The organism is Psychrobacter sp. TWP2-1-2, from assembly GCF_049896785.1.
GTDB lineage: Bacteria > Pseudomonadota > Gammaproteobacteria > Pseudomonadales > Moraxellaceae > Psychrobacter.
Window position 1 is genome coordinate 1 of sequence record NZ_JAFCVA010000013.1, and the last position, 57,671, is coordinate 57,671.

The 57,671-nt window shown below is 42.7% G+C and carries 47 protein-coding genes and 2 riboswitches; of the genes, 29 read left to right on the forward strand and 18 right to left on the reverse strand.

Annotation, left to right across the window (positions count from 1 at the left end; genetic code table 11):
- Positions 1-255: 255 nt before the first annotated feature.
- The 4 genes from ACP7AE_RS11420 to ACP7AE_RS11435 all read left to right on the forward strand — a co-directional run bounded on the left by ACP7AE_RS11420 (position 256) and on the right by ACP7AE_RS11435 (position 5,195).
- Positions 256-1,131, forward strand: coding sequence for an LA2681 family HEPN domain-containing protein (locus ACP7AE_RS11420; protein WP_426243174.1), 876 nt, complete (start codon positions 256-258; stop codon positions 1,129-1,131).
- Positions 1,132-1,208: 77 nt separating this feature from the next.
- On the forward strand, positions 1,209-2,297 hold the full coding sequence (rtcA, locus tag ACP7AE_RS11425) for an RNA 3'-terminal phosphate cyclase (protein ID WP_426243176.1): 1,089 nt from the start codon (positions 1,209-1,211) through the stop codon (positions 2,295-2,297).
- A 207-nt stretch (positions 2,298-2,504) separates the two neighbouring features.
- Positions 2,505-4,307 (forward strand): FMN-binding glutamate synthase family protein, encoded by a 1,803-nt coding sequence (locus tag ACP7AE_RS11430; protein ID WP_201539901.1) that lies wholly within the window; start codon positions 2,505-2,507, stop codon positions 4,305-4,307.
- Positions 4,308-4,379: 72 nt separating this feature from the next.
- The gene (locus tag ACP7AE_RS11435; RefSeq protein ID WP_426243178.1) at positions 4,380-5,195 is read left to right on the forward strand and encodes a phosphodiester glycosidase family protein; all 816 of its coding nucleotides are present in this window, start codon (positions 4,380-4,382) and stop codon (positions 5,193-5,195) included.
- 132 nt (positions 5,196-5,327) lie between these two features.
- Here ACP7AE_RS11435 and ACP7AE_RS11440 read toward each other — a convergent pair whose 3' ends face one another.
- From ACP7AE_RS11440 to ACP7AE_RS11460, 5 genes are all read right to left on the reverse strand, one after another.
- On the reverse strand, positions 5,328-6,524 hold the full coding sequence (locus ACP7AE_RS11440; protein ID WP_426243180.1) for a globin domain-containing protein: 1,197 nt from the start codon (positions 6,522-6,524) through the stop codon (positions 5,328-5,330).
- A gap of 437 nt (positions 6,525-6,961) precedes the next feature.
- Positions 6,962-8,185: a vWA domain-containing protein gene (locus ACP7AE_RS11445; protein ID WP_426243182.1), complete on the reverse strand. Its 1,224-nt coding sequence runs from the start codon at positions 8,183-8,185 to the stop codon at positions 6,962-6,964.
- 86 nt (positions 8,186-8,271) lie between these two features.
- Complete coding sequence (locus ACP7AE_RS11450) at positions 8,272-9,135, reverse strand: AAA family ATPase (RefSeq protein WP_426243184.1); 864 nt, start codon at positions 9,133-9,135, stop codon at positions 8,272-8,274.
- Positions 9,136-9,515: 380 nt separating this feature from the next.
- Positions 9,516-10,157, reverse strand: a complete 642-nt coding sequence (locus ACP7AE_RS11455; RefSeq protein ID WP_045451384.1) for a hypothetical protein — start codon at positions 10,155-10,157, stop codon at positions 9,516-9,518.
- 307 nt (positions 10,158-10,464) lie between these two features.
- On the reverse strand, positions 10,465-10,785 hold the full coding sequence (locus ACP7AE_RS11460) for a YcgL domain-containing protein (protein WP_426243186.1): 321 nt from the start codon (positions 10,783-10,785) through the stop codon (positions 10,465-10,467).
- 235 nt (positions 10,786-11,020) lie between these two features.
- A riboswitch (glycine riboswitch) is annotated at positions 11,021-11,158 on the forward strand.
- A gap of 54 nt (positions 11,159-11,212) precedes the next feature.
- A riboswitch (glycine riboswitch) is annotated at positions 11,213-11,372 on the forward strand.
- A 188-nt stretch (positions 11,373-11,560) separates the two neighbouring features.
- Here ACP7AE_RS11460 and gcvT point away from each other — a divergent pair.
- The 5 genes from gcvT to ACP7AE_RS11485 all read left to right on the forward strand — a co-directional run bounded on the left by gcvT (position 11,561) and on the right by ACP7AE_RS11485 (position 18,064).
- Positions 11,561-12,748 carry a glycine cleavage system aminomethyltransferase GcvT gene (gene gcvT, locus ACP7AE_RS11465; protein WP_426243188.1) on the forward strand — a complete coding sequence of 396 codons (1,188 nt, stop codon included), beginning with the start codon at positions 11,561-11,563 and terminating at the stop codon, positions 12,746-12,748.
- 69 nt (positions 12,749-12,817) lie between these two features.
- Positions 12,818-13,198: a glycine cleavage system protein GcvH gene (gene gcvH, locus ACP7AE_RS11470; protein ID WP_011280078.1), complete on the forward strand. Its 381-nt coding sequence runs from the start codon at positions 12,818-12,820 to the stop codon at positions 13,196-13,198.
- Positions 13,199-13,456: 258 nt separating this feature from the next.
- The gene (locus tag ACP7AE_RS11475) at positions 13,457-14,239 is read left to right on the forward strand and encodes a nitroreductase family protein (RefSeq protein WP_426243190.1); all 783 of its coding nucleotides are present in this window, start codon (positions 13,457-13,459) and stop codon (positions 14,237-14,239) included.
- Positions 14,240-14,315: 76 nt separating this feature from the next.
- The gene (gene gcvP / locus ACP7AE_RS11480; RefSeq protein ID WP_426243192.1) at positions 14,316-17,213 is read left to right on the forward strand and encodes an aminomethyl-transferring glycine dehydrogenase; all 2,898 of its coding nucleotides are present in this window, start codon (positions 14,316-14,318) and stop codon (positions 17,211-17,213) included.
- Positions 17,214-17,374: 161 nt separating this feature from the next.
- Positions 17,375-18,064: an esterase/lipase family protein gene (locus ACP7AE_RS11485; protein WP_426243194.1), complete on the forward strand. Its 690-nt coding sequence runs from the start codon at positions 17,375-17,377 to the stop codon at positions 18,062-18,064.
- Between the two features lie 39 nt (positions 18,065-18,103).
- Here the strand turns inward: ACP7AE_RS11485 and ACP7AE_RS11490 are convergent, their stop codons facing one another.
- From ACP7AE_RS11490 to ACP7AE_RS11505, 4 genes are all read right to left on the reverse strand, one after another.
- Positions 18,104-19,435 (reverse strand): ribonuclease D, encoded by a 1,332-nt coding sequence (locus ACP7AE_RS11490; protein WP_426243196.1) that lies wholly within the window; start codon positions 19,433-19,435, stop codon positions 18,104-18,106.
- Positions 19,436-19,593: 158 nt separating this feature from the next.
- Positions 19,594-20,187, reverse strand: a complete 594-nt coding sequence (gene recR / locus ACP7AE_RS11495) for a recombination mediator RecR (RefSeq protein ID WP_045451374.1) — start codon at positions 20,185-20,187, stop codon at positions 19,594-19,596.
- A gap of 119 nt (positions 20,188-20,306) precedes the next feature.
- The gene (locus ACP7AE_RS11500) at positions 20,307-20,636 is read right to left on the reverse strand and encodes a YbaB/EbfC family nucleoid-associated protein (protein ID WP_045445429.1); all 330 of its coding nucleotides are present in this window, start codon (positions 20,634-20,636) and stop codon (positions 20,307-20,309) included.
- 251 nt (positions 20,637-20,887) lie between these two features.
- Complete coding sequence (locus ACP7AE_RS11505) at positions 20,888-22,162, reverse strand: O-succinylhomoserine sulfhydrylase (RefSeq protein WP_426243240.1); 1,275 nt, start codon at positions 22,160-22,162, stop codon at positions 20,888-20,890.
- 479 nt (positions 22,163-22,641) lie between these two features.
- Here ACP7AE_RS11505 and ACP7AE_RS11510 point away from each other — a divergent pair, with 479 nt between their 5' ends.
- The 3 genes from ACP7AE_RS11510 (at position 22,642) to dusA (ending at position 26,986) form a co-directional block, all read left to right on the forward strand.
- Entirely contained in the window at positions 22,642-24,282 is a 1,641-nt protein-coding gene (locus ACP7AE_RS11510) for a phospholipase D family protein (protein ID WP_426243198.1), read from the forward strand.
- 304 nt (positions 24,283-24,586) lie between these two features.
- Positions 24,587-25,888 (forward strand): MFS transporter, encoded by a 1,302-nt coding sequence (locus ACP7AE_RS11515; RefSeq protein ID WP_201554236.1) that lies wholly within the window; start codon positions 24,587-24,589, stop codon positions 25,886-25,888.
- Between the two features lie 126 nt (positions 25,889-26,014).
- Positions 26,015-26,986, forward strand: a complete 972-nt coding sequence (dusA, locus tag ACP7AE_RS11520; RefSeq protein WP_314884746.1) for a tRNA dihydrouridine(20/20a) synthase DusA — start codon at positions 26,015-26,017, stop codon at positions 26,984-26,986.
- Positions 26,987-27,052: 66 nt separating this feature from the next.
- Here the strand turns inward: dusA and ACP7AE_RS11525 are convergent, their stop codons facing one another.
- The 4 genes from ACP7AE_RS11525 to ACP7AE_RS11540 all read right to left on the reverse strand — a co-directional run bounded on the left by ACP7AE_RS11525 (position 27,053) and on the right by ACP7AE_RS11540 (position 33,384).
- The gene (locus ACP7AE_RS11525) at positions 27,053-27,841 is read right to left on the reverse strand and encodes a CPBP family intramembrane glutamic endopeptidase (protein ID WP_426243200.1); all 789 of its coding nucleotides are present in this window, start codon (positions 27,839-27,841) and stop codon (positions 27,053-27,055) included.
- Positions 27,842-28,090: 249 nt separating this feature from the next.
- Positions 28,091-28,981: an alpha/beta fold hydrolase gene (locus ACP7AE_RS11530; protein WP_426243202.1), complete on the reverse strand. Its 891-nt coding sequence runs from the start codon at positions 28,979-28,981 to the stop codon at positions 28,091-28,093.
- 135 nt (positions 28,982-29,116) lie between these two features.
- Positions 29,117-30,172 (reverse strand): signal peptide peptidase SppA, encoded by a 1,056-nt coding sequence (sppA, locus tag ACP7AE_RS11535; protein WP_045451362.1) that lies wholly within the window; start codon positions 30,170-30,172, stop codon positions 29,117-29,119.
- Between the two features lie 206 nt (positions 30,173-30,378).
- The gene (locus ACP7AE_RS11540) at positions 30,379-33,384 is read right to left on the reverse strand and encodes a ComEC/Rec2 family competence protein (protein ID WP_426243204.1); all 3,006 of its coding nucleotides are present in this window, start codon (positions 33,382-33,384) and stop codon (positions 30,379-30,381) included.
- A gap of 323 nt (positions 33,385-33,707) precedes the next feature.
- On the opposite strand from ACP7AE_RS11540, the gene ACP7AE_RS11545 reads away from it, so the two are divergent.
- Complete coding sequence (locus ACP7AE_RS11545; RefSeq protein WP_426243206.1) at positions 33,708-34,283, forward strand: DUF2062 domain-containing protein; 576 nt, start codon at positions 33,708-33,710, stop codon at positions 34,281-34,283.
- Between the two features lie 183 nt (positions 34,284-34,466).
- Here the strand turns inward: ACP7AE_RS11545 and ACP7AE_RS11550 are convergent, their stop codons facing one another.
- The 3 genes from ACP7AE_RS11550 to ACP7AE_RS11560 form a co-directional block, all read right to left on the reverse strand.
- The gene (locus tag ACP7AE_RS11550) at positions 34,467-34,778 is read right to left on the reverse strand and encodes a hypothetical protein (RefSeq protein WP_227678083.1); all 312 of its coding nucleotides are present in this window, start codon (positions 34,776-34,778) and stop codon (positions 34,467-34,469) included.
- Positions 34,779-35,115: 337 nt separating this feature from the next.
- Entirely contained in the window at positions 35,116-35,796 is a 681-nt protein-coding gene (lolD, locus tag ACP7AE_RS11555) for a lipoprotein-releasing ABC transporter ATP-binding protein LolD (RefSeq protein WP_426243209.1), read from the reverse strand.
- A 93-nt stretch (positions 35,797-35,889) separates the two neighbouring features.
- Positions 35,890-37,125 carry a lipoprotein-releasing ABC transporter permease subunit gene (locus ACP7AE_RS11560; protein WP_055123885.1) on the reverse strand — a complete coding sequence of 412 codons (1,236 nt, stop codon included), beginning with the start codon at positions 37,123-37,125 and terminating at the stop codon, positions 35,890-35,892.
- Between the two features lie 458 nt (positions 37,126-37,583).
- Between ACP7AE_RS11560 and ACP7AE_RS11565 the strand changes: the two genes are divergently transcribed.
- The gene (locus tag ACP7AE_RS11565) at positions 37,584-38,558 is read left to right on the forward strand and encodes a hypothetical protein (protein ID WP_055123883.1); all 975 of its coding nucleotides are present in this window, start codon (positions 37,584-37,586) and stop codon (positions 38,556-38,558) included.
- Positions 38,559-38,688: 130 nt separating this feature from the next.
- Here ACP7AE_RS11565 and ACP7AE_RS11570 read toward each other — a convergent pair whose 3' ends face one another.
- Positions 38,689-39,078, reverse strand: a complete 390-nt coding sequence (locus ACP7AE_RS11570) for an SCP-2 sterol transfer family protein (protein ID WP_426243211.1) — start codon at positions 39,076-39,078, stop codon at positions 38,689-38,691.
- Positions 39,079-39,939: 861 nt separating this feature from the next.
- On the opposite strand from ACP7AE_RS11570, the gene ccoN reads away from it, so the two are divergent.
- The 6 genes from ccoN to ACP7AE_RS11600 all read left to right on the forward strand — a co-directional run bounded on the left by ccoN (position 39,940) and on the right by ACP7AE_RS11600 (position 46,190).
- A complete protein-coding gene (gene ccoN, locus ACP7AE_RS11575) occupies positions 39,940-41,421 on the forward strand; it encodes a cytochrome-c oxidase, cbb3-type subunit I (protein WP_201560066.1) in 1,482 nt (493 codons plus the stop codon).
- Positions 41,422-41,430: 9 nt separating this feature from the next.
- Positions 41,431-42,069: a cytochrome-c oxidase, cbb3-type subunit II gene (gene ccoO / locus ACP7AE_RS11580; protein WP_045445396.1), complete on the forward strand. Its 639-nt coding sequence runs from the start codon at positions 41,431-41,433 to the stop codon at positions 42,067-42,069.
- Positions 42,069-42,251: a CcoQ/FixQ family Cbb3-type cytochrome c oxidase assembly chaperone gene (locus ACP7AE_RS11585; protein ID WP_010199605.1), complete on the forward strand. Its 183-nt coding sequence runs from the start codon at positions 42,069-42,071 to the stop codon at positions 42,249-42,251. Before ccoO ends, ACP7AE_RS11585 begins: the two co-directional genes overlap by 1 nt.
- The gene (gene ccoP, locus ACP7AE_RS11590; protein ID WP_055123880.1) at positions 42,248-43,384 is read left to right on the forward strand and encodes a cytochrome-c oxidase, cbb3-type subunit III; all 1,137 of its coding nucleotides are present in this window, start codon (positions 42,248-42,250) and stop codon (positions 43,382-43,384) included. The genes ACP7AE_RS11585 and ccoP overlap by 4 nt, the downstream gene beginning before the upstream one ends.
- A 479-nt stretch (positions 43,385-43,863) precedes the next feature.
- Positions 43,864-45,273, forward strand: coding sequence for a cytochrome c oxidase accessory protein CcoG (ccoG, locus tag ACP7AE_RS11595; protein ID WP_201539920.1), 1,410 nt, complete (start codon positions 43,864-43,866; stop codon positions 45,271-45,273).
- Between the two features lie 335 nt (positions 45,274-45,608).
- On the forward strand, positions 45,609-46,190 hold the full coding sequence (locus tag ACP7AE_RS11600) for a FixH family protein (RefSeq protein WP_426243214.1): 582 nt from the start codon (positions 45,609-45,611) through the stop codon (positions 46,188-46,190).
- 140 nt (positions 46,191-46,330) lie between these two features.
- On the opposite strand, the gene ttcA is transcribed toward ACP7AE_RS11600, so the two are convergent.
- Entirely contained in the window at positions 46,331-47,491 is a 1,161-nt protein-coding gene (gene ttcA, locus ACP7AE_RS11605; RefSeq protein WP_426243216.1) for a tRNA 2-thiocytidine(32) synthetase TtcA, read from the reverse strand.
- Between the two features lie 428 nt (positions 47,492-47,919).
- Here ttcA and queC point away from each other — a divergent pair, with 428 nt between their 5' ends.
- The 9 genes from queC to ACP7AE_RS11650 all read left to right on the forward strand — a co-directional run bounded on the left by queC (position 47,920) and on the right by ACP7AE_RS11650 (position 57,607).
- Complete coding sequence (gene queC, locus ACP7AE_RS11610; protein ID WP_167541684.1) at positions 47,920-48,636, forward strand: 7-cyano-7-deazaguanine synthase QueC; 717 nt, start codon at positions 47,920-47,922, stop codon at positions 48,634-48,636.
- A 236-nt stretch (positions 48,637-48,872) separates the two neighbouring features.
- Entirely contained in the window at positions 48,873-49,202 is a 330-nt protein-coding gene (locus tag ACP7AE_RS11615) for a hypothetical protein (protein ID WP_045445384.1), read from the forward strand.
- 190 nt (positions 49,203-49,392) lie between these two features.
- Positions 49,393-49,890, forward strand: a complete 498-nt coding sequence (locus ACP7AE_RS11620; RefSeq protein WP_201539922.1) for a peroxiredoxin — start codon at positions 49,393-49,395, stop codon at positions 49,888-49,890.
- A gap of 196 nt (positions 49,891-50,086) precedes the next feature.
- Entirely contained in the window at positions 50,087-50,290 is a 204-nt protein-coding gene (locus ACP7AE_RS11625) for a hypothetical protein (RefSeq protein WP_426243219.1), read from the forward strand.
- The gene (locus ACP7AE_RS11630) at positions 50,272-51,582 is read left to right on the forward strand and encodes a dihydrolipoyl dehydrogenase (RefSeq protein ID WP_426243221.1); all 1,311 of its coding nucleotides are present in this window, start codon (positions 50,272-50,274) and stop codon (positions 51,580-51,582) included. Before ACP7AE_RS11625 ends, ACP7AE_RS11630 begins: the two co-directional genes overlap by 19 nt.
- Before the next feature lie 115 nt (positions 51,583-51,697).
- Positions 51,698-52,885: a mechanosensitive ion channel family protein gene (locus tag ACP7AE_RS11635; RefSeq protein ID WP_226950312.1), complete on the forward strand. Its 1,188-nt coding sequence runs from the start codon at positions 51,698-51,700 to the stop codon at positions 52,883-52,885.
- A 228-nt stretch (positions 52,886-53,113) separates the two neighbouring features.
- A complete protein-coding gene (gene rlmKL, locus ACP7AE_RS11640) occupies positions 53,114-55,417 on the forward strand; it encodes a bifunctional 23S rRNA (guanine(2069)-N(7))-methyltransferase RlmK/23S rRNA (guanine(2445)-N(2))-methyltransferase RlmL (RefSeq protein ID WP_426243223.1) in 2,304 nt (767 codons plus the stop codon).
- 275 nt (positions 55,418-55,692) lie between these two features.
- A complete protein-coding gene (locus ACP7AE_RS11645; RefSeq protein ID WP_055123872.1) occupies positions 55,693-56,268 on the forward strand; it encodes a TerD family protein in 576 nt (191 codons plus the stop codon).
- A 274-nt stretch (positions 56,269-56,542) separates the two neighbouring features.
- Complete coding sequence (locus tag ACP7AE_RS11650) at positions 56,543-57,607, forward strand: DUF475 domain-containing protein (RefSeq protein ID WP_238048662.1); 1,065 nt, start codon at positions 56,543-56,545, stop codon at positions 57,605-57,607.
- The last annotated feature ends 64 nt before the right edge of the window (positions 57,608-57,671 follow it).

A 57,671-nucleotide genomic window follows, 5' to 3' on the forward strand; every position in this document is an offset into this window, starting at 1 on the left:
TTATATCACTACAACCACGAGCGCCCGAATATGGGCAATGGCGGTTTTACGCCAATGCAGAAACTAAACCACGCAGCTTAATTCTATTTGATAAGTGTCTTATGGTTGGGATGATTACCTGTTCAGCAGGGTAAAGAAATAGCTTTAGGTTACAGAAAAGCAAGCGAATCAAAATGTATACCTCCTGATTGGGCGAAATCCTATCTCGTAAGAGCTAAGAAAATAGATAGTGATATTGAAAAAGATTGTTTGGATATGGGAATAGCTATAGAAGATGATAGCCATTTAGATAAGCAGGAATACCAATCATTATCAGAATTTCGCAGATGGTGTTTAGATAATTTTCTCAGCCTTAGTGAACACGGTTTATATTGTAAATGCTATGGAAGTGCAAGTGATAACTTACATATTCCAATGCCTACTAGAGCAATTTCTGGGGATTTCATATTACCAATGGAAAAGGTACTAAATAGGCTTAAATCTGAATTTGGTCTTGCCAGATTAATGTTATATGAATATAAATTTGCTAAAAGAGACAACGATATCGAGGATGATGCTTGCTATGCAGAGCTATATGACAACGAGCTACTAGGAACAAACATCGAAAAGCTCCGTACTGCTTTTAGAGTTTGCTTTGGTATTTTAGACAAGATAGGTAATGCTGTAGCCTTATTGTTTGATTTACAGTCTAAAAACAATAAAGGTAAAGTCAGACATTCATCTTTTCATACTTTCTGGGAACTTGAAAACGAAGACAGACTTCAAAAGTTCGAAGCTTATGATAATGAAGGTTTGATTGGTTTATATAGTATAGCTTATGATTTAAACCATAAGTTGGAAGGCGAGCTTAGTTTCTACAAACAGTGGCGAAACGCTTTGGAACATAGCTTCGTATTTGTTTATGAGAATGAAAAACCTGAAAGCACTGAAGTCTCAACCTATTATGAAGAACCAGTTTTTATTTCTGAGTCCGAATTTATTGAAAGTGCAGAACATGTTTTGCAATTGACGCGTTCAGCTATTTTTTCCTTCGTCTTTGCAGTTAGAATCAAAGCCGAGAAGGAAGCTCTTAACAATATCCCTGATATTTTAATTCAAAATAAATTTCTCGAACAAAAAAAATATACTTAGAAAATGAAAAATAAGAGAGAACCAAAATGAAACTCGCAGAAGCCTTACTCATTTGCTAATAAAGATAATAAATACTCATGACTAAAACAAAAACCAAACCGCTAAAAATCGACGGCAGCACAGGCGAAGGTGGCGGGCAAATCATTCGCACGGCACTGTCTCTATCCATGCTCACAGGCACACCAATCGAGATTACCAATATTCGCGCTGGGCGAGCCAAATCAGGATTGATGCGTCAGCACTTGATGTGTGTACAAGCCTCGCAGCAAATATCAAATGCCACCGTGACAGGTGCAGTTTTGGGCAGTATGGCGTTCACCTTTACGCCAAGCACAGTGAAATCGGGCGATTATACGTTTGATATCGGCTCAGCTGGCAGTACCAGTTTGGTGCTACAAACACTATTTCCAGCATTATTGTTTGCCAATACCAACACGCAAACGGTATCAACCGTAACAATAAAAGGCAGCACGCACAATCCACTCGCGCCAACCACGGACTTTTTGCAGCAAGCGTTCGTCCCTGCATTAGCGAAATTAGGCATGCACGTGGGTATCGAATGCGTGCAAGCAGGCTTTGCGCCCATTGGTGGCGGCTCGATTTGTGCTGTCATCACACCGTTTATGCGCCGTGCTGACTCACGACCATTGACGCTAACTGAACGCGGAGCGTTGGTCGGTATAGAGCTAGTCGCGAGTAATCTAAATCTCGAATACGATATCTGCAAACGTGAGCTTGCAAGCGCTAAAGTAGAACTGCTCGAAACTGGAATGAATGACACGCTCATTACCACCAAAACCAATAAGCTGAACGGTATCGGTGAAGGTAATACTTGCTATGCACAGGTTACTCATGAATGGGGCGATTGTCTGCATCACGAAATATTTACGCTATTGGGTGAAAAACGCACATCAGCGGAGAAGATGGGCAATCGCTTAGCAGGTTTGGTTAAACGTTATCTCTTTAAAACCGATGCATTGGTTGATGAGTACTTAACAGACCAATTACTCTTACCGTTGGCGTTAGCAGGCGGTGGCGAGTTTACCGCACGTGTCGTTAGTAAGCACGCTGAAACCCAAGCATGGCTCATTCAGCAATTTTTGCCCGTTGAGATTAAGCTTAAAGTGATCGATGAGCAGAAAAATTTGGTACAAGTTGTCTGTTAAAATCACGCCACTAGCAACATCAACAGTAGCACTCTGTTACCCAATTACTGCTATGCAGTGATATCATATGTGTATGATGTAGGCGATAAATCTGAGCGCTTTGTCAGTGTCTAACAATAATGGTCATAAGAGGGTGGTTTTTACCCTACTCTCTCTTTAAATCATTGTCACCTTTTTAATATTTATGTATTACTGTTGAGTGTAGCCATGCCCCAATCTCGTACCAATCTAAATCCTGAACCTAAAACCAACTCTCCGTATTTGGTCGGCTTATTGCTGCGCTATAGCACCTTTGGCGCTGCCATACTAATATTTTTAGCAGGTCTACTATTGCTAAATTGGTGGTTAATTATTCTCGGTGGGTTTGGGGTATGCTTGGGAATTTATGACGTCATACAGTCAAAGCATGCTATTTTGAAAAACTATCCTGTTGCCGGACACATTCGTTATGTGCTTGAAGACTTTCGTCCTGAAATTCGTCAATATTTACTAGAAAATGACAAAGAGCAAGTACCGTTTTCACGCCAGCAGCGGGCGCTCATTTACCAACGTGCTAAGAATGTCAGTGACACCAATGCCTTTGGTACGCTAGATAATTTATACACCAATGGTAAAGAATGGTTTTTACAATCAGCGATTAGCCAACCTCTAGAAAACAAAGATTTTCGTATTATGGTTGGCGGTGAGCGTTGTCAGCAGCCACATGATATGTCGGTATTTAATATCTCGGCGATGAGCTTTGGCAGCTTATCGGCTAACGCGATTATGGCGCTCAATCAAGGCGCAAAAATGGGCGGCTTTACTCATGATACGGGTGAAGGGGCTATCAGCCCTTATCATCGCAAGTTCGGTGGTGATTTGATTTGGGAGCTAGGTACAGGGTATTTTGGTTGCCGTGATGATAGTGGCAATTTTGACCCGCAGTCTTTTGCCGAAAAAGCGGTTGATCCACAAGTAAAAATGATTGAAATCAAATTATCTCAAGGGGCAAAACCTGGTAAAGGTGGCGTGCTACCCGCGGAGAAAATCACCCAAGAAATCGCTGATACCCGTCAAGTATTGACAGGTCAAGATTGTGTGTCGCCCTCATCGCATACAGCCTTTAGTACCCCGCGAGAATTGGTGGCTTTTTGGCAACAACTGCGTGAGTTGTCAGGCGGCAAACCTGTTGGCTTCAAACTTTGTGTTGGTCAGCCTTGGCAGTTTATGGCCATTGTGAAAGCCATGATTGAAACCGATAACTATCCTGATTTTATCGTCATCGATGGCGCAGAAGGCGGTACTGGCGCGGCTCCTGTCGAATTTATGGACAACGTCGGCATGCCTATGGTTGAAGGATTTTTATTAATACACAATACTTTGGTCGGCGCAGGCATTCGCGATAAGATCAAACTTGGCGTGAGCGGGAAAATCGTCTCTGGTTTCGATATTGCCCGTATGATTGCCTTGGGTGCAGACTGGTGTAATTCAGCGCGCGGCTTTATGTTTGCTGTTGGCTGTATTCAATCACGTTCGTGCCATACCAACACTTGCCCGACTGGCGTTGCCACCCAAGACCCGTATCGTCAAAAAGCGCTGGATGTACCAAGCAAAGCTGAGCGTGTCGCAAGCTTCCATAAAAACACTCTGAAATCCCTAGCCAGTATCGTCGGTGCGGTCGGCTTACAACACCCAAGCCAATTACAACCGTATCATATCGCGCGCCGCCTCGATGATGGGCAGATAAAACTATTATCGAAGTTCTTTTATTTTACCGATAAGGGAGCGCTACTCAATAATAGCGCCCGCGCAGATGTGTTTAATCAGATGTGGGTCATGGCGAACCCGGATAGCTTTTTAGCCAATGATGACGCTCTCATTGCTTATAATAAAGACTCACGGGATAAAGGCAGAGAAACCACCACATCGGTGGAACAGAGCCTTGGTAACTTTGCGAGTATCACTGGCGGTGGGCAGTTAATCGGCAACGTCAACAATACTTTTCGCGAATTTCCGCCTAGCAGTGATTGAGATTTAGCGATCAAAAATCCGTGAGCCCTGACTATTTATATCTCACTCCATACTATAAAAGATATATCATTGATGCTAAATTTCGCTCTTCCCTTACCTTTAGGAGCAGTCGCCCTATTCTTGCTAAGTGTCAGTGCTTGCCAACCGATAAGCACTGATGCTGCTGACAGCGAGACACAAAACTGGTCGTGCCAGACTCAGGATGCACCATTTTCTTATAGTGTTTGTAGCATTGACGCTCAAGCGTTGATGGATGGCCGCTATTCATTGAAATTGTTTTGGCAGCAGCCTGACAGTACGAAATCGTTACTCACCTTCGAGACTTTATTAGCGACATTACCAAAAAATCAAGCACTTAACTTTGCCATGAATGCCGGCATGTACAATGAGAACTATGCACCGATTGGCTATACCATCATTGACGGTGAAGAGATCAAATCGCTAAATCTCAAAGAAGGCGGTGGCAATTTCCATTTATTGCCCAATGGTGTGCTGTGGTGGGATAAAGTTGGAAAAGTACATATCACAGAAAGCAACGCCTTAAACGAGCAGCTTAACAGCGGCGAAGCGAAGCCTTGGTACGCCACCCAATCAGGTCCTATGTTGGTTATCAATAACGAGATACATCCACAGTTTAATCCTGATAGCACCTCACTCAAGATTCGTAATGGCGCAGGTGTTTGTGATGACGGCCACATAAAATTTGTTAATAGTGATGAGCCGGTGACATTTTATCAATTTGCATCGTTGTTTAAGAATGACTTAAACTGTCCGAATGCTCTGTTTTTAGATGGCGGGATTGCGTCGGCATTATATGCGCCCAGCATTGATAATCATGATAAAAAAGAGATGGGTGTGATGGTTGGATTGGTTGAAAATAAAGATTAGGCGATGTATCCATTTTTAAAATAGTGATAAAAATAAGATAAATTGCACTGAATAAAAAGCACTTGAGACGACTTTGTCATCCAAGTGCTTTTTTTATTAATAGCAACAGTTAATGGCTAACAATAGCTAAAATTAACCGCCCAAACTCATCTTGGGACCAAACGGTTCATAATGAACGCTATCAACACCGTGATCTAGCGTCACTAGCCCATCGATCATGCTTTCCATAAATGGCATCGAGCCACAGACATAAATATCAGCAGGCTTAGGTAATTGAGCAAGCCACGCCTCATCTAATAGTTGTCCAGACTCAAAATAGAAGACATACTTCTCTACAGTCTCAGCCTTTTCTAACAGCATCTCCACTTCAGTATTGAAAGCGTGATGCGCATCATTTTGGCAAGCATAAACCCAGATAATAGGTCGTTTTGGATTGGCTAATACTTGTGCTTCCAACATAGATAGCACAGGAGTTACACCAACACCAGCACTCATCAATACTAGCGGAATCTCATTTTGCTGTACCAAGTCTTGATTGAGCGCAAAGTCACCTGCTGGTGCCGATAATAAAACCGTGTCACCCACTTCTAATTGGTCGTGCATATAGTTAGAGACCAAACCATGATGCTCATTGCGGTTATCGCGTCTGACCGCAAACTGAATGCCTGCATCGGTACTAGCAGAGTACAAAGAGTAATGACGTAGCGCAACATGGTCACTGTCTTTTGGATCTGTTTTCACTGTGATGTACTGACCTGCGGTTAAAGTCAATTTGCTCAGGTCGATCTCTTGATGACTTTCTGCATTATCCTTGGCTGGTACAACTGTAAAAGCCGCAATATCCGTAGCAGCTGCTACCTTTTTAGTCACTACAAAAGGCGCAAAACCCTGCCACATCGCCTCCTCATACATGCCATGTTCAATCTGGATAAATACTGAGGCAATCTCATCATAAGCTTCAGTCCAAGCATCGATGATATCGTCATTGGCAGCCTCGCCCAGCACTTCCTTGATTGCACCGATTAAATGCTTACCAACGATAGGATAATGCTCAGGCAAAATTTGTAAAGCACGATGCTTGTGGCTGATTTGCGTGACTTGTGGCAATAACGTCGCCAATTTATCCAAGTGCTTAGCAGCAGCTAACACGGTCGTTGCTAGAGCCGTCTGTTGACGACCCAATTTTTGATTGGTTTCGTTAAATATGTCCAACAGCTCGGGATGCTCTTCAAACATATTTTTATAAAACACCGTGGTGATTGCCGTTCCATGCTCTTCAAGGACGGGAACAGTTGCGGTGACGATTTCTAAAGTCTTTGGTGAGGCCATACTGTCTCTCTTATTAGTACCAATTCCAAAACATGTGAGGAGCGATGTCAAACTCGTTTAGTCTACTGAATATAGTACTTGCACGCGCTTTTTTGCTACTAAAATGGTTGAAAATGGCATAAGTTCATTACATTGATTGGTTGATTAACATATGAAAAATGAAGTGCTTAAATAAGCAACGACGACTGATTTTTACAAACGATTATCAAATTCTTGTCATCAAATTTTTCGCCGAACCAGTCAAAATGCTTCTATAACATTCATCTTAAATGAATGTTATCACACTTTACTTAGCATACCAATGCCGTGTGACTGCAAAACTGATTATTTTCGACAAAAAAGCAGCCGCTATGCTGTCATAACGGCTGCTTTTATCAAAAAACATGAGGATTAACAGGTTTTCTAAGTTAGGGCGTATCTTTATTCAAACGTCAAAACTAACGCGCTAGATAATTGGTCATCTCTTCTACCCCATGTAAGGTCATCGGATACATTTTATTGTCGAATAGTTTCTTAATTTCAACGATGGTTTGCGTATATTGCCAATATGCGGGATCTTCAGGATTGAGCCAAGCGACTTTATCAAAATGCGCCAATACCCTTTTTAACCAAACAATACCCGCCTCATTGTTCATATATTCAACGCTACCACCAACTGTCATCAGCTCATATGGCGACATTGACGCATCGCCGACGAAGATAACGCGATATTCACGACCGTATTTATTGAGCAGCTCAAAGGTAGGCATCGGCGCACTATGGCGACGATTATTGTCCTTCCAAACATAGTCATACAAACAGTTATGAAAGTAAAAAAACTCTAAGGTTTTAAATTCATTTCTAGCCGCTGAAAATAGCTTTTCTAAGGCTTCAACATGGACATCCATACTGCCACCTACATCAAACAGCATCAATACTTTGACACGATTACGACGCTCAGCTTGCATATGGATATCGAGCACGCCTTTTTTTGCTGTGCGTTTAATAGTCTCATGAATGTCTAGCTCATCGGCGCTACCGGTACGAGCAAACTGGCGCAAGTTTCGTAGTGCCATTTGAATTTGACGGGTACCAAGCTGACTGTCATCATCAAGGTTGCGGTATTTACGCTGCTCCCAGACTTTTGCGGCGCTACGTTTACGCGATTCACCGCCAACGCGCACCCCTTCTGGATGATCACCATAAGCCCCAAATGGCGATGTACCGCCTGTACCAACCCACTTACTACCGCCTTGATGACGCTCTTTTTGCTCTTTGAGACGCTCTTCAAGCGCTTTCATCAGCTCCTCTAATGAGCCGTATTTTTTCAGCAAGCGCCGCTGCTCTTCGGTTAGGTTTTTTGGATCTAATTTTAAGTCAAGCCACTCTTTAGGAATGTCCGTCAATTTAGCCAATAGCTCATCCATATCTAGACTGTCGACGCCTTCAAAATAATCTGCCATTGCTCGATCGAATTTATCAAAATGGCGCTCGTCTTTGACCATACAAAGCCGAATCAGCCGGTACATATCCTCACGACTGGCAAAGGTAGACAGCTCTGGATTTTCAGGATGCTGCTGCATCATCAGCCCTTGATCTAACGCGGCATTTAGGTCAAGCAGCTCACGCGTACTGACTGGCACACCATAAGTACGTAAGGTATAGAACAATTTGATAAACATAAGAGTCGCATCGCTTATTGGCTGATATGGTGACGAGTGAAGCCATTTTATTAGGGCGTATCGTCATTTTGAAAATAGTCTGTTGCTTAACGGCGCATTATATTAGCAAAGCGTTGCAACAAGCTCACATCGGCTTCATTTTTAAGCAGCGCGCCATATAACGGTGGAATAGACTTTTCACCACGCAAGTTTTCTTCTAACTCTGCTTGCGCCATATCATCAGCCAGTAGCAACGTTAACCAATCGACCAATTCTGAGGTTGATGGTGGCTTTTTAAGCCCTTGGACATTACGCAGCTTATAAAAAATATCCAGCGCATCATTGACCAGCTTTTCTTGGATATTAGGGAAATGCACGTCAATGATTTGACGCATGGTTTCTTCTTCTGGAAAGTCAATATAATGGAAAAAGCAGCGACGCAAGAAAGCATCGGGCAACTCTTTTTCATTGTTTGAAGTGATAATTACCACTGGACGCTGCGCAGCAGTGATGGTTTCTCCCGTCTCATAGACATAAAAAGACATTTTATCAAGCTCATGCAGCAAGTCATTTGGGAACTCGATATCGGCTTTATCAATTTCATCAATTAATAATACACTGCGCTCGTTACTGGTAAATGCCTCCCATAACTTACCGGGCTTGATATAGTTGCCAATCTCATAAACCTTATCATCACCCAGTTGCGAGTCACGCAAGCGCGATACGGCATCGTACTCATACAACCCTTGCTCCGCTTTGGTGGTTGACTTGATGTGCCACGTAATTAGCGGCATCCCTAAGCTTTCAGAGACCTCCTCCGCCAATAATGTCTTACCGGTGCCTGGCTCACCTTTAATCAATAGTGGTTTTTGTAACGTCGTCGCTGCATTGACCGCCAGCTGCAAATCGTCAGTGGCAATATAGTTTTGCGTACCAGTAAAGCTTTTTTTCGTTTTATCAGTCGTGGTCATAATCAAGTCTCAGTTATTGTTATAGATTAGGGCGATCAAGAGCCAGAAAAGGCTTAAAGGCAATTGATGGCAAATAAATAATCATTTAGATTAGCACAGCATGATTGATTGCCAAAATACTCATGCGTTCGCAGTTGTTGAAAAATAATAGATACCTTGAACGCCTTTTGACGGTTGGTCGGCACAGTCATAAAACGTTTTTTCATAAAAAAAGACACGCATGGTGTCTTTTTTTATGGTGCTTTTCATTCACAGTATTTTTATTGATAGCGTCTTTTATATAGCTACTATAAAAGCAAAGCTCCAATCATCGCTAGCAAAACTTTAATATCACTTTACTGACTTCGCTTTACTGATGGCACTTTATTGATGTTGCTTTACTACTTATCGAGCTTTTCCATATTAGGCTTTTTAGCTAAACTGCTGTCTTTTTTTAAGCTAACGTCTGCTTTAGGATTAGCCGCTAAAGGCGTTTTATTAGACGGTTCAGCCACAGTGGCTTGATCGGTTAAAGTCGTGCCTTCTGTCAAATAATTGCCAGTCGTCAGCTGCATGGTCGCTTGTGTATCTTCTGCAGTACGACTCCGCGCTTTGTCTAGACTTGACTCAAAAGCACCGCGAATAAGCTGCCAGACGAAGCCCACAAACAAGCCAACCACTAACACGACGAGTATCGGCAGCATATTGGTAATCGCGCCAGCCGTGTCCTTCATCATAATCGCATAAACCACGGCGATACTAGCGGGGGCAATCACACTTGGATCGCCAAGGGCAGTACCTGGTGCCAATAACACAGCAAACAATATCATCCAACTCATACCGCCCAACGGCCGCGGCAGCATACGAGCGACCAGCAACCACAATACCAACACAATAACGACACCACCCAAATACGCGTACATCGGTAAGTCTGCGGGTGGCACGTCTTTTACCAGCTGTCCCCACCAAATAGCAATTTCGCCGAGAATATCACTAATGGCTTCCAGCGGTAAGCTGTTTATAATACCTTTTAACCAGTCCATGCGTGTGTAGTTACCTGCGTTTATAAATTGTGCAGCGCGTTTACGCGCTTAACGATAGACAGTGTGCTATTTCAACGAACCATAATATCGAATACATTATCGTCAAAAGCAATTAAGACATAAGCACTTGAAACACGACCTTTTGCCTCGCCACGTATTTTTTGTCTTGTCACTCATATAGCCTGCTAGTTTATCACGACTTTCTACCAAAATGCATGAGCGCAAATGTGTCGTAAACTTTTTCTTGCTGGCTGTCATGCAACATAGTCAAAAGAGGCTGATTAAAAACTCGCTTCAAAAATACCCATTAATCATAAATATTGTCTTGTGCTTCACGCGCACGTAATTCCGCTTGGCGGCGCATCACATCTTGCGGTGGCATTTGTACAAAATACCCTTGCGACTGTAATTTTGCCAGTACCTCTGCTTTATCAACGCGCGCAAGCGTCGGCGTAGTGGCTAAGTCCAAGTGCATCACAAATTTACTGCGCCCTAAACTGGCACGAAAATCTTTTGGTAATACGCCAAGCCAATCTTTAATCTCATCGGTATCGTCAGGATAATCAGGACGGGCAATATAGACATACATATCGTTATGTTTGGGGAATTTATAAATATCACAATGCATAATAATGACCTATCAGAAACTATCGCCATAGATTAGCATATTTTGGGTGAATATCAGTAGTCGCTTTACGTTTTACGATGGGCATTCGTGCTAAATTGACCACTACCTACCAAACGTAAAACGCTTTACTTATCGATACGGTATTGATTATTCTCACAAAAAATCATTTTTGCCAAAATTATTCACTTTAATCGCCTAGATGACTTGTAAAAGCGCGGTGAACCTTTCATAATAAAAGCGTTTTTCAGGAGAGAGTCTTGAGCACAATATCAAGTGCGTTCATATTAATGAGCTGGCGCTGATAATTGCTACTTGACCACCGAAGGCGCATCCACCCTGCCAATCGCTCAGGTAAAAGGACTGAAAAACACATGTCACGACTGTTTCGCTGTCTACCATCAATTGCGTAGCACACCCAAACATAAGGCATAACAAATCTGGAGAGCGGTAAGGACGGACGACGCCTTACCCACCGAAGGGGAGAAAATGCGACATCATTTAATTTGGTTTTTTAAGGCTGATGCTTTTAAAAACGTGCAATGATGGTTCGTGTTGAAAATCTCAGGTTACAGGACAGATAGGGCTTTTGCTTAAACCGACGTTCAGCGTCTGTTTGGCGGATTGCGCTATTTTTCTGTGCTACCCTTGGTTGCAATGTTTGCACCTTGCAATATTGCTTCTCGCTACTATGATAAGGCACATCAGCCCTCATACTTTGATACTTGTTTTTACGACTGGTTATCGAATGCAGCTGATGTCCACATAAGGATTTGTTATGACCACTACTCAAGATAATACTGCTCAAAGCGCCAACACTTCAGCCCCTAAACGCACACCTCTTTATCAGTCTCACGTTGATAGTGACGGCAAGCTAGTGGATTTTTCTGGTTGGGAATTACCAATCCATTATGGTTCGCAAATCGAAGAGCACGAAGCGGTACGTACTGATGCTGGTATGTTTGATGTCTCACATATGGTCGTCGCTGATGTCACAGGTAGCGATACCAAAGCATGGCTACAAAAGCTACTGGCCAATGATGTCGATAAACTCAAAACCGTCGGTAAAGCGTTATATTCTGGCATGCTCAACGAGCAAGGTGGCGTCATCGATGACTTAATCGTTTACCTAATGAACGAAGACGCTACTGAATATCGTATCGTCTCAAACGCTGCTACTCGTGATAAAGACATGGCACAATTTGATAAAGTCGCCGAAGGTTTTGACATCAGCATCACTGAGCGTCCAGAGCTTGCCATGATTGCCGTGCAAGGACCAAACGCTGTTGAAAAACTCGCGCAAACCAAACCTAGCTGGGCAGATACTTTAGCTGGTCTTAAGCCTTTCGTTGGTGCTGATTTAACAGACATCGAAGGCAAAGATTGGTTCGTCGCTCGGACTGGCTATACCGGTGAAGATGGCGTCGAAGTCATTATGCATGGTGATGATGCACTAGCGTTTTTTGAACAATTAAAAGCCAATGGCATAAAACCTGCCGGTCTTGGCGCGCGTGATACCTTGCGTATGGAAGCTGGCATGAACCTCTATGGTCATGACATGGACGACAACGTCAGTCCTTACGAATGCAACATGGGCTGGACACTCGCGTTAAAAGACGATCGTGATTTTGTCGGTCGTGACGCTTTGGTCAGTAAACGCCAACAGTCCAAAGATGACAACACAGCCATGAAGCAAGTTGGCTTGTTGCTAACGACACGCGGCGTATTGCGTGAAGGCATGACAGTCACCATCAATCAAGGCACGGACAATGAACAAACGGGTCTTATCACCAGTGGTACATTCTCCCCTAGTCTAAAAAATTCAATTGCGATTGCCCGTGTGCCTGCCAGCGTATCAGATGATGATAGCGTTCAGGTCGATCTGCGCGGCAAAGGCAAGTTCGTTGATGTGCGTGTTCTTAAGCTACCGTTTGTCCGTAATGGCAAACAGCAGTTTGACTCGTAGGCATTATAAACCCTATTATTAACGTCCACTATTTTTGTTAACCATCCTCTATCACTTAGGAGAGAGACCATGAGCAATATCCCAGCAGAACTAAAATACATCGCCAGCCACGAGTGGTTACGCTTAGAAGACGACGGTACTATCACTGTTGGTATCACTGACCATGCTCAAGACCTATTGGGTGACGTGGTGTTTGTTGAATTGCCAGACGTGGGCGACATCATCGCTGTTGATGACGAAATCTCTGTAGTTGAATCAGTAAAAGCTGCTTCTGACGTTTATGCACCTATCTCAGGTGAAGTCGTTGCCATCAACGAAGCCCTAGAAGACGATCCAGAAATCATTAACTCTGACCCATATGGCGAAGGTTGGTTCTTTAGAATGAAGCCTGACAACATCGCTGACTATGAAGCACTGCTAACTGCTGATGAATACGAAAACGAGCTGTAATAGCAGCTTCACTCTCTCGCCTAAAAGCGGTATTTTATTTAAATGCCGCTACTTATAACCTTAAAAAACACAACTTGTTATGACAGATATTGGCGCCAGCTGATATCTGTACGCTTTTTCTTAGAATGTTTATCGCTCAATTTATTGCGTCCAATCGCTATCTGATTTATTCATATCAACTACTTGTCAGGCGCTATTAAAGAGACGTACTCAATACTGCCCCAAGTTGATCACTTAATCTCCAGCATGGATTCTCATATGACCCCTGACACTGATAATCAAGCAAACGCTCAAGCAAGTTCTCAAGAAAAATTTGCCACGCCTGATAATACACCGCAGCTGCAAGCGTTTCGTGAGGTGGTTGAATCACGTCGTTCAGTCCGCCGCTTTACCGACACAAAGATACCTGATGATGTGTTAGCAGACTGTTTGCGTTTGGCCATGCTTGCGCCAAACTCTAGCAATCTACAGCCGTGGGAATTTTATGTGATTGATGATGCGGACAAGCGCAAACGCGCGGTGAAAAACTGCATGAATCAAAATGCAGCGAAAACCGCCGCGCGTTTAATCGCAGTCGTTGCGCGCACCGATGTGTGGCATGACCATGCCAAGCAAATATTGCGCGAATACCCTGATAAGCCAGTACCCAAAAAGGTCAAAGACTACTACACCAAAGTCGTTGCCATGGACTTCTTACGAGGACCTGTCAATGTGGTATCAGCGGCTAAATGGGGTGCGACTCAAGTGGTCAGACGGGTAAAAGGTCCGATTAAATCACCTTACTATACTTTTGAAGACACCAAAAACTGGGCAACCAACAATACCGCCCTTGCGGCTGAAAACCTAATGCTTGCACTACGCGCGCATGGCTTTGATAGCTGTCCGATGGGTGGTTTTGATGAGCCTGCCATGAAGCGCTTATTAAATTTAAGCGACGATCAACATATCATTATGATGATTGGTGCTGGTGAGCGCGCTGATAATGGCGTTTACAACAGCCAGTTCCGCTTTGACCAAAAGCAATTTGTTCATTACGTATAAAATCTTAAACCGTCATTAGTTATTATTACTATTTATTTTAGCCATCCCTTTATTACTCCCTTAACCAAGGATTGTCATGACTATCTCGCAAAACCCAACGTTTGATACCTTTAAAGGTTTATTCAACGAAGCTGAATTTGTCTATCGTCATCTAGGCTCTAATGAGACCAAGCAAGCTGACCTGCTCAGTGCCGTTGGTTATCAAGACATGGCGAGCTTCATCAACGATACCGTGCCTGAACCAGTGCGCTTGCATAAAGAGCTAGATTTGCCAGTGGCGATGAGTGAGCATGCCGCGCTTGCCAAATTGCGTACCATGGCAGATGACATCACTGTTAATAAGAGCTATATCGGACAAGGCTACTCGCCAGTACGTATGCCTGCGGTCATTCAGCGTAACGTCCTTGAAAATCCAGGCTGGTACACAGCTTATACGCCTTATCAGGCAGAGATTGCCCAAGGTCGTCTAGAAGCCTTGCTTAACTTCCAACAAGTATGTATTGATTTGACTGGTCTTGAGCTCGCTGGCGCATCCTTGCTTGATGAAGCAACCGCAGCAGCAGAAGCCATGGCAATGTCAAAGCGTGTGAGCAAAAGCAAATCAACGCAGTTTTTTGTTGATGACCGTATCTATCCACAAACATTAGATGTCATCAATACCCGTGCCAAGTACTTTGGTTGGGAAGTGGTGGTTGGTGATTTTGAACTGGCTAAATCAGGCGATTATTTTGGTGCTCTCTTCCAGTACGTCGGTGTTGAAGGCGATGTTAAAGACTTAACCGACGTCATTACTGCTGTGAAGAAAAACAAAACTTATGTGAGTGTCGTCAGTGACATCATGAGTTTGGTGCTATTGAAATCACCAGCAGATATGGGCGCAGACGTCGCTTTAGGTAGCACGCAGCGTTTTGGTATTCCAATGGGCTTTGGCGGTCCACATGCTGCTTACTTTGCCTTCTCTGATAAAGCTAAGCGCTCAGCGCCTGGTCGTATCATCGGTGTCTCTAAAGATTCACAAGGCAATACTGCCCTCCGTATGGCACTACAAACTCGTGAGCAGCATATCCGCCGCGAAAAAGCCAACTCAAACATCTGTACCTCGCAAGTATTGCTTGCCAACCTAGCCGGTATGTATGCCGTTTATCATGGTCCAGGTGGCGTAAAACGTATCGCTACTCGTATCCATGCGTTTGCGACTGCCTTTGCAGATGTCATCAAACATGCTAACGACAGCAACTTAAATGTCGTACATGACCAATTCTTTGACAGCGTTGTGATTGATTGTGGCTCAGAAAAACTGGCCACTCAAATTTTCGAAAATGCTGACAATGTAGGCTATAACTTATGGCGTCTTGGTGAAACCAAATTAAGCGTCGCCTTTAGTGAAACCAGCGATCAACAAGATTTTAGCGTCCTAACTCAACTGTTTGTTAGTAAAGCACATGACCTACCAGAAGACGCTCGCGTTTCTCTTGATAGTGCGCACTTGCGTACCGATCCTATTTTATCGCATCCAGTATTTAACTCGCATCATACTGAACACGAAATGCTGCGTTATTTAAAATCGCTTGAAGACAAAGATTTGGCAATGAACCGCAGCATGATTTCATTGGGTAGCTGTACCATGAAACTGAATGCCACCAGTGAAATGCTACCGATTACTTGGCCTGAATTTGCTAATGTGCATCCTTTTGCACCGCGTGATCAAGTCACTGGCTATATCGCCATGATTGATAGTCTACAAGACCAACTTAAAGCGATTACTGGTTTTGATGATGTGTCTATGCAGCCAAACTCTGGCGCTTCAGGTGAGTATGCGGGTCTATTAGCGATTCGCCGCTATCATGAATCATTGGGTGAAACTGACCGTGATGTTTGTTTAATCCCTCAGTCAGCGCACGGTACCAACCCTGCGACAGCTATGATGATGGGTATGAAAGTAATCGTGGTTAAAACTGATGACAATGGTAACGTTGACATCGATGATCTAACTGCTAAGTGTGAAGAAAACAGTGCCAATCTAGGTGCATTGATGATTACTTATCCATCGACGCATGGCGTGTTTGAAGAAGGCATCCGTAAAATCTGTGACCTCATTCATAAACATGGCGGTCAGGTTTATATGGATGGTGCCAATATGAATGCACAGGTTGGCATGATGCAACCAGCTGACGTTGGCGCTGATGTATTGCACATGAACTTGCATAAAACCTTCTGCATCCCGCATGGCGGCGGCGGTCCAGGCATGGGCCCTATCGGCATGAAATCGCATTTAGCACCCTTTATGGCCAATCATACATTGAGCCCGGTGCATAATGCGCAAAAAGACTGCTCGGCCGTATCGGCAGCCCCTTATGGTTCAGCAAGCATTTTACCAATTTCATGGATGTACATTGCCATGATGGGTCGTGATGGTCTGCTAAAAGCCACTGAGCTTGCGCTATTAAATGCTAACTATGTCGCTGCTCAATTAAAAGACCACTACCCTGTCCTTTATACGGGCAAAAACGGTCGCGTCGCACACGAATGTATCATCGATATTCGTCCGTTGAAAGAAGAGACGGGCATCAGTGAAAGCGATATTGCTAAGCGCTTGATGGATTACGGTTTCCACTCACCAACGATGAGCTTCCCAGTTGCGGGCACCTTGATGATTGAACCAACTGAGTCTGAATCTAAAGAAGAATTAGATCGTTTCATCAGTGCCCTAAAATCTATCAAAGCCGAAGCAATGAAAGCCAAAGCTGGCGAAGAGGGTTGGACGTTAGAAGACAACCCACTGGTCAACGCGCCGCACACCGCTGCGATGGTCACCAACAGCGAATGGACACACCCATATAGCCGTGATACCGCTGCATTCCCACTGCCTTACATTCGTGCTCATAAGTTTTGGCCGAGTGTGGCACGTGTCGATGACGCTTATGGTGATAAAAACCTTATGTGCTCTTGCCCAAGTATCGAAAACTATATGTAACATAAGTTTTATATAGTCCTAGTTTTAATATTTCACAAAAGCTAAAAATAAACCTCCAAGTCAGCAGCTGACTTGGAGGTTTTTATTTTGCGGCTAATATTTAGCGCTATAATAAAATAGCTATCAATCTATTCACATTATTTACTTGGTTAGAATTAACTATGCAGAAAAACAATCTTGTCATTCTCATCCATGGTCTGCACCAAACCGCTTGGATCATGCGACCACTGGCCAAACGCTTGCAAGCAACAGGATTTGATACTCATCAATTCGGTTATCGTAGTATGCGTGACGGTATCAAAACCAATAGTGCCCGCCTAAATAGCTGGCTAGAAAACCATCATCACCCTGACCAACCGATAGATTTGGTCGGTCATAGTTTGGGCGGTCTGATTATTCGTGATTTTGTCACTGCATATCCGCAGTGGCAGATAGGACGCTGCGTGACACTTGGGACACCGCATGTAGGCAGTGTATGTGCTGACTACATTTGGCGCTTAACCCCAGCTGTGGTAGGGAGTTCATACGTCGATGCCTTAGATGGCAGCGTTGCACCTTTACCGGAGCATATTACCCTTGGGGTGATTGCGGGTAATCGCCCCTACGGTTTGGGTCAACTGTTTTTACAATATCATAATCGCAAACTGCGTAAGACAAATAATATGCCATCAGTAGAACATCTACTACACGATGGCACCGTATATATAGAAGAAACCAAAATAGAGGCTGCCACGGATCATATAGTTTTACCAGTTTCGCATACTGGGATGCTGGTCGATAAAACAGTAGCCGCACAAACCAAGTACTTTTTACAACATGGACAGTTCGAACATAACAAACTTACGTTTTGAGAAAAGCATCATCTTTTATCAATGATAGAACCTTATGGCTTATCGAACATTGATACCCATACCCTGCTGCAACTCAGTTTTATGTTTTTTGATGACTGGAATCAGGGTGTTTATGACCCAGTCATTCCTCCAGCCTTTTAAGCCCTCTGGCAGCTCACTTAATTCCTTATCAAAAGCAATCACTTCATATAATTGCCCAAGCCACTTTTTACGCATCAATACATTGTCAGGTATGCCGATAGCTCGTGCGTGATCATCGATCGCTTGCTGTACTGCTTTTGATAGTACTTTATTTTTTGAGCGATACGGCGGTAATAGGCAATCAGGATATTCAGCAGGGTGCAGGTTTTTTGCTTGATTTATCACTTTTAGCAGCTCTTCGCCGTATAAGCGCAACATACTGCGATGCATCGTGGTTTTGTGCGCAAGCTCTCGCATATTGCTTGGTTTTTCAGTGATGATCTCGCGTACTGCTTGTTTTTTAATCACAAACGTACGTGGCTGATTGGTCGAACGTGCCAGCTCCTCGCGCCACGTCGCAACTGCTTGCAGTATCGCCATCTGCTGTGAAGTATAACGATAATCTGCCATTGTTAGGTACATTGCGCTGTCTTCAACATGCTGAGCATCATACAAATCACTGGCATAAAGCTGGCAATCTGCCCATACATAATCGTACAAACCTTGATTTTTTAACGCATATTCAAGACTTAAATAGAGTGCTGGCAAAAAGCGTACATCATCAATCGCATATTGCTCTTGCTCATCTGATAATGGGCGTTGCAGCCAGTCAGACTGGCTTTGTTCTTTATCAATGTGCATGTCTAGCTGGTCATCGAGCGCTTGCTGATAGCCCATTTGCAATTGACCGGTTAAGTAAGACAACGCAATTTGCGTATCAAATATATTGGTCAATGGCGGACAACCAGAGAGTAGATAAAAAATCCCTAAATCCTCACCACAGGCATGCCAAATCGCCACATCAACTTTGGCCAGTGCCTGCCACAATTCGGTCAGTTGCAACTGCGGGGCATCTAATAAATAAATATGATTGCCAGTATTCAGCTGCACCAATGCCAAGCGCGGATAGTAAGTATCACGTTTGATAAACTCAGTATCTAACGCCACCCGACCACAAGTTGCCAATGCATCGATAACTTCAGCCAAACCATTTTGCTCACGCACCCACGTGACAGCAGCTTCGTCGGCACTATCTAGCAGTGCATCAATATCTGGCTCTGAAGGTATAGCTGATTCTATTTTAGAATTGATTGATGGTGCTAATAAATCATCAGAAGCAGCAATGTTAATGTTGTCTGCAAGGTTTGATTGGATGGCAGCAGTTGAAGCTGTTGGAGCATGGTTGGACACGGGCAGATACCTGCATAAATAGGAGAAAATAAAACGCTAAAGGGCGTCTCAATAAAAGTAAATAATAAAATACTAGTGAATCAATTATAACAATTTCATGAAATAAAATGGACAAGACTTGGTTTTTATAAAGAAGTTATAGAAAAAATGTCAGTTTGCTATAAAAATGAACGATTTTGCATCGCTTGTCCAAGGGTCATGCTATCAAGATATTCAAGCTCGCCACCCATTGGTACACCTTGTGCCAAACGTGTGACTTTATTAACATGGCGACTAACCGCTGCGCTGATAAAGTGCGCGGTGGTCTGCCCTTCGACAGTCGTACCAGTCGCCAATATCAACTCTTCAACAGGCTCTTGCTTGACCCGCCAGACCAGTTGTTCAATATTCAAATCATCAGCGCTAATGCCATCAATCGGTGATAAATGACCACCTAACACAAAGTAGCGGCCACGGTAGCCTGCGGTTTGTTCGATAGCCATCACGTCTGCTGCGGTCTCAACCACACATAGCAAGGCATCATCACGCCGCGGATCTTGGCACAGCGGACAGATTTGATCATCACTGAAGCTGTGACAACGCTGGCATTCGACGATATCGCGCATCGCCTCATCAAGCGCTTGGGCAAGTGCCATGCCTTGTGGGCGTTTTTTGGTAAGCAAATGCAGTGCCATACGTTGGGCACTTTTTTGACCCACACCCGGCAAAATACGCAGCTGTTTAACCAGCTGATCAAATTTGGCTGTCAGCAAAGCATCTTCCTTTATTTAACTTAATTTATAAATCGTAGCTATGAAAATGGGGTCGTATCATGTCGATAACAACCCCATTTTGTCTTTAATATGTCGTGTTTGGCTTAAAAAATAACGACTTAGAACATACCTTGCATACCAGGTGGTAGACCCATGCCTGAGGTCGCGCCTGCCATGGTTTCTTCGTATAGCGCATCTGCTTGACGAACGGCGTCATTGATAGCAGCAGCAATAAGATCTTCGATCATATCTGGCTCATCTTCTAGCAAGCTTGGATCGATGGTTAAACGCTTAACCACATGGCGACCCGTCATGGTGACTTTTACCAGACCACTGCCCGCTTCAGCTTGTACTTCTTTATTCGCAAGCTCTTTCTTAGCATTTTCAACGTTTGCTTCGACTTTCTTTTGCATCGTTTGTGCTTGTTGCATTAATGCTTGAATATTCATAGTTGCCTCTTTTGTTTTTTAATCATAAATGATTGATATTTTACTAGGGCGTGTCCTCAATTCAATTGATCATATCTAAACGGGCTAAAAATGGTTAAATCTTGCCAAACATCGTCAAATAGCTGGTTAATATCCCAATATTATCTGCGCTATTTTCCTCGTTTGACTGCAATTTATCTCATTTTTATCACCATTTTTGAAATGAGGACACGCCCTAATATAAAGTGCTAACTGCGATTATACCGTTATCTTTACAAACTGTCTAAACCACGCGCCAAATCTTTGATGATATCTTCTACATCTTCTAAGCCTACTGACAAACGAATAAGACCATCTTTGACGCCCGCTTCTGCGCGCTCTTTTGCACTCAAGCGAAAATGAGTGGTGGTTGCAGGATGGGTAATGGTGGTTTTAGCATCACCCAAGTTATTAGTAATAGAAACCATTTGGGTGGAATCAATGACATGCCAAGCGGCAGCTTTTGAATCAGTGCTGTCAGAAGCCTTTACCTCAAAACCCATGATAGCACCATAGCCACCTGTCATATGATGTTGACGCGTCGCAAGCTCATGAGCGGGATGATCACTCAAACCTGAGAAATGTACGGCACTAACATTGGGATGATTGACCAAAAACTCTGCTACTTGATTGGCATTTTGACAATGCGCTTGCATACGCAGTTTCAGCGTCTCTAACCCTTTGGTAAATACCCAAGCATTAAACGGACTCATACTGATACCGCCTGAACGTACCACAGTAAACGCCTCTTGCATCAGCTTATCGCTACCAACTAGTGCGCCGCCAAGTACTCGCCCCTGACCGTCTAAATATTTAGTGGCAGAATGAATCACCACATCGGCACCCAAATCAAGCGGACGCTGCAAAGCTGGGGTAGCAAAACAATTATCCACAACGAGTAGGATATCATTGGCTTTACACAGCTGGCTTAAAAATCCAATATCACAAATCTGTGCTAATGGATTGCTAGGGCTTTCGCAATAAATGACTTTGGTGTTTGGTTGAACGGCGTTTGCCCACGCCTCATTATCGAAGCAATCGACATAACTGACTTCCACACCGAACTTTGCCATATAATTATTAAATAGACCAATCGATGAGCCAAATAATTGATTGGCAGCAAGCAAATGATCGCCCGCTTTCAGATATGCCAAGCACATGGTCAAAATCGCGCCCATGCCAGAGGCTGTCGCCACTGCGCGCTCACCGTTTTCAAGCGCTGCCAAACGACGCTCAAAGGTACGCACACTCGGATTGGTATGGCGTGAGTACACGTTGCCAGTCTTGTCTCCATTAAAATGTGCCGCGGCATCTGCCGCTGAGGTATAAACGTACGAGCTGGTAGTAAAGATAGCCTCTGAGTGCTCACCCTCATCGGTACGATGTTGCCCTGCCCGTACAGCAATGGTTTGCATACCATAATCGAGATCTAAATTGAGCGCGTCACTGCGCCAGTTTGGATCTAATTTATCTACATTTTTATCATCATGGGCTTGCGACTGACTCATAAATATTCCGTTGCTTTGATTGGTATTTTCATTGATATAAAATGACTGCTTATTCTTCTGATTATCGACCGAATGCATCAGCGTTATCATATCATGTCAACTTATTCCACACAGCTGGTTTCAAGCGATGGTTAAATATTATTTTTGAATACACATCTACCTCTTTCTTAACAACAGATGAAAGAGAGACGATAAGTAAATAATGACTGGATAAGTCGCTGAATCTAACAAAAATAACGTATTTATAATAGGCATAGATGACGACAGCTGATAAGCTTAGCGGCGATTTAATTTTTGCCTTGGGCGATATTGTTATACGCTTCGTAATCAGTGCTATCATCGGTAAAATAAACGATGCACTAGCGCATGTCCTTCATTCAATTGATAGTCTTTTTAATGGGCTAAAAATGAGGACATGCCCTCACGCTTACTTTCTAACAAATACTTCTTTATGTAAGGCTCACTAAGGTAATTCATTTATGTCGATGTTCAGTATAGAACCAAGCAACTTATCGTTGAGTCTAACACTCGGACTAACCTTAGGTCTTAGTGGATGTCAGGTTTTGCCAAAACAGCCGCACTTACCTGAGAGCCAAGCATTATCAGCACGAGTACATGACTTATATCAACAAGAAGACAATCAAGAAACTGGACGCAGTGACACAGTAGCAACCAATGACGTTGATTTGGTAGCATCGATTAGTGAACAGAATGATATTCACCCAGATTTATCCGGCTATCACCCCATTGTAACTGGTGCCAATGCTTTTGCTTCTCGCAGTATATTAACGGACATGTCCACACGTAATATCGATGCGCAGTATTATATTTGGCATAATGACCAAGCTGGTCAGCTATTACTGAAAGATCTGTGGGAAGCGGCTGAACGCGGCATCATTGTACGTTTATTATTAGATGATTTTAATAATGATGCCACCTTCGATCAGCATTTATTACGTTTTTCCAGTCACCCGAATATTGCGGTACGAATCATCAATCCGCTGATGCACCGTAAGTTTCAAACATTAAACTACGTCACAGGTCTGCCACGTATCAATCGCCGCATGCACAATAAAAGCATGACTTTTGATAAGCAGATTACCATTATTGGGGGACGTAATATTGGCAATGAATATTTAAGCAATGACCAAAATAGTCAATTTGCGGATTTGGATGTTTTACTCATCGGTAAAGTCGTCGCAGATATTGACAACAGTTTTTCAAGCTATTGGTCATCACCTTTGTCATTTGACATCGAAACTTTAGTGAAGCCTGACAACAATACAGCGCCTGATTTCCTAGCGGCACTGGACAAGCTCGATCAGGGCGAAAAAGGTAGCGACAATAATTTGACGGTGTATAAAGAAGCGCTAGAAGAGTCAACGATAGACAGTGACTTGGTCAATAAACGCGTGCCTTTTCGCTGGACAGATATGCAGTTTTTGAGTGATGATGTGGGCAAGCTGACCAAAACAGTACCAGCGGATACCAATTTGGTGCATCAATTACGTACCTTATTAGGCAGCCCAACCAAAAAGCTAACCATCATTTCCTCTTACTTTGTACCCACCAAAGATGGTGTCAATACTTTAGTGCAATTGGCTGAAGCTGGTATCGAGATTAAGATTTTGACCAACTCATTTGATGCGACCGACGTGACTGCTGTGCATTCTGGCTATAGTCAATGGCGACCTAACTTGCTGCGCGCTGGTGTCAAAATCTACGAGCTAAAATCCACCGCCTCTGAGGAAAAACGCGAAAACAAGCTTTGGAAAGCTCGTAGTCAATCCTCAACCAGTTTACATGCAAAAACGTTTGCCGTTGATGACTATCAAGTATTCATTGGCTCCTATAATGTCGACCCTCGCTCTGCCAATATCAATACAGAGATGGGTGTGATCATCAATGATGATGAGCTGGCAAAACAATTGCATGGTGCGCTGAGCGATGACCTGCTAAACCAAGCTTATGAAGTCAAACTATCAGATAATGGTAAGCTACAGTGGCATACTATGGAAGACGATAAAAAAGTGGTTTACGATTCAGAGCCACGCGTCGATATCAGCGATCATGTCTGGCTGACTATCATGTCATGGCTACCTATTGATTGGTTGCTATAGCTGCCACCATCAAAAGCACTCTAAAACCTAGTCATATTTAAATAATAACAGCGTTATCGAGTGATTCTTTGACCCAATTTTTTTAGTTTGAATACTTTTTAATTTGAGTGCTTTTCATTTAAGCACTATTCATTCAAGTGCTTTTAACTCCGATGCTTATTGCTCAATAACTGTTAGCTCAAACGTCTTTATTTTTTCGGCAAATCATTATTTCTCATATTGATTTGTCGTTTTTTATTATAGCCGGTTATCCAGATAATAATCGGCTTAACGAATACTATTATATGTGGATGCGCGACCTATTATGCCTTCTCGTTCTCAATATGCAATGATGTCTTCTAAAGACAGAAACACTGTACTGTTTATCTGCTTTAGCAGCGCAGTCGCGTTTTTTGATTTTTTGATTTATTTATATCTAGCAGATATCATGGCGACCGCTTTTTTCCCTGCTAATATCGACCCAGCTATTACAAAGGTGCAAGGGCTTGGTCTATTTGCAATTGGCTATTTGGCACGCCCACTTGGCGGTATCATCTTTGGTCGTTATGGTGATATCAAAGGCCGAAAACCCATACTGTTGATCAGTATATTAGTGACGGCGGCCAGCTTGTTGGCGATGGCTTGCTTACCTACCTATGGGCAATGGGGGTTGATTGCACCAACCTTATTTATAGTCTTGAGGCTGATACAAGGCATGGCATTTGGTCTTTATGTGCCACTCGCTTGGGTTTTTGTGGCAGAGCATGTGCCGCGCCAATATTCGTCAGTATCTTGTAGCTATGTCACCGCCAGTTTTTATGTAGGCGTGTTGTTTTCTAATGCCTTTTTTCTTTGGTTAACCAATTCTATGACGACTGAGCAATTGGCTAATTACGGCTGGCGCTTGCCATTTTTCATCGCGGCTATTCTGAGTTTATTACCATTACTGGCGTGGCGATGGATAGATGAGTCACCCTTTTTTCTGGAAATGAAAAACTCAAAACCAAGCGATTATGTTGCCAAACCCTTCAATTTACTCTTTAAGCATTGCAAGCATTCGCTATTTATCGGCATGGTTCTCACGCTTATTGTTTCTAGCATCACGACCGTTGTTGTGCTATTGCTACCCGATTTGATTGAATTACGTTTTACCTTAGACAGCGATTTATTTGGATTCTCACACAGTCTGGGTATTGTGTTCATGGTTTTTGGTTGTATTTTTTATGGGATAATATCTAACCACCAAAACTTCGGTAAGATTCTGACGGTTGGCTCTATTCTTTTGATCGCTCAGATGTTTGCCTTTTTTTACCATCTGCAAGCCAGCGGTGACTACATCCTCATTATGTATGCGCTTTTAGGCTTCTGTGCTGGCATCGTTGGGATGATACCTGCCATCCTTGTACAGTTATTTCCGACCAATGTACGACTAACAGGAATGGCTTTTTGTTATAATATCGCCTACGGTATTGTTGGAGTGCTTGTGCCTTTCGGGCTGGGTTATGCCACTTTGTATGTGAGTTTCTCACCAGCGCTCTACATTGCATTTATCGGTTTTATCGGCATAATAATGGGTATTTATTTTTATAATTTGCCTGAATTCAAAAAAATCGACCACATTATTTAGCTAGTAGCTGCCTATTATCTGCATAACGATTGAAATTAAAAAATTAAGGTGCAATCGTATGTCTCATACATTGCACCTTGTTCATTTATTTAAGATACCAATATTAAAATATTAAGGCTCAAAACCATGGTTGATATGACCAACAAACGTCTTTCCGTTGCACCCATGATCGACTGGACAACGACGGATTATCGTTATTTTGCTCGGCTTTTTAATCCGCATGTTTATTTGTACACCGAGATGATCAGTACGGGCGCGCTGATACATGGCAATCGAGCACGGCATCTGCGCTTTGATACGCTTGAACATCCGCTTGTACTACAGTTGGGCGGAGCAGATATTAGCGAGATGACGCAATGTGCTGAATTTGCGCAGCAGCATGGTTATGATGAGGTCAATATCAATGTTGGTTGTCCCTCTGATCGCGTGCAGCATAATAAGATTGGTGCTTGCCTCATGGCGGAGCCTAATACGGTTGCCGATTTGGTCAAGCACATGCAAGCGGCGGTCGATATCCCAGTAACCGTGAAGCATCGTATTGGTATCGATGATTTTGACAGTTATGAGTTTATGGTGGATTTTGTAGAAAAAGTGGCAGCAGCGGGTTGTACACGCTTTATTGTCCATGCACGTACTGCATGGCTACAAGGGCTTAGCCCCAAGCAAAATCGCGAGATACCACCGCTACGTTATGAGGATGTCTATCGTCTCAAACAAGACTTTCCACAGCTCGATATCGAGATTAATGGCGGCATCGATACTGTTAAAGACATCGAAGCACATTTGCAGCATGTGGATGGCGTGATGATTGGTCGCGCGTTTTATCACAACCCTTACCTATTAGCAGAAACCAATAGCTTATGGAACGAACCAGCACCTAAGCGTTCAGATATTTTAGCGCAGCTGTATCCGTATATGGAGGCGCAGATTGCTAAAGGTGAAGCACTGCCAACGATGACAAGACATTATTTAGGGTTGTTTCAAGGACTGACGGGTGCGCGCAAATGGCGACAGGCGTTAAGTGGTAAACCTCAGCTAACAATCGACGATATCAAACGGGCAGCGGATGAGGTGTTACTACTAAATCCTGATGCTTAAGAAAATTCATCATTATGATGACAGCTATAAAAGTGTAATAATAACGCCGAAATAGCCATTATTTATTTAGGCGGTTTGCGCAATATATTGCCACATCGCCGCCCCATTATTCACGATATGCAATAATATCGGCAGTAACAGCGAGCCTGACTTGATACGCGCGTAGCAAAATATCAATGCCAGTACCACGATGGTACTGATTTCATAAATACCATACTGCACATGGATCACCGCAAATATCAAGCTGGTCACGACGCTTGCTACGATCGCCCCTCGATGCTTTGAATAAGTTGACGAGGTAAATTGCTCTGCGATCGCTGACCATAATAGACCACGAAATATCAACTCTTCATAGATTGGCGCGACAATAACCATTGCAAATATCAATAGCCATACTGAGCTGACAGACTGATATAAAGGGTCAACGAAGAGCAATGGCGATTTATCAAGTAAATAAGTCAATGCCTGACTGCCAATCATAAATATCAATAGCAGCCCAAGCAATCCCATACCCACCGCAAATGAGAACGGCTTTAGCGCTAAATACTGCCGACTATCGCCGCCTCTTACACGGATCACCAAAAGGCTAATAGCGATCAATAGCACGCAGCCTATAATAATAGAGAGGCTGACCACAGTGCCATCGTTACTACCAAAAAAGAAGATATCAGCCATGGTTGAATTTTTAGCAGCCGGTAAGACCAGCTTACCAGCGATATACACGCCTAGCAGCTGACTGATAAAAAATGCCATTAGCATACCAACAGTCAGTAGAAAGACACCCAATCGTGAAAATAGCGGCGTGCGCTTAGGCGGCGTATTAAGATTGTGCGTACCAGTAGCATTTTTTAGCATAAAGTCATTACTCAAACGGATATTTTGTTAGCTCGCATCTAGGGCGTGTCCTCAATTCAATCGATTATCCTCTAAATGAGTTAAAAATGGCTAAATTTTGCCAAACATCGTTAAATAGCTTATCAATATCTCGATATTATTTGCGCTACTTTCCTTGTTTGACGGCAATTTATCTCATTTTTATGACCATTTTTAAAATGAGGACACGCCCTAGCATAAGCAATAATGAGCAGAAATAGTCATCAGCAATTATGTTGGTAATTGCTGCTCAATCAATGATAATACTTGCTGAGAGACCGACTCTGGATACTCAAGTGGAAACATATGACCACCGGCATGGGTCTCATAAGGAATATTCAAACGCGACTTTATTTGTTGCGGAAATCGGCGTTTTAAAAAGATACTGTCTTGACCGATAATCAAAGTAACAGGCGGCTTTGGTCCATGATTTGGTGCCAGCCAATACCAAGATGGATTGGTGCGAAAGACAGCGACCTCACTGGCTTTCGGAATCGCCAATGTCACTTTGCCATCCGCACGTTCGTGTAGCCCATGCTCGATATAGCCTTGAAAACTGCGTTCATCAAAGTTTTTGAAAAAGCCTTTATGCCGCATCTTATCGTACGCATCTGCGCGGCTCTCCCAGACATCACGGCGATGCTTAGACACGCCAGCTGGTGACAATTTATCCATCAGGCGGTTATTCATCATCGGCAATCTATCCGCCGTCTTTGCCAAATGCCATAGCAAGCTCACTTTGCCATAAATCCAAGGCGGATCCATGAGTACCGCTTGGGCAAAGTGCTGCGGCGCACGATACAATGCCTGCAAGGTACACATCGCACCCAGCGAATGACCCACTGCCACTACTTGCGACACGCCATGCTTCTCACAGGTATTTTTGACACTATCAATAATCTGCTGTGTAAGGCTGCGCCAATGATCATCGACTGGATAATCAGGCGTTGCACCCAGCATGGCAATATATTCAATAGTAAAAAATTCTGCTAACTTCTCAAAAAATGGTTGATAAACCGCACTTGGCATCCCATTAGCATGAGCAAAATGCAGGACAGGTTTGTTGGTTATTATAGAGACAGGTAAAGCAGTAAAAGTTGGCAAATTAATTTTATCACTCATGACAAGCTCTCTTCGATTTAAGTCGCTATTTAGGGTATTTTTTATAATCATTGAATCTCATATACAATTAAGGCTGAGCATAATCATACGCTCAGCCTCAACAATCATACACAGTAAATCTCAAACATAAAACGCTTAACGCATCTGCGCATTACCTTCTTCTTGCGGTAAAACATCAAGGCTGACACTAGAGCCAATGCCCGCCCCCAATTTAACAGCAAAGCGGTCCATGAATAATTGGAACGGATCTGTTGGGCTATAATTGATGACATTATCCAGCTCTAACTGCTTTTCTAAGCTAGCGATGCTGCCTTTCTTATCGGCTAAGCCAAGCTCAATCGACTGCTCGCCTGTCCAGAATAATCCTGAGAACAGTTTATTTTGTTCAGGATTTTTGAGACGATCACCGCGACCTTCTTTCACTGCATTAATGAAATGCTTGTGGGTGTTGTCCAATACTTTTTCGACATGTTTTTCTTCATAATCCGTTAACGGACGTGACAAACTTAAGATGTCTTTGTATTCACCAGCAGTAATCGTACGATCTTCTACGCCAACTTTATCCATCAAACCTTTGATGTTATAGCTTGGCATAATCACGCCGATAGAGCCAACCAAACTAGATGGGTTCACATAAATCTCATCCGCCGCAGAAGCAATATAATACGCGCCAGAAGCACCCATATCACCAATCACTGCATAGAGTTTTTTGTCTGGATATTCTTTACGCAAATCCATCATGGTCTGCCAAATCTCATCAGACTGTACTGGTGAGCCACCAGGTGAATTGATATCCAATGCTACCGCCTTTGAATTGCTATTTTCAAAAGCACGGGTCAATGCCTCATTGACATCATAAGCGTTGGCCACATCGCCACTACTAATGACACCTTGTAGCTCAACCACAGCTAAATGCGGCTTGCTCGTGTCGACACCATCTAAACCTGTTGGCGCGCTGCTGCTGCAACTACGACCAAGCGTCAGAAATATCAGTAAAATATAACCAAAGGTCAATAGTTTAAAAAAGATACTCCAGCGACGGGCGCGGCGTTGCTCGACCACACTAGCCAATAAAGTGTTTTCAAGCAATCGCCATTCTTGTCCACTCGGCTGGCTTGGCGGCGACATCGGTACTGGCTGATTTGCCGAATTGTCAGGACGTTTGTTAGGGTCTGGTGGCCAGTTGGGCATATAACTTCCTAAGTCAGAAACAGTCTAAAGCAATAAAAAGAGAAGATAGAAATACAGTCAGTAATAAGGAGCTGCTTGTCACTCCAAATACGGTCACAGTCATCTATATTCATAGGCTGCTAAGTATGGTGGTATTTCAATCATGGTTCAATAGTATAACTGGGAAATATCACTATATTGTAACATTGATTAGATAAGCGATATTTTTATGGCGTCATATTGGTAGTATCTACTGCCGCATTGAGAGACAACGTTGCTTCTAGCATTTTGTCATCATAAGTGATCATTTCATTAATAGTTTGACGATTTATCACCTCAGCAGTTATCTGTGATGTGCTATGTCCTAGCCATGTCACATTATAAAAAGTGCGTGGTTGCTCAGGTGGTTCAACTGGACATAACAATGTCCACATTTGCCAAATACGCTGATGAGTATCTGCATTTAATATCAGACGTGCCTGAGGCATATTGGCTTGATGAGTCGGTGGCTGGCTACTTGATGTGAGTGTCTGCGCAGTGGCAGGTATTGATTTGAGTGGATCAGCCGCATTATATTTTAATACCCTTATGGGCAAGCTGGCATCTATAGCCACCGTACAATCCCAAACACTCGGACTGTCTATGTTGCTCCACCCTGTCAATGCTTGTATGGACAAATCACCATTGCCCAACTGCCATGTTTTGCCTTGTTCACAGCGTTGCACACTGATATTCGTAATGTCCTTGGATTGGCTAGTGACTTTATAGGCTTTCTGAAATGCAGACCAATGATCAGAGCGCCCTGCTTGCCAATACTGACTAATAGGTAAACGCTGATTAAGCTGAAAAACCGTCAAAGGCAACAGCTCAGAAGCACTAGCATTAGTAGAAGCAGAAGCATTAGAAGCTAAATACGTCTTATCAGTAGTAAGCGTATCCGTCAATCCAGCACTACTACTCTGCACGACTATACCTTCTAGTGTATCAACTGACAAGCTACCCAGCTGCTGCGCCAATGTCATCGACAGCTTATTCGCCGTTAGATTACTGGGCATCGTTCGTGCGGCATTGGGTCTGTGGTCAGATAAAAATAGCCAGCTGATGTTGTTCTTATGCGTATCTGTTGTGGATGACTGCTCATTATTGACAACAGGATACTGCAACAAAGCAGCGCTTATATAGGGATCACCCGTTGATAAGATATACAAGGTCGGTATCGTCGTTAGTGATTGCTGATTGGCATATACCGTCATCATTAATAAGGTTAGCGGCGGCATTGCCAGCCAACGACTGATAAATCCTCGTGGTAGTAGCCATGGCAACATACTTAATAGTACCATCAGTAATATGGCGACATTCACGGGGGTATAAAGCCACGCTTCTGACAATGCTGGTAATGAGGTTAACCACGTTATCAGTTCATGCAATTTTGCGACAGTGGCGCTAACGAGCAGCCAAATACTATCAGCAATAGCAGGTGATAAAAGATAGCAAAGCCCTGCTAACAGATTAAGCGGCACAATCACCCAACCAAATAAACCGATAGCAAATAGATTGATGACAAGACCCCACAGCGACGCCTTGCCAAATAATAGCAATGTAATAGGCAGTAAAGTAATAAATAGCCAAAACTGTAATTTGAATACACGTTTGCCTATTATCCAAACACGCTTGAACGCAGTATCTACTACACTGGCACTATGAGCAGATGCCGTTTCTGATATGACAGCTGATTGCGTATATGATGCATCATCATATTTAAGGAGTAATGCCACTGCGATAAAAGATAGCCAGTACCCTGCCTGCCATAATACGTAGGGATCAAGCCATGCCATCAACACTGCCAAGGCAAACAACACCCGCATCGTACTAACCGGCAATAATGTTAAACGTACCAAACCTATCGCGAATAACATCCATGCGGTACGAGCAGCGGGTACATCAAAACCAGTAAATAGCGCATAAATAAAAGCAGCAGCGATCATTACCCACCAGCGCACTTGCCAACGCGGTACATAACGATAAACCTTTGGCCATAGCCTATCAAAAAGCAACACCGCCGCACCCGCCAGCATAATCGCTAAAAACAATACATGAGTGCCAGAGATAGCCAGCAAATGTGAAATACCAGCCAGTTGATACAAATCCTTGGTATCGCGATTGATTAAACTGCGATCACCTGTGAGCAAACTTAGAGTGACCGCTTTTGCCTGTTGCGCTGCTGTGGTCTGTGTCGACCAATCTTGATAAAAATGCTGGCGTAATTGCCAACGCCCTTGATTAATATAAGTCTGAAAACGCTGAAGATATGAAGAAGAGGCAAACGCTGGCTTTGATACCTCAGTATTGGTGACATTTGATGTGCCAACGGTCAATATATTAGCGACTCCATCAATATGACGACCTCGCAGCCAGCGATAACTGTCAAAACCAGATGGATTGCTCAACGCTTGCTCAGAGGTCGCCAGTGGTGCAAGCGCTAAACTCATAAACAGCTGATCGCCAGGTTGTAAGTAATTTAAGCGATCAAACGGATTATTGTCCAAATTTTTCTTGGATGATTGTTTTGATGAATTTTTTGGATAACCATTGAGCAATACACGGTACGTGCCATCCTTACCGTTATTGTTATTTGAGTTATTTTCATACAATCTATTATTGCTTAGGCTATTATTTTCATCTATTAGAAAGTTACTGGTCATGGCATCTAAATCTTCAACCGCCAACGCCGACACCAAGGGTGATATATCACTAATGACAGCAACTTGTCGATAGCCACTGTCCGTGGCGACGTCATAAACGCTGTCACTTATCCCTTCGATAGTGACTAATACTTGCACACGCATTGGCTCAGTGATTTCTGTTAATTCTGCTTGTTGATGGCTGATCAGTGCTTGCAGCGCACTGCCAATGATTAATCCAATTGCCAATAAAGCAACTAAAACATGAGTCAAGATACGAAAGAAGAGTTTAGATTTATGTGAAGTATTATATGAAGGATTACGTGAAGAGAGACCAGCAGTATGTTGCGATAAATGGCTAGTTTTTGCAGAAGGTACATTAAACTGGGCAATAACCATCAGGATAATAGCAAAAATAATGAGCGACAAAAATAAGATGGAGGTATTCAATATATCCATTAACGATGAACTAGTGGGTATCGCCATACTATCTGCGACTGCCAAAACGCCCATCATGGCGATAATAATCAAGCTACCAATCAACCAGTACACCAGCGCTCCTTGCTTGATGAGGTGAATATTAGTTTTTGCCTAAATAAAGCCATTTATGATGATAAATAGCCACTTAATATGACGAAAATGTACCAGAACACCAAAACACAGATTGATACTTAAACCAGCAACAACAACTGATACGTCATGCAATAGCATTTATATAACTATTACCCTATACTGACTGACATATTGCGATGATGATAATCTAACATCATTATCCTCTATATCCTCAGCTGTACACTTTATGAATAATATTACTTTATAGCAGACCATCAATGCGATTGAGCGGACTGTAGCTAACGATTACAAAAGGCGATCCTGTGCCCCAAAAACGTCTGAAAGACCTGCTTCCCACGCCAGAGAAAATCTTAGAAAGTCGCACCTTAAAACTGTTCGCACCGCATTTGGCTGATCCACGATTATGGCACTTTAATCGACATAGCTTAAATAAAGCGGTCTATATCGGGGTGCTTAGTGCATTTTTCCCATTACCAGGGCAGATGCTACTGGCTCTGGTCGGCTCATTAATTTTTCGTGCCAATGTTCCCATGGCACTCGGCTTGACTTGGATTACCAATCCACTCACGAGCTTGCCCATCTTTTATGCAGGCTATTATATCGGTGCCAAAATCCTTGACGTACCGATGATTAGTCTGCGGCTTATCGGCAGGATGATTGCTGATTTTAGCTTATGGGCACTGTCAGATGGTGCAAATCCATTTATTACCTATCGCGGCACGGTATCGATTGCTGCTTTTTGCATAGGCTTGACGATCTTAGCGATTGTGACCAGCATCATTTGTGGACTGGCATTTAAGGCCGTTTGGCGCTACAAAACCGTCGTGAGCTGGCAAAAACGTCAGCAAGAACCTTCTGATAAACCGCCTAAAATCTAATATATGCTGCTGTTATCAAGTCATGGTAACCATAACGTAGCGAACCACCCTTTACTTTCAACCATTCGCTAACGATAGCAATCTAGATCACCATCTATTATCGATTTTTCTATGCTATGTCTCGATATCACCTTAAGCTGGCTATGACCTAAAAACAAAAGCCATTTTCTTTGCTGATACCCATCACTCTGCTTCTTTATTCTTTTCTATGGCAGCGAGGATGTTGTCCGTAAGGCTAGTGTCCATCACGAAAACTTCAACCACTTTTTCATCTTTAAGCAATGTATAACGTTTGCCCGTTGCACTGTCTTGAGCTTTTAGATCATAATCAACGCCAGCCAAAGTAATGGCATCAAAAACGGGTGTTAATAAATCTATTTGTGCCTGTTTATCAATTGTTTCGAATAACGTCACATCCATATAGGGTGTTAAAGGTTCATTGCCTTCTTCGGCACTGCCAAAAGCAGCGATTGGGTCGTCATCTCTATCCATCATAATAGTCCTTCTTTAATAAATTGGTGGCATTTTGCAGCCCCATTTTGCGTTTATATTTATTAAAAACTTCGTGTCTGTTGAACATAATATTATCGTTCTAGGGTATATCCTCATTTAATAATAATGATGATAAAAGCAAGACAAATTGCCGTTAAACAAGAGAAATAACACAGATCATAGTAAATATTAATCAGCAGTTCAGTTCAACGACGTTTGATAAAGTTTAGCCCATGTAGATATCCATTGACTTAAATCAGGACACACCCTACTACTTAGCAACCATAACCATTTACGCTATTAAACTTAAAACGTTAAAAAATACAGCGTTAAAAAACAGTTAATACTGCTCCCAATGACCATTACGTAGCAATAACTGACGATCCGCCAGCGCTGCTAGATTGCGATCATGTGTCACCATTAATAGTGCGGTTTGCATGGTATTTTGCAGCTCTGATAATAATCCAAACACGCTTTGCGCATTGTCATAGTCCAAATTACCAGTTGGCTCGTCTGCCAAAATAAGCGACGGCTTCGTAACCAAAGCACGGGCAATAGCCACACGCTGACGCTCGCCGCCCGATAGCTCACCAGGTCTATGCGCCAGACGATGCTCAAGTCCGACACTTTCTAGTATCGCAATTGCTTGCTCTCTTGCTGAAGTCGTTGAGACCTCTGGTCGCATCAATAACGGCATCGCAACGTTTTCAATGGCAGTAAATTCGGCTAATAAGTGATGAAACTGATAAATAAATCCCAGATGCTTGTTACGCATGGCACCGCGCTCAGTTTCATTCATGCTATTTAACAATTGACCATGTAGCCAGACCTCACCGCTGGTTGGCGTATCAAGACCACCAAGCAAGTGTAGCAAAGTGCTCTTGCCTGAACCACTGGTGCCAACGATGGCGATGCGCTCGCCAGCATGGACGATCAAATCCAAGCCAGTCAGTACTTGCGTACTAACCGCCCCTTCATCATATATCTTGTTGATATTTTTCGCCTCTAAAATGGCAGACATAGCGCTTCCTTTATTTTATTTTTTTCGATACTTATTTCAATACTGAGTCTGATACTTAGTTCAGTATTTAGTCCCATACTTAGGCATTTGAGATTACTCGTAGCGTAGTGTCTGGGCAGGCTGAATCTTAGCCGCTCGGCGTGCTGGATAAATGGTTGCCAAAAAGCTCAGTACGAAAGACGCACCTGTAATCAATACCACATCTAGTACACGCAACTCTGATGGCAAATAATTAACAAAATACGCATCAAACAAGTTCAAATTAAAGACTTGATTAATAAAGCCTAAAATATCACTCACTGTAAGCGCAAATATCACGCCCAGTATCGTGCCAGCAATCGTACCAATCACACCGATGACCACGCCTTGCACCATAAACACTTGGGTAATCAAACGAGGAGATGCACCAAAAGTTTTTAGAATCGCAATATCCGCCTTTTTATCAGTTACGAGCATCACTAGGCTGGAGACAATATTAAAAGCTGCTACTAAGATAATTAAAAATAGCAGCAAGCCGACCATGGCTTTTTCCATTTGAATCGCACCAAATAGGTTGCCATGCGTTTGTGTCCAATCATTAGGATACAATTGCTGAGGGGCAATAGCGGCGGCTTTTTCTGCTGCCATCGGAGCGGTAAAGATGTCATTGAGCTTCATACGCACACCCTGCGCGCCATCTGGCAGACGCAACAGTTTTGCCGCATCACCCATCGGGATAAATGCCATGAGGCTATCCACTTCTGGACTGATGGTAAAAATACCTGTCAAGGTAAAGCGCTTGAATCGTGGTATCACGCCAGCTGGTGAAGGCGATGCCTCTGGCAGCACTAACGTCACTTTATCACCCAGTTGCAGCCCTAGAGACTGTACCATCTCTTCACCCAGCACAATATTGAACTCACCACTTTGTAAAGTATCAATACTGCCTTGAACCATGTGTTCATTGATAATAGAGACATCTTTTTCGTATTCAGGATCGACACCAGTGACCATAATCCCTGCAACCTGACCGTTTGACGTCAACATCCCTTGCAGTTGAATAAAAGGCGCTACAGCTGCCACTTCAGGATCTTCTTTAATTTTATCAGCCAATTGCTTCCAATCACTGATAATCTCGGTGGAAACGACCGTTGCTTGCGGGACCATACCCAAAATACGGGTTTTTAACTCCCGATCAAAACCATTCATGACTGATAGCACCGTGATCAATACGGCAACCCCAAGAGTCAAACCAATCATCGAGATCAGCGAGATAAAGGAGATAAAACCATTACTACGCTCTGCTCGGGTGTATCGTAAGCCGATAAACAACGCTAAAGGACGAAACATATTCAAACTCTTTATCTTATCTACGTGCGACTTTATATATACTATACAACGAGCAACAGCAAATGCATCTCACACCTGCACTTGCCATAGTCACATATAAATCGAACACAAAAACAGGGTTTCAGACGAGCCAAAGACAGCCGTCAAAAGGGAGCTAGTTTGACACAATTTGGCTGATATGTACCAGTCATTAGCAAAAACTGGGCGTATTTTTTAATAAAAAACTGGCTTTTGTTACTATTTTTTATGAGGGGCTTGCTATTACTTGCTTCAATACCTATATATTGTATGCTAAGGACAATTGTCATTAACCATTCATTTCATTGTTGTTTGTTGACCCTTTACTGATGACAACGTTGCCAACTATCATAAATATATCGTGTTAAATAGAGCCTTATGATAGCCAGCAATAGCCGTTTCAGGTCCAAACCTCACGCTGACTAATTTTGAGTATCTTCATGACCATTAATTATCAATATAAAAACGTCCAATCTCCCACCAAAATCACCATGACTGATGAGCAATCTGCAGGTCACGCCGATCATTGGAGTATTCTGACCGATGACATGAGTCATGACGTGCCAGAATGGCTACAAAAAATGATCGAAAAGGCGGCCATGCCTAAAGGCCTCAATAGCAATGTCAGCGCTCAAGACAGCTGCCTATTGCTGTCTGAAAACCAGCCTTGTCATATCAATCAAGTATTGGCCATGAAAAATGGCAAACCTGAATGCTTTATCAATGCTTATCCTTGTGTCGATAGCCCGTATGGACTCAATTGTAAGATTGAGCGCATCATTGCCAATGACAATTCACACGATGCTGTATTACGCTTGCGTACCGCTGATGGCAGTATTATTTACGCCTTTGACCAGCTCTACACCACCAATCGCCATTTATATCAGCGAGACACGTCTTACTTTGTGAACTTTAGCGCTTGGGCACATGAGATTAAGCTAAGTGAGCAAAACGAAGTCATCATGGTTGAAGATCAAGAAGCGATCCGCTATCACCGTGCATTTAACGACATCGTTGCCGCCAATGATGGAAAAATACCCGATGATCTACAAGAGCAAATCAAAGAATGGAAACCAGAGACCAAAGCGCAAATGGCGCCAGTTGAGATCAACTTAGGTCACATGTGTGCCTATCTATTTGGTGATACTTTGGGACAAGAAGATGAAGCATGGTGCCAAGGTCAGGTGCTCGGCAAGCAAGAAACAGTGTTTAATGATAAATCCATTATTCTGTTTGATGTCGTGATACTACGCGAACAAGATGCCGATCCTTTCGTGATTCGTATCGGCGCGCTCAATACGCCAGAGACGGCTTCTATTAAAGTGCATGACTACGTACAAGCGAACGTCTGGCTACAAGCTGCCATCTATAAAGAAAACCAGCAAAGTGCGGCGCAGCAATCAAAAGCCAGTTAACTACTTTACGAGTCATCCGCTACTTTTAATAATGACCATTAAATGTATCATCAAATAAAAAGCCCCTAATAAGCATTAGGGGCTTTTTGTCTTCTTACAATCATCGGGATAAAACCCTACAAATATAAAATTAAGCCATGGTCGTCATTGATTTGATACGAGTATATAGCTCTTTTTGTTCAGCACTTGGGCGTGCCGTTTGTACTGCCATCAGTTGTGACATATCGCCTTCAACACGAATTTTACCACCCATAAAAGCACCCATAATTTCATTGGTATCGAAATCAGTGATGATTGATTGCAAGATACTGCGGTCAAGCAACAATGTGGTTGTCGCTGCATCGTTCAAGCCGCGATGCAATAAACCGTTTGCAAAGTTTGCTTCGATGTCTTGCTCAGTATCAGAGACTTTTAGGTTGACGATCATATTCGCCAGTGCTGGCGGCAAATTTAGCTCGCCTGCCTCATTACCCATTTGCTCAACTTGCTCAAACCACTCATCTGTCAAAAAAATTGCCATATTATTGTCCTTAATTGGTGTTATTTCAGGCTACCGTTGTTTGGCTCACTCGCCTGACTGGATATCAAGTGATAAAATAGTTGCTCATAATAGCAGTATAAAAACTGCTATCATCACTTATATTTAGCCTCATTATAAGGGCCGACTTGATGATAAGTAAAACTTATTTAGAGTGCTTATGCAGCCATTGTTACAAAAATACTGCTGGTCATGATATCTAAGCGCAGTAATTACTGTCCCTCTATCACCAAAATGTATTCCTAGAATCGTGATAAAATTGGGTATAAAATAGACAAATTGCACAGCTATAATAAGTTGCTTGCTAAGATTTTTACCAAAGAGTTTGTATTTTGCCGCATAGTTCTGATGATATTTGATTAGGATTGCGTTACAATACCCTTAAACAGAGTCGGGAGTTTTAACTAAACATTACGCAAACATGTTTTTTTGTCAGCCGCCGCTAGCATACGTCTATGGTCAGTACATTTTTATGGCCCTATGGATATTGGTATCTATCTTCATTAGTACAGAATTTTTGGTAATAATTAAGATAAATACTTCACCTCTTTAGATGTTTGATGCTCAAAAACGGCGCATCTTCTTATTCACCTTAATGATTTATTAACAATCCTACTATCGACCAGCTGTGAGTGTCGTGCGTTTAAAACGCCTTTATGCCTCAATACCAGCTGATACAAAGTGAAAGCTTAGATTGATAGTTAATAATATTATGGTGATAAGCGAGACAAAAAACAGCATGTGCCGCGATTCTATTTTTATCTGACTATTACTTTTATGATGCAGATAGCGCGGAGAGTTAGTTAATTCTGTTGATAATTCGGGCTGTAAAGGAATCATCCAATGAGTTTACAAAACACAGCAGTCGCCCCAGTTGACCGTGAGTACGAAATTACTATCGTAAGATTCTTTACGATAATGGCCGTGGTATGGGGCATCGTCGGCATGAGTATTGGTGTGTTCATTGCTTCACAGTTAGCATGGCCATCACTTAACTTTGACATTCCATGGCTGACATTTAGTCGTTTAAGACCGCTACATACCAATGCGGTCATTTTTGCGTTCGGTGGCTCTGCCCTGTTCGCAACGTCTTACTATATTGTTCAGCGTACCTGTAAAACAAGGTTATTTGCTCCTTATTTAGCTTGGTTTACCTTTTGGGGTTGGCAAGCCGTTATCGTATCAGCGGTTATTACCCTACCTTTAGGTTTAACATCGACCAAGGAATACGCTGAGCTTGAGTGGCCAATCGATATTTTGATTGCCTTGGTATGGATCTCTTATGCCATTGTTTTCTTCGGTACGCTCATCAAACGTAAAACCTCACATATTTATGTGGCTAACTGGTTCTTTGCAGCCTTTATTATTACGATTGCATTACTGCATATCGTAAACAGCATGGCGATTCCTGTTAGCGCATTTAAGTCTTACTCGTTATTTGGCGGTGCGACCGATGCGATGGTGCAGTGGTGGTACGGACATAACGCGGTAGGTTTTTATCTAACGGCAGCTTTCTTAGGAATGATGTATTACTTCGTTCCAGTACAGATTGGTCGTCCTATTTATTCTTACCGTTTGTCTATCGTTCACTTTTGGGCATTGATTGCGTCATATATGTGGGCTGGTGGTCACCATTTGCATTATTCAGCGCTTCCAGATTGGACGCAGTCTCTAGCAATGGTATTCTCAATCATTCTATTTGCGCCATCTTGGGGTGGTATGATTAACGGCGTGCTAACACTATCGGGCAGCTGGGATAAGTTACGTACCGATCCGATCATTCGCTTTATGATTGTGGCATTGTCGTTCTATGCGATGTCGACCTTTGAAGGTCCAATGATGTCGATTAAGACAGTGAATGCGTTATCGCATAACACGGATTGGACAGTCGGTCACGTACACTCAGGTGCACTTGGTTGGGTAGGTATGATTACCATTGGTTCGCTATATGTACTGTTACCACGTATTTATAACAAACCTAAGATGTATTCTATCAGCTTAATCACCACGCATTTTTGGTTGGCGACAGCGGGTACTATTTTCTATATCGTATCTATGTGGATTTCAGGTATTGGCCAAGGCATGATGTGGCTAGCTACTAATCCAGACGGTACATTGGTATATAGCTTCGTTGATACAGTTGAGTTCTCACATTTCCCATATATTGGTCGTGCTTTTGGTGGCTTCTTGTATGTATCGGGTATGTTTGTGATGGCATATAACGTTTATAAAACACTTAAAATGCCAGAAGGTAAGCCTGTCGATATCGCAGATCCTACTGATCATGAACCTAGTGTTGATAAACCCTCAGCAGCTAACGTATAAGGAGCGATCATGTCTGGTACACCGCATGAAATTATTGAAAAAAATACAGGCTTGTTGGTTATCGGTATCGTTATTGCTATTAGCTTTGCAACGCTAGTTGAAATCGTACCATTGATATATGACAACAAGGGTCCTGAAGAAGGTGGGGTGAATGCTCCCCTGCCCTCTATGGAGCCATGGACTGCACTAGAATTTGAGGGTCGTGACATCTATATTCGTGAAGGTTGTCACGTTTGTCATACTCAGATGATTCGTCCACTACGTGCTGAAGTTGAACGTTATGGGCCCTACTCACGTGCTGCTGAATCTACGTGGGATCACCCGTTCTTATGGGGTTCAAAACGTACTGGACCTGATCTGGCACGTGTTGGCGGTCGTTATTCTGAAGACTGGCAAAAGCAGCATTTAATTGCGCCACGTTCACTAGTACCTGAATCAGTAATGCCTGGTTTCCCGTGGCTTGCTACCAACGAAGTGAATGGTGAAAACGTTCAAACTAAAATGCGTCTATTCCGTGATCGCTTTGGTGTACCTTACACTGAAGAAGATATCGAAGGAGCACCAGATGCTGTACTTGGTGCCACTGAACTTGATGCTTTGGTTGCTTATCTACAGCAACTGGGCACCGCGATGGAAGGACAGCGCTAATGGGTATTGGTGAATTACAAACAATTGCGACCGTTTCTGCCTTTGTTGCCTTCGTAGGTGTTGCATGGTGGGCGTATTCGCCAAAAAACAAAAAACGCTTCGAAGAAGATGCACAACTTGCGCTTGATGACGAGGATATAAAATCTCTGTCTGAAGAGCAGCGCAATAAGGATAAACGATGACATTTTTTTGGAGTTCTTGGATTACCATACTAAGTATCATGTGTTGGGCTGCTATCCTCGGTGTCTTACTAATGGTATTGAAGTACAAGCCAGAACTAGAAGATGACGGTACGACAGGCCACGCTTATGATGGTATCAAAGAGTACGACAAGCCATTACCTAAATGGTGGCTCGTAATATTTTTTGGCTCTATCGCTTGGGGTGTTGCCTATTGGGTATTTTTCCCAGGTATTTTCCCATCAAAATGGGAAGGTATTGCCACTGTAGAAGTCGATGGCGAAATTGTACCGTGGACCTCTAAGAACGAGCTATATAGCGAGCTTGAGAGTAATAACAAAGTATTTACGGATAACTTTGAGAAAAACATCTTAGCAAAAGCGGATGCTAGTGGTGCGACAGAGACCTTAGCGGCACTTGCTGAGTTACAAGCAACGATGCGCCGCAGTGAAACACCACCAGCAGATCTGCAAGCTCAAATTGATGAGAAAACTGCAGAACTATCCCCTTATGTAGAAAAGCTTTCAGAAAACCCGAATGCTTTAAAAGTTGGTAGTCGTTTGTTCTTACAGAACTGTGCGGTCTGTCATGGCTCTAACGCCAAAGGTGCGGTAGGCTATCCAAATCTAACTGACAATGACTGGTTATATGGCGGAGAAGCGTCAAACATTTTGACCACGCTACATAAAGGTCGAGTTGGTGGTATGGCTGCATGGCGTGATCAAATCGGTGAAGATGGGGTACGTGCGGTATCTGAATACGTGCTATCAATATCTGGCAACCAACCTGGTTACGAGCTTGATAAAGCTCAAGTCGCTCAAGGTGAGGCAATCTTCAATGAGCCGACTAACTGTGTACTTTGTCATGGTGCAGATGCCAAAGGTATGACTTCTACTGGCGCGCCAAACTTGACGGATGACATTTGGTTATATGGTGGTGATCGTGAGACCATCCGCGAAACCTTACGTTATGGTCGTGCTGGTGTGATGCCTGAGTGGGAAACCAAACTGGGTAATGAGCGTATTATGCTGCTTGCAGCTTATGTTTACTCATTATCAGACAAAACCCCTCAACCTGCTGCTAAAGCACCAACCGCTACTCAAGTAGCAACCACTGTAGAAACGACGGCTAACTAATACTTAAAGATGGTTGTCATAGCATCAGTGGATAAGATTTGATAAAGGGAGAACTGTTATTGCAGTTCTCCTTTTTTTATAAATTCTTTGATGAGAGTTTATTAACTGCTACCGCATTATCAAAATTTGAGTAGTAAATGAAATGCGGTTTAATACTGCATATAGCACGATCAATATATCGATCATTATGCTGATATATTGATTGGTTTTTAAGATTATTACCCCATTTATAATAGGGAGAATGCTAAAATGACAGTACCTAAAAACCACTTATTAGTGGCGAATTTAGAAGATAGTCACCCATTCTCATTAAGCTATTTGCAATCGATCATTTGGTAGATGGGTTAAAATATTTTTCTGTTCAATATTTTATCCGCTACTTACTGACATTGATAACATCACACACTCATACATCTGATGATTAAAGATGTTTGTTCATCATGCCAGCAAACTGATTCTTTTTTAAAAGAGGCACGTTTATGTCAGCACCACAACCCAATAAAATCCCTGTACAGCAAATTGACCTTGATGCGACCAAGCATCGAGTTCACCCTAGGTTTGTCACCGGTTTTTATCAAAACATTCGTGTCGTCACGATGTATGCGCTTTTAGCCGCTTTTCTGCTGTTGCCATGGTTACGTTATAATGGTAGGCAAGCAATATGGCTTGATGTTCCCTCGCAGCATTACTATATTTTTGGCATGACTTTTTTGACCCAAGATTTTTACTTCATTGCCGCCTTTGCGATTATTGCCGCATTCACTTTATTCATGGTGACTGTGTATGCGGGGCGTGTTTGGTGTGGTTATGCCTGCCCTCAGACGATTTGGACACATCTTTATCAATATGTTGAAAAGTGGGTGATTGGTGATCGTAATAAGCGTATTAAGTTTGACAAAGAACCGATGAGCGCAAAAAAAGCCTTTAAACGTTCTTTGGTATATTTTATTTGGTTGGTATTTTCAGTGATTACCGCGGCAACCTTTGTCAGTTACGTCGCTGGAACAGATTATTTATATCAAAGCTGGCAAACCATTGGTTTTATTCCTATTCCTGATTGGCCAACATGGGTATGGGTGTCGATGTTTATTTTCACCTTTGCTACCTACGTCAATGCAGGTTACATGCGTGAGCAGATGTGTATCCAAATTTGCCCATATGGTCGTTTTCAGAGCGTCATGTTTGACAAAGATACGTTGGTCGTATCTTATGATTATGAGCGCGGTGAGCCTCGCGGGGCACGCAAAAAAGGCACGCATCCTGAACATTTAGGCGACTGTATTGAATGCACCATGTGCGTGCAGGTATGTCCGACTGGCATTGATATTCGAGATGGTTTGCAAGTCGCTTGTATACAGTGCGCGGCTTGTGTTGACGCTTGTAATGAAATTATGGATAAAGTCGGCTATCCACGTGGACTCATTCGTTATACGACAGAACGACAGTTGTCAGAAAAAGAAAATACCCGCGTCATCAGTCCACGTCTATTTGCTTATTTAGCCGTTATTACTATTTTATGTGGTGGCGTTATTTATGCGTTGACGGACCGTGTACCGTTAGAGATTGATATTCGCCGTGACCGTAATCAGTTGTCTTCAGTGAATAATCAAGGCATGATTGAAAACAGCTATATCGTCAAGCTGACTAATAAAACACAAGAGCCGCATACCTATACAATAACCCTTGCTCCACAAGAAGGTTTGAGCTTGGAGCTGCGATTCAATGATGTACCATTAGAAGCAGGTGAAAGCTTTGATATGCCTGTGAGTATTTATGGCGATCCTAAGGTTATCGATTTTGAACAAACATCAGTGACCCTAAATGTGACCAGTGAAGATGGTCAGTATAAAGTCAGTAAACAAAACGTATTTACTACTCAAGGGCAGTAGGTTTTTATAAGCGATTGATAGCTTAGCTAGTGCGGGTCTTCATTTTAAAAGTGGTAATAGAAATGCAATAAATGGCAGCTAAACTGGGAAAATAGTGCAGATAACATCGGTATATTAACCAGTAGTTTGGCAAAATTTAACCATTTTTAATCCATTTAGGTGCTTTCTTTCAGATTGAAGACACGCCCTAGTATATAATTCTATATTTCACCTGTGAGTCAGTGGCTAGCAGGTGGACGATTTATCATTAAACTGGCAGCTGTTTCGCTGTCAGCTTATCCATTGATACAGTTTATAGATATCTGATAAACAGATATCTGATTAATAGGTATTTTATGTCTACTCCAGCATCAAATTTTAAGCATCAAGATACTCAGCCATGGTATAAGAATTACATGGTGGTTATTTTTGTTATTGGCATGCCAGCATTTGTCGTAGTGGCCTGTATCTTTTTTGTTTATTACTCTTATCAAATTCGGGATAGCGTGGTACGTGACGACTGGTATATGGATGGTAAGACGCTTTATCATGATGTGTCACGTGACAAACTGACTTATGACTTAGATTTGCACGGCGAAATGCAGTTTGCAGATAATGGTGATGTTGTATTCTATCTAAATTATCCTGAACAGAGTCTGCAATCAGGTAAACTGCTGAATGGCAATCCTCTGGCTTATCCTGAAAAACTAGATCTGTCTATCTCACATGCAACCGATATCAAAAAAGATCACGATGTCGTACTTCAACATGTCGAGGGCAATAAATACAGTGCGCAGGTAGATATAGATCCTTTAAAAGCAAAATATTATCTACAAGTAAGTAATGATGGTAAAGATGACTGGCGTATGCAAGATGTAGCGAAATTACCACGTTCAAAAGTTAACTTTGACCCATTACCTGTTTTTGCAGAAAGTTGATTTTACCAATCTTGCTATTATAAGCATGATTAATAATTGATTTATTAACACATAAAAAAAACCAGCCATTAGTAGATAATGAGCTGGTTTTTTATAGCCAATTTAAAGGTTTTAGCGATAGCTGGTTCAGTATAGAACCATCAAATAACCGGATTAATCGTTGGGATTTTTTGCGTGATACGATTATCTGCTGTCGCTTTATCTGATTCTGGCAGTTGCTGTTTATCACTCATAAACTTCGGATTGAACGCTTGAGTTTTTGGCGATACAGGTAGGCCAATTTCAGCCAAGCTCTCGGTCTGCCCAGCTTGGATATTATCTCCTTCAAACAAACGCTCATTGTCATCACGATCAAGACTTAACTGCTCAAAATCAAACAATTCACGGTCTGCTAGTTGCGACGGTGCGACGTTTTGCATGGCTTTAAAAATAGAGGCCAAACGCTGCGGATGAGCATTATCCCATTCCCGCAACATATCGTTGATAATGGCCCTTTGTAAGTTGGTTTGGCTGCCACATAAGTTGCACGGAATAATTGGAAATTCTTTTAAGCGAGCATATTCGATGATGTCTTTTTCTTCGACATAAGCCAATGGGCGAATAAGTAGGTTTTGCTTGTCATCACTGAGCAATTTCGGTGGCATCGATTTAAGAGTGCCGCCATGAAATAAATTCAAAAAGAAAGTCGCCAATATATCATCGCGATGATGACCCAGCGCAATTTTGGTTGCGCCAATCTGCTTAGCAAAACCGTATAACGAGCCGCGGCGCAGACGTGAACACGCCGAGCAATAAGTTTTGCCTTCTGGCACCACGCTCTTAACGATACTATAAGTGTCTTTTTCTAAAATATAGTGAGCAATGCCCTGCTCGTTCAAATACGCTGGCAAAATATCTTCAGGGTAACCGGGCTGCTTTTGATCGAGATTGACCGCGACGATATCAAAGTTAATCGGGGCGATACGCTTGAGTAATAGTAAAATATCCAGCAAAGTATAGCTGTCTTTACCACCTGAAACACAGACCATGACCACATCGCCGTCTTCGATCATATTAAAATCACGAATCGCCCAAGAGACTTGTCTACGCAGCTTCTTTTGTAGTTTGCGGAACTCTGCTGATTCAGTAGACGTTGACGGTGCAGCGGCGATACTGTCTTCATTTGTATGATCGTCAGCAACATCCTCATATTCCATACTATCACCATCAGTGTCCCAAGCATGATTATCCAAACCTGTATCAGCTGACATATCATCGATTTCAGGCGTAATTTGTGGCGTAAACAAGGTTGCTGCGGTCATAAGTTACTCAATATCTTTACAAGGGAATTTTGCTAAAAAATGGAAGGATAAAGCCTTTAGCAAGGAAGTAATAGCACAGTGGCTCTAAAAGCAGCGATTATAACAAAATTTGCTAACAGATTGAAAAGATGAGAGTAAACTATCAGACTAAATATCCAGTCTTTTTTATGGCTTAGCTTAGGGCATGCTGAACATTCGACCATCACTGCTGATAGCGCCACACTTTTATAAACAAACTTCTCTTTTGAGCTGATTAAGGTTTCATATCGTATTTATAATGGCTTCGTGGTTCTGTAATGCGCGTATTTTTGCTAAAATAGGCGTTTTTCGCAAACCCATTTCGCAAACCAATAATAGATACCACTATGACTAATGTTACTTCGCAAAGCGCCTCCAATAATCAAGCCTTCGATACTGACTTAAATGCTCTGCATAAAAGCCAAAATGCCGTTGTGCTTCTGTCAGGCGGGCTTGATTCGGTGACTTGTTTGTATTGGGCCAAGGCACGTTATGCGTCGGTGACTGCGGTCAGTTTTAATTATGGTCAACGCCACAATAGTGAGCTGGTCGCGGCAAAAGCCATCGCTGAGACTGCCGAGGTCAATCATAGAATCATTGATATTGATATCGCTCAGCTTGGTGGCTCTTCGCTGACAGATCACAGTATGATTGTTCCCGATGGCGATACGGATAAATTCCCTAATAAAAAGCGTGATGAGATCGATAACGACGCTATTCCTAACACCTATGTGCCTGCGCGTAATACGATATTTTTGTCTTATGCGCTAGCCGTCGCTGAAGTGACCGATGCCAATCATATCGTCATTGGTGTCAGCTCAGTTGATTACTCAGGCTATCCCGACTGTCGTCCAGAGTATATTGCCGCCTTCGAGCATATGGCCAACCTTGCCACCAAAGCGGGCGTTACTGGTCATCACTTATCAATTCAAACGCCATTACAGCAACTGTCAAAAGCAAAAACCATTGAGCTTGGATTGTCATTGGGCGTCGATTATGGGCAAACCATATCTTGCTACCAAGCCGATGCACAAGGACTTGCTTGCGGTGTATGTGACAGCTGTGCCTTACGCCGTCAAGGATTTGCTCAAGCGGGCATCACTGACCCAACCCATTATCAATCTTAATGAATGATAGAATTGCACTTGCATGAAAGCGTGATAGCAATCAACATTAGCGAAACATTCGCTTGCATTAACACAGCACGCTGCCGTTGTATTTTAACTCACATACTTGTTATGGTATGAGCGATTGCATTTATCACAAGATATAAGTAACCACATTAGTCAACGAACTATGAGTACTTTTGCTTGACTTTGAGTACAAAATTTAGAAAATTGATGTTACCCGTAAGAGGATATTTATGAAGTTGTTGCCATTATTACCCCTAGCTTTAGCTGCCATTTTTGTGATGCCACAAGCAAACGCTGCCGATATTAAGCAAAATAACATCAATACCTGCGTTAATGGTGCGGTCAAATATAAAGTCGCTGACAAAGGCGATGCGACCAAACTATGCAATTGCACTATTGGCGTGCGTAGCAACATGACCATCGGTCAGATGTGGGAAATTGAGAGCTATGCCCAAGACAAAAAAGATCCGTCTGGACTGCCTTACGTCAAAAAAATGCAAAAAGATTTGCAGCAATGCACCGTTGGCTTAGATTTAAAACAGCCACAAAAACCAGCGTAATACACATCTCGTTTGATATACAAAAGACTGGCTATTGCCAGTCTTTTTTGTTGTCAATACAGGCGCAAAGTGTAAAACTGATTATGAATCGCTGCTAATCTGCTTATAATAAGCACACAGCATAGATTATCAATCGACATAAGCACTGATATAAGTACTGACACAAACAAAAACGAATAAGGATTTTATAATGGCAAAACCAACCACAGAAAACCTAACCTTACCTGACTTTCCAGTGACGATAGTACGAAAGCTTGCCGGCAACTTTATCCATGATGAAATCAATCTCCAAGAGATGATTGCCAATACTGATAAAGGGCTTATTCTGTACTTTTATCCAAAAGACAGTACGCCAGGCTGTACCACTCAAGCAACCGAATTTACTGCTCATCTCCATGAGTTTGATGATTTAGGCTATGACATTATCGGCGTCTCACGTGATAGTGTTGAATCTCACGAGAAATTCATCACCAAATATGATTTAAACATTGCCCTTATCAGCGATACTGATGAAAAACTATGCCAATACTTTGACGTTATTAAAGAAAAAAATATGTACGGCAAAATAACATTAGGGCTGGTCCGCTCAGCGTTCGTTTTTAACAAAGATGGCGAGCTGACCCATGCTCAGCGAAATTTACGTGCCAAAGGCTACACTGAACGTTTGCTTGAAACCTTAGCACCTTAACCAATAAAACTAAGAGTCATAAAAAAGCATTTTAAAATAGACGCTAATAATCATTACGATAAACGCTGGATATCAGAGGCTGAAAGTCGTTTTTGAATGACTATCTTTTAGAGCAATCTCTTATCAGAGGAATCTCTTAAAAAAATTATCTAAAAAACAGCCCTGAATAATAAACATCTTATAACTTGAGAATAATATGAATAAACAATCCGATACAGCAGCGGATAACACAGTATCCAAAGCTACTCGCAAAGTATCTGTTGCCATTATCGGTGCAGGTACTGCTGGGCAAAATGCTTTTCGTCAAGCCAGTAAAACCATGATGATGTTGTTATTATTAATGACGGATTCTGGACGACCACTTGTATTGCGGTCGGCTGTATGCCAAGCAAACTATTGATTGCCGCCGCTGATCGGGCCTATGAAGCCAATCACTCTGCTGAATTTGGCGTCCATGCCACTGTCCAGATAGATGGCAAGCAAGTCATGCAGCGCGTTCGGGACGAGCGTGCTCATTTTGCTAGCTACATCAAAGCTCAAGTAGATAGCTGGCCTGATCACAAAAAAATCTCAGGACGCGCTCATATCAATAACCGAGGATTCATTGAAGTCAATGATGCGCTGATTGCCGCTGACAAAATCATTATCGCCACGGGCAGCTCTCCATTTATCCCAGATGGCTGGGCAGATAAGCTTGGTGACGCCATGCTCACCTCTGATACGATCTTTGAGCTCACAAATTTACCAAAAACAATGGCCGTCGTCGGTACAGGTGCTATCGGATTAGAGCTTGCGCAAGCCTTTAAACGCTTAGGCGTAGAAGTAACTTTGTTTAATCGTGTCAAACGTGTTGCAGGTCTCAAAGACGATGATATCAATAACAAAGCTATCGATTGCTTAAGCCGCGAATTGACCATGCATTTGGGTAGCAAAATCAGTGATGTCGGCGTGCAAACAGCCACGGATAATGACCATTCAGCCGCGTTCATTGATTATGAAGACAGTGCTGGAGAGTCGCAACAATGGCAAGGTGAGTATGTACTGGTTGCCACTGGTCGCCGCAATAATATCAAACCGCTAGGAGTTGAACATTTAGGCGTTGAGCTTGACGACAAAGACCGTCCAAAGCACTTGAATAAAAAAACAGGTCAGATTGGTGATTTAGATGTCTATATCGTTGGTGATGCCAACGCCAACCTTCCACTATTGCATGTGGCCAGCGATGAAGGCTATAGCGCTGGAAGTATGGTCTGCGAGAATGAAGACGCCGCTCATATTCGCCCGCCCGCCACGCCCTTCTCTATTGTGTTTTGTTCACCACAAATCGTTAACGTCGGCATGTCTCTACCAGACATTCAGCAGGATACAAGCTTAGAATATGTCATCGGTAGTGTCAGCTTCGACAACCAAGGACGTAGTCGCGTGATGGGCGTCAACTGTGGCCTGCTACATATCTATGGCTGTAAAAAAACTGATAGAATCTTAGGCGCTAGTATGGTGGGTCCTGATGCCGAGTATATTGGACACATTTTAGCGGCAGCGATTACCAATGATTTGAGTGTTAAAGCCATGCTCGATACGCCTTTTTATCATCCTACGATATTAGAAGGCTTACGTACCGCGTTACGCGATGTTCAACACAAAATGGCAATACCTTATCAGTACCAAGACACACAGGAAGATAGCTTTTAAGCATCAGCTCAGCTACACTTTCAAAACAAGGATGTGTCGTATTAATCATCACTCATGTTGTATTTGGTAGCACTGACGACTTGAGGTATTTTAAAAACTCTGCATGGACCAAAAAATGGCAATCGCTAGTATTACTGATTTTTTTAAAGAGATTGTTCGTGACCTGCATACTAGCCTCTACCTTGCGCTTGGTGGCTCTGTCGATGAAGAGTCACTTGATTGGTCGTCTCAAGCGGTAGAGCTCGCTAGTACTGCCATCAAAATCCTAATACTGCTGGCAGTGTTGGGATTTTTTTATTGGCTTGCCATTTATATCCTTAAGCAAAGTAGGACAAAAATCCGCCTGAATGAGCGCCGTACTAAGATTGTCCGTTCAGTCTTGCGTTATATCTGGATAGTTGCCAGCTTGATTGCCATTATGAGCCAGATTTACTTTGAGCCAGAGACTATCAAAGCCACTGCAAAAGCCAGTACATGGGCGGGGATTTATTATGTACTTTGGGCGTCATCTGGACAGATTATCCATAAGGTGTTACAGCATTATGGTCTCAATGCTTCTATAGAGCAGCTGCTTCAAAACATCTTGTCAGTGCTGCTATTGGTACTCGGACTTGCCAGCGTCATGGCGCAATTTGGTTTCGATATCGTCTCATTGGTCGCAGGTTTAGGGATTGTGGGCTTGGCAGTCGGTTTTGCTGCCCAATCAACGCTTGCTAATTTCATTGCAGGTATTACCATTTTACTCGAACAATCTTTTCAGGTTGGCGACTGGATTCATATCAATGACAATGAGGGTCGCGTCGTACTCATTGCGTTACGCACCACCCATATTTTGACGCGAGACAACATCACCGTCATTATTCCCAACTCTAACGTTGCCTCCTCTGAGGTGACCAATTTAACCTCCAAGAACTTCATACGTTTCGATATTCGTGTGCGTATCGCCTTTGAAGATGATGTCGATACTGCTCGCAAGGAAATTTTGCAGGTGCTTACTGACACCGATGTGGTACTCAGCCGTCCTGAAACCTCCGCCACCGTGGATGAAATTGGTGAATACGGAGTGTTCTTTATCGTGCGTTTTTGGGTCAAGCCTGCTGCTGTCGCGCGCATGCCCAAAATTAAAGAAGGTCTAAAAGAAGATATCAAGCGTGCCTTTGATGCCGCTAATATTTCTACTCCTTATCCTCATATGCGTCTGCTTATGCCAAAGGATGTGGATTATCCTATTGCCACTAAACCTTTTGCGACTACAACGCAGGTCGTGTCAGAAACACCACCACTGAGCAAAGCGGATAAATAAGCTCATTATATTATTTATCTCTTGAGCAATTTATCCCACAATTTTTAGGCTTAAGGTTTTCATCCTCAGTATGGTAAGCATGATTTTGTGAAAGGTAGCGTTGCTGAATCTCTCTTTGATAAACACCACCACTTTAAACCATCCTGCCCCGAATTATGGTAAAATTGGCGGTTAAACATCTTATTTTATGATGTGCATTACTTATCAATTTAGCCCACAGGTATCCGTATGACCGAAACAACCGCACCCGCATCTCTAACAGCAGCTTCACCAGAATTGTCGCTTGACCTTATTATCACCTGTGCCGATGGGCTTGAGGCACCACTCCAAACTGAGCTGACAAGTTTTGGTATTGCAAGCGAAATCAAAAGTACAGGCCGTCTGGCAGTTACTGGTACTTTGCGTGACTTATATAGTATTTGTTTGTGGTCACGTGTCGCCTCGCGGGTATTAATGCTCATTAAACGCAAAAACATCAATGCCGAATACGATGTGGCTGAGCAACTTTATGGCTTGGCAAAATCGGTCAATTGGATTGAGCAGTTTAGTTTAGAACAAACCTTTGCCATTCGTCTGTCGGTCGACAAGCGTGTCGCCGTCAGTCAACAGTTTGCGATGCTACGTATCAAAGATGCGATTGCAGATACATTCAATGAAGTTTATGACAGCCGTCCTAACGTCGATAGTAAAAATCCAGACTTTTCTATATTTGCAACCGTGAATGATAAGCAAGCTGAGCTGTATTTAGATTTATCAGGTACCAGTTTGCATCGCCGTGGGTATCGTGTGGCAATGACTGAAGCACCACTCAAAGAAAACTTGGCAGCGGCTCTACTATATAGTGCAGGCTGGCACAAGAAAAATGAAGCTGGCAATGCACCTTTTTATAATGCGCTAATTGACCCAATGTGTGGGTCTGGCACCTTTATCATTGAAGCACTACTCATGCATTGCGATTATGCTGTGGGTATCGATAAAGCCGCCAATCAATTTGGTTTTTACCAATGGCAGCATCATGACGATGCCTTATGGCAACAGATGATCGATGATGCCCAAACACGCTTCCGCGAAGCATTAGCAATTGCTAATGAGCAACCAGATACATTACCGCTGATTTTGGGGTTTGATGCCGATAGCGGCGCGATTTTAGCAACAGAGAAAAACCTGATTGCCGCAGGTTTGCAAGATTTACTACCACTGCTTGATCTTGAGACGCGTGCGCTTGACCAACTGAGCACTATTCTGAAGCCATTGGTCGATGACGGTCGATTGAGCAACCCTCTCATCATCACCAACCCACCTTATGGTGAGCGTTTGGGTGACGAAGAGATGATTAAGCCGTTATATCAAGCGATTGGGCTTATTCTGCAAGACAGCTTTGCTGGTAGCGGCATTGATCCGATGCTTGGCATATTGGCATCTAATGTTGAGCAAGTTGATATCTTACCTATCAAAGAACCAAAAACCTTACGCTGTCATAATGGTGCTATCACCGTTTATTTCCGCTATGGCACGTTGATTGCGGGACGAACGGGCAATCTCGTTAGTCGCTTCGAAAAACGTGAAATTGAAGTGGAAGAGGGACAAGACTTTATCAACCGCTTGCAGAAAAACCTGTCCAAGCTGAAGAAGTTGGCTAAAAAAGACAAGGTTAGTAATTTGCGCGTTTACAATGCGGATTTGCCCGACTTCAAAGTCGCCGTCGACTTATATGGCGACTATGTGCACGTGCAAGAATATGCGCCACCAAAAACCATTCCACCTGAGACGGCTAAAAAACGCTTCAACTTGGCACTAATGGGTATTCGTGAAGTTTTTGGTATTAACCGTGAACAAATATTTATCAAAACCCGTGCACGCCAGTCTGGTAATGACCAATATAGCAAACAGAACACCACCGAAAAGCGTGGTAAATTTCATGTTGCACGTGAAGATGGTGCTTATTTTTACGTCAACTTTACGGACTATTTAGATACGGGTTTGTTCATTGATCACCGTAATATGCGTGCCCGTATCAAAGACAACAGTCGTAATAAATCTGTACTGAACTTATTTGCTTATACGTGTACTGCAAGTGTGCATGCGGCGCTTGCTGGCGCGAAAAAAGTCACTAGCGTTGACTTGTCACAGAACTATCTAGACTGGGGTAAGCAAAACTTTGTATTAAATGGTCTGGACGTTAGCCGCAATAAATATCAATTCGTCGCAGCCGATATCTTTGAATGGATTAAAGACAATACTGAACAATTTGATGTCATCTTTATCGATCCACCGACTTTTTCGAATTCGAAAAAGTTCCAAGGTACCTTTGATGTGCAGCGCGACCACTCTGCCCTCATTAATCGTGCGATGAACCGCTTGACCTCTGACGGGATTTTGTATTTTTCCAATAACTTTACCCGCTTTGAGCTCGATGAGCAGTTAACCGAGCGTTATGATATTGTCGATATCACGCAAAAAACCATTGGTTTTGATTTTGATACTAAAAAGCCCATTCATCAAAGTTTTGAGATTCGTCATCGTCAGGGATGATAATTTAGGTTTATGGATAGATATAAAGGTTGACCACCGCATTTAGACGCCAACTTTTATAGTCAGTCTGGTCGTACACATAACAATGACCCAATCAGCTTTGATTGGGTCATTTTTTGTTGCTATGATAGAGCGTCACTAAATACTAGCTAAGTAATAGCTAAGCAACCGTGAAGCGTAGATTTACGAGCGCTTTAATCCCACTATTGCGATTGTTTTTATTTATATAACTTAACTATCAAACCCTTAATCACTCTAATAACAAGGATAACCCCATGGCTTTATCACTTAATAAAGGCGGTAACTTATCGCTTACCAAAACTGACCCAAATTTGACCAAGCTGCTTATCGGTCTAGGTTGGGATGAACGCGCAACTTCTGGTGCTGAGTTTGATCTTGATGCCAGTGTGTTTTTACTGAATACAGCAGGTAAAGTACGCGGCGACCATGATTTCATTTTCTATAACCAGCTTAAGTCTGATAATGGCGCGGTTGAGCATACTGGTGATAACCGCACTGGCGAAGGTGATGGAGATGATGAAGTCGTTAAAGTAAATCTCACGCAAGTCCCAGCTGATGTGGATAAAATTGTCGTCACTGTTACTATTCATGATGCGGCGGCTCGTAGTCAAAACTTTGGTCAAGTTGCCAATGCCTTTATTCGTGTCGTGAATGAAGAGACAGGCACTGAAGTGGTACGTTTTGATTTGGCAGAAGACTACTCTGTGGAAACAGCAATGGTATTTGGCGAAGTCTATCGTCACAACGGTGAGTGGAAATTCCGCGCCGTTGGTCAAGGCTATTCAGGCGGCTTGCAAGCCATGTGTCAACAGTATGGCGTTGTTATCTAATTTGATAACTTATTCATGCCTAGACTACTATATGACAATTAAACTCAAAATATAAAGCAAGTATTAGCCCTCTATTTGTACTCACCATTAGAAATGATAATGGCTGTAAAATATGGTTGCAAAATAGTCACAATTATTCATAGCTAAATGACTAGTAATGCTTTATGTTTCGTTTAGAATTATGCAAAAAAAGTGGTTAGCAATAACCGCTTTTTTTGTGGTTTGTGCCTATAGTAGGCCGACCTTAGCTTTATGCAACCAGACAGGATGTGTCATGAGACATTTTTATTTAGACTTTATTTTCACCGCCATCGCCCTAGCGGTCGCGGCATGGTGGGGATATTCACATGGCGGTATGGGCGGTATGATAACCACCCTATCTATTACCGCTATTTTGGCCGTCATGGAGATTTCATTATCGTTTGATAATGCGGTGGTCAACGCCTCAGTCCTTAAGGGCTGGGACGATTTTTGGAAAAAGATATTTTTAACGGTGGGTATTTTAATCGCCGTCTTTGGTATGCGTTTGGTATTCCCTATTGTTATCGTCGCTGTTACTGCCGACCTTGGTATGATGCAAGTAATCGATTTGGCATTGAACGATCCTAAAGAATACTCAGCCAGACTATTGGCGCATCATGCCGAAATCTCAGCATTTGGCGGTATTTTCTTATTGCTCGTCTTCTTAAACTTCATCTTTGATGAAAAAGAAGTACACTGGTTCGATTGGCTTGAGAGCCGTCTGGCAAAATTAGGCAAAGTCGATGCCATGAGCGTGTTTGTCGCGCTTATCGTCTTGATGATTGCCGTATCATTTGCCAAGCCTGAGCAATCAGCTGCGGTCCTAATCGCTGGCGTATGGGGCATCTTAGTTTACCTTGGCGTACAAGTGGTTTCTGGTATGTTAGAGGGTGATCTTGAAGAAGAACTAGACGCTCAAGGTAATAGTACTGGTGCTGCAACTAGCGCGATTATGAAAGGTGGTATTATCGGTTTCTTATATCTAGAAGTCCTTGATGCTTCATTCAGTTTCGACGGTGTGATTGGCGCATTTGCGATTACTAATGACGTAATCGTTATTATGCTAGGTCTGGCTATTGGTGCGATGTTCGTACGTTCGATGACTATCTTCTTGGTCGACAAAGGCACCCTTGATGAATATGTCTATCTTGAGCATGGCGCGCATTATGCTATCGGTGCTTTAGCTATCATCATGCTGCTATCAGTGAAATTCCATGTACCAGAGCTTATCACTGGTCTGATTGGTATTACCTTTATTGGTTGGGCGTTTGTTGCTTCACTCAATTATCGTAAGCGAGAAGCTAAATCAATTACTTGATGCTCGTTCGATGTTAAAAAACCAAGCAAAAATTTTTAATATCAAATAGTATAAAGTGGATAGA

Bases quoted from the DNA above. Each gene is read 5' to 3' on its own strand.
- ccoN (WP_201560066.1), top strand. From the start codon at position 39,940: ATGAGTTTACAAAACACAGCAGTCGCCCCAGTTGACCGTGAGTACGAA.
- ACP7AE_RS11585 (WP_010199605.1), top strand. From the start codon at position 42,069: ATGGGTATTGGTGAATTACAAACAATTGCGACCGTTTCTGCCTTTGTT.
- ACP7AE_RS11550 (WP_227678083.1), bottom strand. From the start codon at position 34,778: ATGATGGATAGAGATGACGACCCAATCGCTGCTTTTGGCAGTGCCGAA.
- gcvT (WP_426243188.1), top strand. From the start codon at position 11,561: ATGACCACTACTCAAGATAATACTGCTCAAAGCGCCAACACTTCAGCC.
- ACP7AE_RS11420 (WP_426243174.1), top strand. From the start codon at position 256: ATGGGAATAGCTATAGAAGATGATAGCCATTTAGATAAGCAGGAATAC.
- ACP7AE_RS11525 (WP_426243200.1), bottom strand. From the start codon at position 27,841: ATGCTAAAAAATGCTACTGGTACGCACAATCTTAATACGCCGCCTAAG.
- ACP7AE_RS11440 (WP_426243180.1), bottom strand. From the start codon at position 6,524: ATGGCCTCACCAAAGACTTTAGAAATCGTCACCGCAACTGTTCCCGTC.
- ACP7AE_RS11565 (WP_055123883.1), top strand. From the start codon at position 37,584: ATGACCATTAATTATCAATATAAAAACGTCCAATCTCCCACCAAAATC.
- ACP7AE_RS11515 (WP_201554236.1), top strand. From the start codon at position 24,587: ATGCCTTCTCGTTCTCAATATGCAATGATGTCTTCTAAAGACAGAAAC.
- ACP7AE_RS11485 (WP_426243194.1), top strand. From the start codon at position 17,375: ATGCAGAAAAACAATCTTGTCATTCTCATCCATGGTCTGCACCAAACC.
- ACP7AE_RS11435 (WP_426243178.1), top strand. From the start codon at position 4,380: ATGCTAAATTTCGCTCTTCCCTTACCTTTAGGAGCAGTCGCCCTATTC.
- ACP7AE_RS11455 (WP_045451384.1), bottom strand. From the start codon at position 10,157: ATGGACTGGTTAAAAGGTATTATAAACAGCTTACCGCTGGAAGCCATT.
- ccoO (WP_045445396.1), top strand. From the start codon at position 41,431: ATGTCTGGTACACCGCATGAAATTATTGAAAAAAATACAGGCTTGTTG.
- dusA (WP_314884746.1), top strand. From the start codon at position 26,015: ATGGTTGATATGACCAACAAACGTCTTTCCGTTGCACCCATGATCGAC.
- ACP7AE_RS11645 (WP_055123872.1), top strand. From the start codon at position 55,693: ATGGCTTTATCACTTAATAAAGGCGGTAACTTATCGCTTACCAAAACT.
- ACP7AE_RS11530 (WP_426243202.1), bottom strand. From the start codon at position 28,981: ATGAGTGATAAAATTAATTTGCCAACTTTTACTGCTTTACCTGTCTCT.
- ACP7AE_RS11625 (WP_426243219.1), top strand. From the start codon at position 50,087: ATGAATAAACAATCCGATACAGCAGCGGATAACACAGTATCCAAAGCT.
- ACP7AE_RS11510 (WP_426243198.1), top strand. From the start codon at position 22,642: ATGTCGATGTTCAGTATAGAACCAAGCAACTTATCGTTGAGTCTAACA.
- gcvH (WP_011280078.1), top strand. From the start codon at position 12,818: ATGAGCAATATCCCAGCAGAACTAAAATACATCGCCAGCCACGAGTGG.
- ccoP (WP_055123880.1), top strand. From the start codon at position 42,248: ATGACATTTTTTTGGAGTTCTTGGATTACCATACTAAGTATCATGTGT.
- ttcA (WP_426243216.1), bottom strand. From the start codon at position 47,491: ATGACCGCAGCAACCTTGTTTACGCCACAAATTACGCCTGAAATCGAT.
- ccoG (WP_201539920.1), top strand. From the start codon at position 43,864: ATGTCAGCACCACAACCCAATAAAATCCCTGTACAGCAAATTGACCTT.
- ACP7AE_RS11635 (WP_226950312.1), top strand. From the start codon at position 51,698: ATGGCAATCGCTAGTATTACTGATTTTTTTAAAGAGATTGTTCGTGAC.
- ACP7AE_RS11445 (WP_426243182.1), bottom strand. From the start codon at position 8,185: ATGTTTATCAAATTGTTCTATACCTTACGTACTTATGGTGTGCCAGTC.
- ACP7AE_RS11600 (WP_426243214.1), top strand. From the start codon at position 45,609: ATGTCTACTCCAGCATCAAATTTTAAGCATCAAGATACTCAGCCATGG.
- lolD (WP_426243209.1), bottom strand. From the start codon at position 35,796: ATGTCTGCCATTTTAGAGGCGAAAAATATCAACAAGATATATGATGAA.
- rtcA (WP_426243176.1), top strand. From the start codon at position 1,209: ATGACTAAAACAAAAACCAAACCGCTAAAAATCGACGGCAGCACAGGC.
- ACP7AE_RS11505 (WP_426243240.1), bottom strand. From the start codon at position 22,162: ATGAGTCAGTCGCAAGCCCATGATGATAAAAATGTAGATAAATTAGAT.
- sppA (WP_045451362.1), bottom strand. From the start codon at position 30,172: ATGCCCAACTGGCCACCAGACCCTAACAAACGTCCTGACAATTCGGCA.
- ACP7AE_RS11650 (WP_238048662.1), top strand. From the start codon at position 56,543: ATGAGACATTTTTATTTAGACTTTATTTTCACCGCCATCGCCCTAGCG.
- rlmKL (WP_426243223.1), top strand. From the start codon at position 53,114: ATGACCGAAACAACCGCACCCGCATCTCTAACAGCAGCTTCACCAGAA.
- ACP7AE_RS11430 (WP_201539901.1), top strand. From the start codon at position 2,505: ATGCCCCAATCTCGTACCAATCTAAATCCTGAACCTAAAACCAACTCT.
- ACP7AE_RS11460 (WP_426243186.1), bottom strand. From the start codon at position 10,785: ATGCATTGTGATATTTATAAATTCCCCAAACATAACGATATGTATGTC.
- ACP7AE_RS11500 (WP_045445429.1), bottom strand. From the start codon at position 20,636: ATGAATATTCAAGCATTAATGCAACAAGCACAAACGATGCAAAAGAAA.
- ACP7AE_RS11560 (WP_055123885.1), bottom strand. From the start codon at position 37,125: ATGTTTCGTCCTTTAGCGTTGTTTATCGGCTTACGATACACCCGAGCA.
- ACP7AE_RS11570 (WP_426243211.1), bottom strand. From the start codon at position 39,078: ATGGCAATTTTTTTGACAGATGAGTGGTTTGAGCAAGTTGAGCAAATG.
- gcvP (WP_426243192.1), top strand. From the start codon at position 14,316: ATGACTATCTCGCAAAACCCAACGTTTGATACCTTTAAAGGTTTATTC.
- ACP7AE_RS11475 (WP_426243190.1), top strand. From the start codon at position 13,457: ATGACCCCTGACACTGATAATCAAGCAAACGCTCAAGCAAGTTCTCAA.
- ACP7AE_RS11615 (WP_045445384.1), top strand. From the start codon at position 48,873: ATGAAGTTGTTGCCATTATTACCCCTAGCTTTAGCTGCCATTTTTGTG.
- ACP7AE_RS11620 (WP_201539922.1), top strand. From the start codon at position 49,393: ATGGCAAAACCAACCACAGAAAACCTAACCTTACCTGACTTTCCAGTG.
- ACP7AE_RS11630 (WP_426243221.1), top strand. From the start codon at position 50,272: ATGCCAAGCAAACTATTGATTGCCGCCGCTGATCGGGCCTATGAAGCC.
- ACP7AE_RS11450 (WP_426243184.1), bottom strand. From the start codon at position 9,135: ATGACCACGACTGATAAAACGAAAAAAAGCTTTACTGGTACGCAAAAC.